Annotated in this window: 47 protein-coding genes and 1 tRNA gene (2 of these 48 cut by a window edge); 26 read left to right on the plus strand and 22 right to left on the minus strand. The window is 40.0% G+C overall.

The annotated features are described in order from the left end of the window. Positions 1–1163, minus strand: partial view of a glutamate--tRNA ligase gene (gene gltX / locus IR083_RS17465; protein ID WP_194225260.1) — the 5' portion only. It extends 349 nt beyond the left edge of the window; 1163 of the gene's 1512 nt are visible here — the first part of the coding sequence; it begins with the start codon at positions 1161–1163; the stop codon falls past the left edge of the window. A 378-nt stretch (positions 1164–1541) separates the two neighbouring features. Here gltX and IR083_RS17470 point away from each other — a divergent pair, with 378 nt between their 5' ends. The 4 genes from IR083_RS17470 to IR083_RS17485 all read left to right on the plus strand — a co-directional run bounded on the left by IR083_RS17470 (position 1542) and on the right by IR083_RS17485 (position 3769). Next, positions 1542–2201, plus strand: a complete 660-nt coding sequence (locus IR083_RS17470) for a CPBP family intramembrane glutamic endopeptidase (RefSeq protein WP_006800283.1) — start codon at positions 1542–1544, stop codon at positions 2199–2201. Positions 2202–2446: 245 nt separating this feature from the next. Next, the gene (locus IR083_RS17475; protein ID WP_006800284.1) at positions 2447–2830 is read left to right on the plus strand and encodes a DUF6249 domain-containing protein; all 384 of its coding nucleotides are present in this window, start codon (positions 2447–2449) and stop codon (positions 2828–2830) included. Further along, positions 2831–3388: an RNA polymerase sigma factor gene (locus IR083_RS17480; protein ID WP_006800285.1), complete on the plus strand. Its 558-nt coding sequence runs from the start codon at positions 2831–2833 to the stop codon at positions 3386–3388. Between the two features lie 39 nt (positions 3389–3427). Further along, positions 3428–3769 (plus strand): hypothetical protein, encoded by a 342-nt coding sequence (locus IR083_RS17485; RefSeq protein WP_194225261.1) that lies wholly within the window; start codon positions 3428–3430, stop codon positions 3767–3769. Between the two features lie 90 nt (positions 3770–3859). Here IR083_RS17485 and IR083_RS17490 read toward each other — a convergent pair whose 3' ends face one another. Both IR083_RS17490 and IR083_RS17495 read right to left on the minus strand, forming a co-directional pair. Beyond that, positions 3860–4135 carry a hypothetical protein gene (locus IR083_RS17490; RefSeq protein WP_194225262.1) on the minus strand — a complete coding sequence of 92 codons (276 nt, stop codon included), beginning with the start codon at positions 4133–4135 and terminating at the stop codon, positions 3860–3862. 291 nt (positions 4136–4426) lie between these two features. After that, positions 4427–5887 carry a tryptophanase gene (locus tag IR083_RS17495; protein ID WP_006800288.1) on the minus strand — a complete coding sequence of 487 codons (1461 nt, stop codon included), beginning with the start codon at positions 5885–5887 and terminating at the stop codon, positions 4427–4429. Between the two features lie 348 nt (positions 5888–6235). On the opposite strand from IR083_RS17495, the gene IR083_RS17500 reads away from it, so the two are divergent. Then, positions 6236–7057: an aldo/keto reductase gene (locus IR083_RS17500; RefSeq protein WP_006800289.1), complete on the plus strand. Its 822-nt coding sequence runs from the start codon at positions 6236–6238 to the stop codon at positions 7055–7057. A gap of 77 nt (positions 7058–7134) precedes the next feature. Here the strand turns inward: IR083_RS17500 and IR083_RS17505 are convergent, their stop codons facing one another. Next, the gene (locus tag IR083_RS17505) at positions 7135–9840 is read right to left on the minus strand and encodes an outer membrane beta-barrel protein (RefSeq protein WP_194225263.1); all 2706 of its coding nucleotides are present in this window, start codon (positions 9838–9840) and stop codon (positions 7135–7137) included. A 147-nt stretch (positions 9841–9987) separates the two neighbouring features. After that, complete coding sequence (locus tag IR083_RS17510; protein WP_194225264.1) at positions 9988–10749, minus strand: DUF3667 domain-containing protein; 762 nt, start codon at positions 10747–10749, stop codon at positions 9988–9990. A 257-nt stretch (positions 10750–11006) separates the two neighbouring features. Here IR083_RS17510 and IR083_RS17515 point away from each other — a divergent pair, with 257 nt between their 5' ends. After that, complete coding sequence (locus IR083_RS17515; protein ID WP_194225265.1) at positions 11007–12542, plus strand: glycine--tRNA ligase; 1536 nt, start codon at positions 11007–11009, stop codon at positions 12540–12542. A gap of 91 nt (positions 12543–12633) precedes the next feature. Further along, entirely contained in the window at positions 12634–13227 is a 594-nt protein-coding gene (locus IR083_RS17520) for an FKBP-type peptidyl-prolyl cis-trans isomerase (RefSeq protein WP_194225266.1), read from the plus strand. A 79-nt stretch (positions 13228–13306) separates the two neighbouring features. Here the strand turns inward: IR083_RS17520 and cdaA are convergent, their stop codons facing one another. The 3 genes from cdaA to IR083_RS17535 form a co-directional block, all read right to left on the minus strand. Continuing rightward, positions 13307–14101: a diadenylate cyclase CdaA gene (cdaA, locus tag IR083_RS17525; protein ID WP_194225267.1), complete on the minus strand. Its 795-nt coding sequence runs from the start codon at positions 14099–14101 to the stop codon at positions 13307–13309. 93 nt (positions 14102–14194) lie between these two features. Beyond that, positions 14195–14968, minus strand: a complete 774-nt coding sequence (locus IR083_RS17530; RefSeq protein WP_194225268.1) for a GNAT family N-acetyltransferase — start codon at positions 14966–14968, stop codon at positions 14195–14197. A 176-nt stretch (positions 14969–15144) separates the two neighbouring features. Further along, complete coding sequence (locus IR083_RS17535; RefSeq protein ID WP_194225269.1) at positions 15145–16044, minus strand: DUF2156 domain-containing protein; 900 nt, start codon at positions 16042–16044, stop codon at positions 15145–15147. Between the two features lie 288 nt (positions 16045–16332). On the opposite strand from IR083_RS17535, the gene IR083_RS17540 reads away from it, so the two are divergent. Both IR083_RS17540 and IR083_RS17545 read left to right on the plus strand, forming a co-directional pair. Then, positions 16333–16941, plus strand: coding sequence for a helix-turn-helix transcriptional regulator (locus IR083_RS17540; RefSeq protein WP_194225270.1), 609 nt, complete (start codon positions 16333–16335; stop codon positions 16939–16941). A gap of 12 nt (positions 16942–16953) precedes the next feature. Then, positions 16954–17652, plus strand: a complete 699-nt coding sequence (locus IR083_RS17545) for a hemerythrin domain-containing protein (protein WP_194225271.1) — start codon at positions 16954–16956, stop codon at positions 17650–17652. A gap of 6 nt (positions 17653–17658) precedes the next feature. Here the strand turns inward: IR083_RS17545 and IR083_RS17550 are convergent, their stop codons facing one another. Then, positions 17659–19137 (minus strand): O-antigen translocase, encoded by a 1479-nt coding sequence (locus tag IR083_RS17550; protein WP_194225272.1) that lies wholly within the window; start codon positions 19135–19137, stop codon positions 17659–17661. A gap of 551 nt (positions 19138–19688) precedes the next feature. On the opposite strand from IR083_RS17550, the gene thrC reads away from it, so the two are divergent. Then, positions 19689–20987 (plus strand): threonine synthase, encoded by a 1299-nt coding sequence (gene thrC, locus IR083_RS17555; protein ID WP_194225273.1) that lies wholly within the window; start codon positions 19689–19691, stop codon positions 20985–20987. 50 nt (positions 20988–21037) lie between these two features. On the opposite strand, the gene IR083_RS17560 is transcribed toward thrC, so the two are convergent. The 8 genes from IR083_RS17560 to IR083_RS17590 all read right to left on the minus strand — a co-directional run bounded on the left by IR083_RS17560 (position 21038) and on the right by IR083_RS17590 (position 30127). Further along, positions 21038–21739: a porin family protein gene (locus IR083_RS17560; RefSeq protein WP_194225274.1), complete on the minus strand. Its 702-nt coding sequence runs from the start codon at positions 21737–21739 to the stop codon at positions 21038–21040. Positions 21740–21903: 164 nt separating this feature from the next. Next, positions 21904–22530, minus strand: a complete 627-nt coding sequence (locus tag IR083_RS17565) for an outer membrane beta-barrel protein (RefSeq protein ID WP_006800303.1) — start codon at positions 22528–22530, stop codon at positions 21904–21906. A gap of 317 nt (positions 22531–22847) precedes the next feature. Next, complete coding sequence (locus IR083_RS17570) at positions 22848–24743, minus strand: amidophosphoribosyltransferase (protein ID WP_194225275.1); 1896 nt, start codon at positions 24741–24743, stop codon at positions 22848–22850. 802 nt (positions 24744–25545) lie between these two features. Continuing rightward, on the minus strand, positions 25546–25776 hold the full coding sequence (locus IR083_RS24680) for a hypothetical protein (RefSeq protein WP_242052469.1): 231 nt from the start codon (positions 25774–25776) through the stop codon (positions 25546–25548). After that, positions 25763–26209 carry a hypothetical protein gene (locus tag IR083_RS17575; RefSeq protein WP_242052470.1) on the minus strand — a complete coding sequence of 149 codons (447 nt, stop codon included), beginning with the start codon at positions 26207–26209 and terminating at the stop codon, positions 25763–25765. The genes IR083_RS24680 and IR083_RS17575 overlap by 14 nt, the downstream gene beginning before the upstream one ends. A gap of 145 nt (positions 26210–26354) precedes the next feature. Next, complete coding sequence (locus IR083_RS17580) at positions 26355–26855, minus strand: DNA-deoxyinosine glycosylase (RefSeq protein ID WP_006800306.1); 501 nt, start codon at positions 26853–26855, stop codon at positions 26355–26357. A gap of 61 nt (positions 26856–26916) precedes the next feature. Continuing rightward, complete coding sequence (locus tag IR083_RS17585; protein ID WP_194225276.1) at positions 26917–28683, minus strand: peptide MFS transporter; 1767 nt, start codon at positions 28681–28683, stop codon at positions 26917–26919. Between the two features lie 73 nt (positions 28684–28756). Continuing rightward, entirely contained in the window at positions 28757–30127 is a 1371-nt protein-coding gene (locus IR083_RS17590; RefSeq protein WP_006800308.1) for an MFS transporter, read from the minus strand. A 281-nt stretch (positions 30128–30408) separates the two neighbouring features. Between IR083_RS17590 and coaBC the strand changes: the two genes are divergently transcribed. Then, on the plus strand, positions 30409–31602 hold the full coding sequence (coaBC, locus tag IR083_RS17595; RefSeq protein ID WP_006800309.1) for a bifunctional phosphopantothenoylcysteine decarboxylase/phosphopantothenate--cysteine ligase CoaBC: 1194 nt from the start codon (positions 30409–30411) through the stop codon (positions 31600–31602). 85 nt (positions 31603–31687) lie between these two features. Further along, positions 31688–35605 carry a hypothetical protein gene (locus tag IR083_RS17600; RefSeq protein ID WP_194225277.1) on the plus strand — a complete coding sequence of 1306 codons (3918 nt, stop codon included), beginning with the start codon at positions 31688–31690 and terminating at the stop codon, positions 35603–35605. A gap of 2 nt (positions 35606–35607) precedes the next feature. Here the strand turns inward: IR083_RS17600 and IR083_RS17605 are convergent, their stop codons facing one another. Further along, positions 35608–36531 carry a TIGR01212 family radical SAM protein gene (locus IR083_RS17605; RefSeq protein ID WP_006800311.1) on the minus strand — a complete coding sequence of 308 codons (924 nt, stop codon included), beginning with the start codon at positions 36529–36531 and terminating at the stop codon, positions 35608–35610. Between the two features lie 239 nt (positions 36532–36770). On the opposite strand from IR083_RS17605, the gene polA reads away from it, so the two are divergent. From polA to IR083_RS17655, 10 genes are all read left to right on the plus strand, one after another. Continuing rightward, positions 36771–39566: a DNA polymerase I gene (gene polA, locus IR083_RS17610; protein WP_006800312.1), complete on the plus strand. Its 2796-nt coding sequence runs from the start codon at positions 36771–36773 to the stop codon at positions 39564–39566. A 20-nt stretch (positions 39567–39586) separates the two neighbouring features. Then, positions 39587–41317 carry a 6-pyruvoyl-tetrahydropterin synthase-related protein gene (locus IR083_RS17615; protein ID WP_194225278.1) on the plus strand — a complete coding sequence of 577 codons (1731 nt, stop codon included), beginning with the start codon at positions 39587–39589 and terminating at the stop codon, positions 41315–41317. Beyond that, positions 41289–42986, plus strand: coding sequence for a 6-pyruvoyl-tetrahydropterin synthase-related protein (locus IR083_RS17620; protein ID WP_194225279.1), 1698 nt, complete (start codon positions 41289–41291; stop codon positions 42984–42986). Before IR083_RS17615 ends, IR083_RS17620 begins: the two co-directional genes overlap by 29 nt. Further along, entirely contained in the window at positions 42983–44656 is a 1674-nt protein-coding gene (locus tag IR083_RS17625) for a hypothetical protein (RefSeq protein ID WP_194225280.1), read from the plus strand. Before IR083_RS17620 ends, IR083_RS17625 begins: the two co-directional genes overlap by 4 nt. A 74-nt stretch (positions 44657–44730) precedes the next feature. After that, entirely contained in the window at positions 44731–46419 is a 1689-nt protein-coding gene (locus IR083_RS17630) for a hypothetical protein (protein WP_194225281.1), read from the plus strand. Next, positions 46416–48107: a YfhO family protein gene (locus tag IR083_RS17635; RefSeq protein ID WP_194225282.1), complete on the plus strand. Its 1692-nt coding sequence runs from the start codon at positions 46416–46418 to the stop codon at positions 48105–48107. The genes IR083_RS17630 and IR083_RS17635 overlap by 4 nt, the downstream gene beginning before the upstream one ends. A gap of 4 nt (positions 48108–48111) precedes the next feature. After that, on the plus strand, positions 48112–48321 hold the full coding sequence (locus IR083_RS17640; RefSeq protein WP_006800319.1) for a hypothetical protein: 210 nt from the start codon (positions 48112–48114) through the stop codon (positions 48319–48321). Continuing rightward, a complete protein-coding gene (locus tag IR083_RS17645) occupies positions 48314–48757 on the plus strand; it encodes a YqaA family protein (protein WP_194225283.1) in 444 nt (147 codons plus the stop codon). The genes IR083_RS17640 and IR083_RS17645 overlap by 8 nt, the downstream gene beginning before the upstream one ends. A gap of 331 nt (positions 48758–49088) precedes the next feature. Continuing rightward, a complete protein-coding gene (locus tag IR083_RS17650) occupies positions 49089–49868 on the plus strand; it encodes a radical SAM protein (protein WP_194225284.1) in 780 nt (259 codons plus the stop codon). A 45-nt stretch (positions 49869–49913) separates the two neighbouring features. Next, complete coding sequence (locus IR083_RS17655; RefSeq protein ID WP_194225285.1) at positions 49914–50465, plus strand: NAD(P)H-dependent oxidoreductase; 552 nt, start codon at positions 49914–49916, stop codon at positions 50463–50465. 75 nt (positions 50466–50540) lie between these two features. On the opposite strand, the gene tsaE is transcribed toward IR083_RS17655, so the two are convergent. Beyond that, the gene (tsaE, locus tag IR083_RS17660; RefSeq protein WP_006800324.1) at positions 50541–50957 is read right to left on the minus strand and encodes a tRNA (adenosine(37)-N6)-threonylcarbamoyltransferase complex ATPase subunit type 1 TsaE; all 417 of its coding nucleotides are present in this window, start codon (positions 50955–50957) and stop codon (positions 50541–50543) included. A gap of 423 nt (positions 50958–51380) precedes the next feature. Between tsaE and IR083_RS17665 the strand changes: the two genes are divergently transcribed. Beyond that, a complete protein-coding gene (locus IR083_RS17665) occupies positions 51381–52211 on the plus strand; it encodes an AbiH family protein (RefSeq protein WP_006800325.1) in 831 nt (276 codons plus the stop codon). Between the two features lie 209 nt (positions 52212–52420). Here IR083_RS17665 and IR083_RS17670 read toward each other — a convergent pair. Then, positions 52421–52502 (minus strand) — tRNA-Leu (locus IR083_RS17670). Between the two features lie 225 nt (positions 52503–52727). On the opposite strand from IR083_RS17670, the gene IR083_RS17675 reads away from it, so the two are divergent. Continuing rightward, positions 52728–54476: a DNA polymerase III subunit gamma/tau gene (locus IR083_RS17675; RefSeq protein WP_006800326.1), complete on the plus strand. Its 1749-nt coding sequence runs from the start codon at positions 52728–52730 to the stop codon at positions 54474–54476. A 5-nt stretch (positions 54477–54481) separates the two neighbouring features. Here IR083_RS17675 and IR083_RS17680 read toward each other — a convergent pair whose 3' ends face one another. Both IR083_RS17680 and IR083_RS17685 read right to left on the minus strand, forming a co-directional pair. After that, a complete protein-coding gene (locus IR083_RS17680; RefSeq protein ID WP_194225286.1) occupies positions 54482–55612 on the minus strand; it encodes a hypothetical protein in 1131 nt (376 codons plus the stop codon). Positions 55613–55633: 21 nt separating this feature from the next. Beyond that, complete coding sequence (locus tag IR083_RS17685; RefSeq protein ID WP_194225287.1) at positions 55634–56797, minus strand: exo-beta-N-acetylmuramidase NamZ domain-containing protein; 1164 nt, start codon at positions 56795–56797, stop codon at positions 55634–55636. 76 nt (positions 56798–56873) lie between these two features. Here IR083_RS17685 and IR083_RS17690 point away from each other — a divergent pair, with 76 nt between their 5' ends. Further along, positions 56874–57410 (plus strand): HDIG domain-containing metalloprotein, encoded by a 537-nt coding sequence (locus IR083_RS17690; RefSeq protein WP_006800329.1) that lies wholly within the window; start codon positions 56874–56876, stop codon positions 57408–57410. An 87-nt stretch (positions 57411–57497) separates the two neighbouring features. Continuing rightward, a protein-coding gene (locus tag IR083_RS17695; RefSeq protein WP_194225288.1) for an outer membrane beta-barrel protein crosses the window boundary here: on the plus strand, positions 57498–57671 show its beginning. Its footprint extends 324 nt past the window's final position; the window shows 174 of its 498 coding nt (coding positions 1–174); its start codon is at positions 57498–57500; the stop codon falls past the right edge of the window.

Genomic DNA, 57671 nt, shown 5'->3' on the forward strand with positions numbered 1-57671 from the left:
TCTTTAACCAGTCCCACGACTGTTTCTACATAGCCGAGAGTAACATCAACTCCTTTTTCCTCCAGAATGGGATAATATATATTAGCTATTTCGGCATTCGGGCGCAATTGTATATACTGATGGTTGAACCACTTGCCTTTTTCATAATCGAATTTAGCTCCGCTCTTGCTACATTTTTCAAGAGAGAAAAGCTGTACAAGTTCATCCATAGACATAATCTCCTGATCGTTGCCCGGATTCCAGCCTAAGAGTGCAAGAAAGTTGATAACGGCTTCGGGCAAATAACCGCTTTCGCGGTAGCCAGATGAAATCTCTCCTGTTTTCGGGTCTTTCCACTCCAACGGGAATACGGGGAATCCCAGACGGTCTCCGTCACGCTTGCTCAATTTACCGTTTCCTTCGGGTTTAAGCAATAATGGCAGATGGGCAAATTGCGGCATAGTAGCCTCCCATCCGAAAGCTTTATATAAAAGCACATGCAAAGGGGCCGACGGCAACCATTCTTCACCACGGATAACGTGGGTGATTTCCATCAGATGGTCATCGACAATATTTGCCAGATGATATGTAGGCAGGTTATCGGCCGACTTAAATAATACTTTGTCGTCGAGCACCGAAGAATTGTATTTTACTTCGCCACGGATAATGTCATTTACAAGCACTTCCTGATTAGCTTCTATTTTGAAGCGAACAACATACTGATTACCTCCATCGATCAGAGCCTGTACTTCTTCGCTGCTTAGTGTCAAGGAATTCCGCATTTCGCCACGTGTAGATGCATCGTATTGAAAATTGGCTACGGCAGCGCGCTTTGACTCAAGTTCTTCCGGTGTATCGAAAGCAATATACGCTGCACCTTTGTCCAATAATACATCGACATATTTACGGTATACCTCTTTCCTGTCCGACTGGCGGTATGGAGCATAAGCCCCGCCAACATGCGTCCCTTCATCAAACTTTAGCCCGAGCCATGTAAGAGCCTCTATTATATACTCTTCGGCTCCGGGAACAAAACGTTGCGAATCGGTATCTTCGATACGGAGAACAAAGTCTCCACCGTGCTTTTTAGCAAACAGGTAATTGTATAATGCCGTGCGTACACCTCCAATATGCAATGGGCCTGTAGGGCTGGGTGCAAAGCGTACCCGTACTTTCTGAGACATATCTTATAGTTTAAATCAAGGCTACAAAAGTATATAAAATAAGTGAAAAACGAATTAGCTGTATCTGATTTATGATTTTGAAACCAATTTATCTATGCTAAAAAGCTATTAGTGATTAGCCTTCAGTTTTTATAAACTGTATATAAACAAATAATACCCCCTTTGCCACCGCCCCTATAGAGAAGACGCGAGGATGACTAGCTTTTAACAAAACAGACGGAACACATAATCCTGAAATAGTGGCGGCGGATAAGGAACTGGAAGAAGAACAAATCAAAAGATTCACACGGCTGAGAGAGGTAGAAAAAAAATAATTTAAACAGGTTCTAAATATAAATCGAATTTTCATAACTTCGTGCGATACAATTGTGATACGATATGGAAAACAGCAATATAAGCCTTTATAAGAAAGACAGGAATATTATCATCTTATCCCCTTTCATTATTATTCTTATAAATATAATCGTTGCTCTTTCTTTCGGAAAACTGATCGGAAAATGGGCTTTTATTCCTGTTATCCTTATAGAATGGTGTATATTTTCTTTCCTTATATTCAGATATGGAGGAATAAATTCGGTGAAAAACTGGCTAAAAAAACCACAGGGAGGTATTGGCTGGACTATACTTGCACTTTCAACAGGACTTATATGCCTGCCTATATTTATATTCAATAAACATTTACTGACAGTATGGACAATATGGCTTCCCTGGATAGCACTGGCAGTAATAAACCCATGGCTGGAAGAATTTTATTGGAGAGGCCTTTTGTCAGATTACACAAACAATTGGAATAAATGGCTATCTATATTCTATACCAGTGTTGTTTTCTCTGCTAACCATGCTGTATTCGGGTTAAACTCCAACATGCTCAGAGGACCGGAACTCGTTACATCCACACTTATAATGGGTATAATATGGGCAATAGTTTACAAAAAGACAGGGAGCCTGAGATGGGCTATTTTTGCTCATTTCATGGTTGATTTTCTCAGTTTATCAGCGCCTGCATTCTTAGATTTACTGAATATGGGAAGAAGGTAGAACTCTATACTGACAATGGCACAATATTATGGAAAAGTAAAAACGAAAAAACGTCAGGCTTGTTAGATTTTAACCGGCAATAAATATTATCCTTAAATAAGAATAAATAAAACACTACAAATCAATTGATTACAAAACAATATAAGTTTTACTGAAAAATATCTTCAAAAATTTGTAACCGAATGCAACAGCACGTAGTCATATATTCGGAAACAGATTAATTAACCATATAAAAATTAGAAATTATGGACTTTATGCACAACATTATACCAATTGTAGCTATCCTTTCTTCAGTAGCACTCCCTATTGGTTTCGGTATGTTCCTTGGACTAAAATCAATTGCATCGAAACACAAAGAACGCATGGAATTGATAAAACAAGGTATTATCCCACCGGATCAGACAAAGCCGACTCCAAACAAATACAGATCATTACGGAACGGCATCCTTTGCGTAGGCATTGCACTGGGACTTATTATAGCCCTTATCATATCGCGGGTTATGGAACTTGGAGAAGACGAGGCTTTCTGGGTAGTTGCCTCCGGAATACTATTGTTCCTCGGATTAGCCTATGTAACATTTTACATACTGGTGAAAGATAAAAAAGAATTTGACGACGACGCTGAATAAATGAATGAAAAGCAACAGATACACAAAGTGCTGAAGGGGGATACTGCCGCCTTCGGCTACTTTGTAGATACCTATCAGGACATGGCTATCACCATAGCTTTCCGTGTCTGCGGAAACAAGCAGGACGCGGAAGATATAGTGCAGAATGCCTTTGTCAAAGCTTTTCACAATTTGCATACATTCAGGGCCGACAGTAAATTCTCTACATGGTTTTACCGTATTGTTTACAACACCGCCGTCACGGAGACGAGAGGCAATATATACAACACCGAATTTGTGGATTATAAACAAATCGACATGAACGACTCTTATTCCGATATGGACACCATGGCTCAGGTAGAAGAAAATGAGCGGAAAGAGCTTATCAATAAAGCGATGGACCGCATACCTAAAGATGAAGCTGTGATACTAACCCTATACTATCTTGAAGACAACTCGGTAAAGGACATTGTACAGATAACGGGGCTGACTGATGCAAATATTAAAGTAAAGCTGCACCGGGCAAGAAAACGATTTGCCGACACCATAAACCTACTAATGAGGCATGAATGTGCCTAAGAAAATTTTTTATATATTTGAATAAATAAAAACAACGATATGCAAGATGACAAGATAAAGGAACTTCTGTCGGGCACAAAGATGAAAGCCGGAGAGAGCCTGAAATACAGAATCATGCAACAGATAGAAACGGAAAAGGCTCTGATCCCTAAAAAGAATATCAGTGCGCGTCCCGTCATAAAAAATATGCTCACCACTTTCGGTGTTATGTATGCACTCATCGCCATTGTAGGGATGGCTGTGTATTCGACATCGGGACAGAGCGGGTTAAGCTCGGCTACTTTCCTTGTTCCGGTAGTACTTATATCCTCTGTTTGCAGCATGTTTTGGATGATCTCGGTTTACGACGACCGCAGACGCAGCAAACATAAGGCTAAATAATAGCGAAAAATAAAAACGGCCTCAATCAATCGAGGCCGTTTCCTTACGTATACTAGTGAGGTATTTTATAATATGTAAGTATTCTTTCGTTTATTTTTTTACTTCACTTTTTACTTTTTTTGCTTCAGATTTTACTTCAGATTTAACAGCCTTTGCATCTGATTTCACATCAGCTTTTGCAGCCTTTGCATCGCTTTTTAGAACTTTAGTTTCTTTCTTTGCAGTTTTTTCTGCAGCCTTTACATCAGCCTTAGCTTCTTTTTTCACTTTAGATGCTTCTGATTTTGGAGTAACATTTTGAGCCATAACACTAGTAGACGCAATTAATGCAATTGCCATAACACTTGAAAGAATAATCTTTTTCATAATTTTTTGTCAATTAAAAAAGTTAAACATGTTGTTTAAATACGGAGCAAATGTATATCTGATTTCAGATTAGCCGCTGTTAATCCGCGTTAAAAAAAATGGCTCTATGTGTAAGGATTATTAAGGATTATTTACTTCGTTTAAATAGTGTCTCAGCGCTTGTTTTAGAACAAAAAATATATCCGGATTTTACACTTTTATTTACACTTTCACTAATTTAAGGTTTATTAGCATCAAATTGTCAGCAATAAAAAAGGACCCGAAAATTATCGAATCCTTTCCTATATATATTTATAAACTATCTCCAAAATCCTCCTTAAATTTCTCCAGTAGTTTTTGTGGCCAATCGCTCACCGGTTCAAGCCCACCCATAAAGAAACGGAGGACAGGCGGTTCGTAGACAAATCTGAGACCTCCTATCAGATGGCGGTTCTCATAGAGCCAGGTCATACGGTCTTCCACATATTTGATCTGAGAAAGGGTGAATACACGGCGGGGAACGGCCAGACGCAGCAACTCCATATCGGCATATGTCTCATTGCCATATTCATCGCGCTGATTAGAAACTGAACCCCGTTCCATACCACGAATTCCCGAAATAAGGAAGAATGCGGCGGCAAGCGATCCTGCCGGATACTCCGTCTGAGGAATGTGAGAGCAGATTTCCATCGCGTTCACGTGGCAGCCCAGTACTCCCGCAGGAGTCACCACAGGGATACCCTTGGCATCGAGCGCATTCACTAAATAGGCGATAAATTGAGGGCTTTGGCAAATCATACTTTCATCCAGTGTCTCGTACAAACCCACCGCTATCGCTTCTATTTCCCGGACTGACATACCTCCATAAGTAAGGAATCCTTCGAACAGAGGGACCAGAGGCTCCAGTTCTTTGAATATCGCATGATTGTTGGTACAGATACCACCTCCACGGGATGAGCTTAATTTACGGGCCGAGAAGTAAACAAGATCAGCAAGGCCTGTCATACAAAGTATAATTTCAGCCATCGAACTATTCTTAAATTCTTCCTCCCGCTGTTTTACCAACCAGGCGTTTTCGCCAAGTAAGCTGGCATCCAATACAAGTTTGATTCCGTATTTATCGGCGATAGCACGAACTCCCCGCAGATTCTCTATAGAAAAAGGTTGACCACCAATCAGGTTTGTGGAGGCCTCCATACGGATGTACGGTATATTTGCCGCCCCATGCTTTGTAATGCATTTCTCCAGCTTTTCCAGATTCATATTCCCTTTGAAAGGGTGTTTACTGTTTATCACATAGGCTTCGTCATACAACAGCTCTTCTATCTTACCGCCATATTGGGTTATGTGCGCCATCGCCGTTGTGAAGTGGTAATTCATAGGCACAATACTGCCCTTACGGATAAAAGCATTGGAGATAATATTTTCGGCAGCACGTCCCTGATGTACCGGTAAAAGGTACTTCTTGCCGAGAACATCTTCAACGGCTTTTTGATAACGTACAAAACTCTGCGAACCCGCATAGGCATCGTCGGCAATCATCATGGCCCCCATTTGGCGGTCGCTCATAGCGTTTGTTCCGCTATCGGTAAGCATATCAAGGAATACATCCTTCGTATCTAGTCTGAATGTATTGAACCCGGCTTCGCATAACGCTTCCAAGCGGCGTTCGATGGGAACTAAATGTAATTTTTGCACTACACGTACCTTGTGCAGCTCCAGTGGAATATCTTCTCCACCATAGAATTTAATTTTAGTTGAATTGTCTGACATGATATTAGTTTATATAGTATGTTAAAATAGATAACGCAAGATATAAATAATTATTCAATAAGCAACAGAATTGCACATTAGATAATGAAAATTCACAAAACAAGAAACTTTAGCTGTCCTTTTGTTAATATTTAACTCATAATAAATCATCTTGTGAAGGCTATAGAATCAGAAAGATAGTATCTCTACTGTTAAAAACCGGCAGCATGCCTACCTGTGTGCTTATTGTTTATTCCAAGACATCAAAGGACTAAAGATCAATCTGCATATATAAAAATTATCTAAACTTAATAACAGCTTTAATTGTTAAATTAGCAGCATAATCAATAATCTCAAAATATATAAACAATGGAAAAAGTAAAACTGAATAATGGAGTGGAAATGCCATGTATTGGTTTAGGTGTTTTTCGTATCGAAGATAACACCGAGGCACAAAGAGTAGTAGAAACCGCGCTAAAGGTCGGATACAGGCATATTGACACGGCTATGTATTATCACAACGAAGAAGCAGTAGGCAAAGCAATCAAAAATTCAGGTATTCCACGAGAAGAAATTTTCGTCACCACCAAAATGTGGAATGCCGACCAACGGAATGGAAAAGTAAAGGAAGCATTCGAAGCCAGCCTGAAAAGGCTCAATCTGGACTATCTGGATTTGTACCTGATACACTGGCCGGTAGAGGGTAAATTTGTTGAAACATGGAAGAAATTCGAAGAAATTTACCAGAGCGGAAAAGTAAAAGCTATCGGGGTAAGTAATTTCAAGCAACATCATCTCGAAACATTGCTAAAGGAGGCAACAATAGTACCTGCAGTAAATCAGATAGAACTACATCCCTACCTGACACAGCAAAACGATCTGGATTTCTGCAAAAAAGCAGGCATTCAGACAGAGGCATGGAGTCAGTTTGCCGCAAATCAGACAGGTTTATTCGAAGAAAAAATACTGACGGATTTAGCTGTAAAATATTCAAAATCTCCAGCCCAGATCATCCTTCGCTGGGACTATCAAAGAGGGGTGGTAACCATACCAAAATCTGCCAACGAAAAGAGAATGGCTCAGAATCTCCATATATTCGACTTTAAACTGACAGAAGAGGAGATTGGAAAAATCAATTCATTAAATAAGAATAAACGTGTCGGTCCAGATCCGGATCATGTTGATTTTTGAAAAATCTATTATAAGAAGCCTCCTCGAATTTAAAGGAATTCGAGGAGGCTTTTGTCTACACATTCTTTTTATTAGTCCTAATAATATCCACCCTCATATACTTCGTCTGCTTCATCTACCCCCTTCTTCCCCTTAATTATATTGAATTTATAAGAGAAAGTCAGCAGGAAATACTGGTTTATTGTATTCGAGCGTGAATCGGACATATAGTTGCCACTTACATAACGGGTAATATTATTCCTGTCGTTCAGTATATCGAAAACCTGTGCTTTTATCGTACCCCTTTTCTTTTTCAGGAATTGTTTTGCAATGGATGCATTCCATAACATCTCACTGTTTTTGAAGTCATCTTCGTATCCCGAATAATAAGAATAATTAATACTACTGGTAAGAATAAAGTCATACGGAAGCCTCCACATGGCAAAATGATTGAGCGTATAATTCGTCGTATTCCTATCTTGCAAATCGGTCAGATTATTCCTTGTCATATTATACGATACACCCGCCCGCAGATTGGTTTCAAACTTATCGTTCTTAAATCTGACAGATACTTGTTCTGCAAGTACTACATTATGGGTTATAGCTTTTTCACCATTGGTGTACCCTATATTCTTATAATAATTCCCCGTCGAATTATTGGTAACAGTGAATTTCTTGTTTTTCAGGGGTGTATTATACATAAAGTTTATGTTTGCTCCCATATTTCCACTTACATTCCTGTATGTATTAATGCTATTCCCCTGTTCATCTATCAATGTATAATCTACAATATTGTTGAATGTATAATTAAATCCGCCCATAAGCATCAGGAAACGGCTTGTCTCATAGTCCGATTTCTGATAAAAGACATTTAAATTATTACTGTAACTGGGTTTCAGGTTCGGATTCCCGTAATATTTCGACAAGGCGTTTACAATTACCGTATCGGCCGAAAGCTGACTGATTCCCGGCTGACCTGTAGAACCCGAATAATTGAAATCTATATTTGTCCTTTCATTCGGAGTATAGGAAAAATTGAGGCTGGGAGAAAAGTTTACTACACTCTGCCTCAAATTTTCGATAATAGAATCGCCAAGGCTGATTTTACTGCGGGAACGTGAAGGATCTACACTAAAACCAATAGTATACCTGTATTTTTCTTTTGTAGCCTGAAAATTGAGGCTGATGTTCTGATTGATATATGTATTCTCCGTATTTCGTGCATAAGCCGAATCTATAAGAGTATAGTTACCTTCAGCATCTCTTTTTCGCACATCCCGCATCCGCTCCGAGTCATTCAATCCGTAAGAGTATGATAATTGTAAACGGTAATCCTTTCCAAGCGGCTCTACATAAGACATAGATATATTATAGCTATTGGAGTTATTGTCGGTATTGGTGCGTTGGTCTATTATCTTATCTTCCACATCTCCCGTATAAGTTGTATAGGAATAATTGGTCCCTTTACTATTCTCTTTTCGTAGTGAGTTGTTAAAGGACAAACTGACAGTCCTCCCTTTATTGTTCAGCTTACGGCCAACGGTAAAGTAATTATTTATACTGTATCCGTCTCCTTTCGACCGATTGATGGATTGTCCGGAGGTTGTATCCTTTTCTGCCACATAAGAGAAGTTTGTCGACGTTTGATCACTCTCTGTATTATTGAAGTTGATGTACGAACGGGCAAAAATAGTAGTAAGAGTATCAGGTTTCCATTGTATATTCATTCCCACATTCATATTATCCCGCTTATTGGTCGATGACATATCCTGCTTTGCCAAACGGTCGCCAGTAGAGAGGAACGTCTGGGTATTCGTTTTGGTTTCCATCAGGTTCTCGTTGTCAGAGTACCTTACATTTCCCCCTATTTTAAATTTCTCCGACATTTGCACATAAGCATTCACTCCCACATTCTTATTCTTATCTATGCCATTGTCCATCCCCGACATATACTCATCATCACTCACATTATTCATATCACCCACAAAGGAAAGCTGATTATCGCCCCGCATGTGGTTTACCAGCACCTTATTGGCGTATTTATCGTCACTACCGTATCCGCCTTTGACATCGCCGAAAGTACTTTGCTTCAGTTCTTCTTTTACAACCAGATTAAGTACCTGTTCGGGGTCTTTATCCCTGAATCCTGTCACTTTCGCCGTTTCGGATTGTTCCTTGTATAGCTGTAGTTTTTTTATCATATTGGCAGGCAGATTGGCGAGAGCCATTGGTATATCATTCCCGAAAAACTCTTTGCCATCGACCAAAATTTTGCTTATAGCCTTCCCGTTAGCTGTAATATTCCCATTAGCATCCACCTCTACTCCGGGGATATTCTTTAACATATCCTGCAACATATCACTTTCCTGCGATGAGTATGAACCTGCATTGTATTCGATAGTGTCGCCTCTCACCAGGATACCGGGAACTTGGGCTTCCACTACAGCAGCGCCTAATTCGATCGTATTCTCTTCCAAATAAATATCTCCTGTCGAATAATCCGGATTTTTAACAGTAGTATTAAAATTTTGCAAAAAAGTCTTATATCCTATAAATGAGACTTCAAGTATATATTTACGTGGAGGAGCCGAAAGTCTGAACTCGCCTTTATCATTCGACGCAACACCCTGTATATAAGAGCTATCACTCTTATTTAACAAACGAATGGTTGCGGATGCGATCGGCTCTTTCGTTTTCTCGTCAAATATGGCACCTTGTATATAGCCCCTGACCTCCGTCTTTCCTGTCTGAGCAAGGGAAGAGAGACTTATCATAAATAAAATAAACAGATACAGATGCCTCATTAAATATCCTATTTTATATAAAAAACGAAGGTAACGCTTTTTTTAGTATTTCTTTATAGAGTGATAAAGAGAGCAAATTCGTTAAAGGGATATGAAGAAAATTCTATAAAAAGAGATGAAGGGAATAACCATTGTGCCGGATTTCAGTTACAGCTGTATATTATAAAACTTAAAGACTTCGAAAACAACGGTTATTATGATAACGAGCAGGATATAAGTCAAAACAAAGCTCAACAATACTTTTCCCACAACTTTAAGCCATGAAGACGATTTGAAAAACTGACTCAGCCCCCATATAACATATATAGAGGCTAGTATATGCACAATATGATAAATCTCAGCTGATTTTGTAAAAAATATTAAAGGATAGAATAATAGCAAAATAACAGTTTTTGCTCCATTAATATATGAGAATATCACCAGATGCTCCGTGTAATTATACCCGCTCTTATAAAAAAGAAAATAGGTAGACAGAGCAAAAAAAGGCAATATCACCAACACGGCCAGTGAATAATGGGCCGAATACAAATCATAAAGCGGTATATATCCAAGAACCTCATTACCGGGGTTATTCATCTCTTTCATGGGAAAGAAACGGAAGAAATGGAAAACAATACTATAAATCAACCCCCATACAATAAGGAAGAGGAATGGCTTCATATATTTAACTCTCTTCCCTGCCAGATAATTCTTCATTGTGTTTCCCGGTCTGACAAGAAGTTCTTTCACCGTATAAAGCAATCCCTTATTTATATGTAGCAATCCATATTGCAGTTCTTCGACAAGATGAAGAGGTGTAATTCGTGATGTATGCACCGATTGTCCGCAGATACCGCAATAATTATCTGTTACCTCATTCCCGCAATTGAGGCATTTTTTCTTTTCTCCTCGCATATTTCTATATTTCATGGTGATTAAACATCGTAAGAAACAGATTAGTTTAAAAATACGGATTCTTTATTTATATTATCGCCTCTGCATATTTAGGCCTTCTCCTCTCACAAAAATTAGAGTATGGAGAAGTATGCTTAATAAAAAATCATAATATTCAATCTTTAATTATTCTATAAGTGATATGCCACGCCCTTCTATATCAAAAAAAAGTGTTTACTTTGTGCAACTTATTCAATTACATATAAAACAAACATAAAACGAGTTGAAGGGATATGTCAGAAGATGTTTTTAAGAAGATAGTTTCACACTGCAAAGAGTATGGTTTTGTATTTCAGTCCAGCGAAATATATGATGGTTTAAGCGCCGTGTACGATTACGGGCAAATGGGTGTGGAGCTGAAAAACAATATTAAGAAATACTGGTGGGACAGCATGGTCTTGCTACACGAAAATGTAGTAGGTATCGACTCCGCCATCTTTATGCACCCTACCATCTGGAAAGCTTCGGGACATGTGGATGCTTTCAACGATCCTTTGATCGACAACAAAGACAGTAAAAAACGTTATCGTGCCGATGTATTGATAGAAGAGTACATGGCAAAGATCGACGATAAGATAAACAAAGAAGTAGAGAAAGCGGCAAAAAGATTCGGCGACAGCTTCGATGAAGCCATGTTTCGCCAGACAAATCCTCGCATACTCGAAAATCAGGCGAAACGCGACGAGGTACATACCCGCTTTGCAAAAGCATTGAACGACAGCAATCTGGAAGAACTTCGCCAGATTATCATCGATTGCGAAATCGTAGACCCGATCAGCGGAACACGTAACTGGACCGATGTGCGCCAGTTCAACCTGATGTTTGCCACCGAAATGGGTTCTACTGCCGATGGTGCAATGAAAGTATACCTGCGCCCCGAAACGGCACAGGGTATTTTCGTAAACTTCCTGAATGTACAGAAGACAGGACGGATGAAGATACCGTTTGGTATAGCTCAGATAGGTAAGGCATTCCGCAATGAGATCGTTGCGCGGCAGTTTATTTTCCGCATGCGCGAATTTGAACAGATGGAAATGCAGTTCTTTGTTCGTCCGGGAGAAGAACTGGAATGGTTTGCCAAATGGAAAGAAACACGTATGAAGTGGCACAAGGCGCTTGGATACGGGGATAACAAATACCGTTTCCACGACCATGACAAGCTCGCTCACTATGCGAATGCAGCTACTGACATCGAATTTGAGATGCCGTTCGGGTTCAAGGAAGTAGAGGGTATTCATTCCCGTACCGACTTCGACCTGAGTAGTCACGAACAATATTCAGGTAAAAAATTACAATATTTCGACCCTGAACTCAATAAATCGTATACACCTTACGTTATTGAAACGTCAATCGGTGTCGACCGTATGTTCTTATCCACTATGTCAGCCGCATATTGTGAAGAAGAGCTGGAAGGCGGCGAATCGCGCGTAGTACTGAAACTGCCGGCAGCATTAGCTCCGGTCAAACTGGCTGTACTGCCCTTGATAAAGAAAGACGGCTTACCGGAAAAGGCTCAGGAAATCATTGACGATTTGAAATTTGATTTCAAATGCCAGTATGATGAAAAAGACAGCATCGGCAAGCGTTACCGCCGCCAGGATGCTATTGGAACTCCTTATTGCGTAACGGTAGACCACCAGTCGCTGGAAGACAACACGGTAACCATCCGCTACCGCGACACAATGGAGCAGGAGCGCGTAGGCATAGACAGACTGGCTGATATAATAGCCGACAAAGTAAGTATGAAGAACTTATTGAAAACAATATAAAATAATTATGGGTTATAAATTATAAGTGATGAATGAATTCCGCCTCTTGTAATTTGCAACTCGTAACTCGTAACTCGTAACTATAAAAATTATGAACAAAAAACTATTTGCTTTAATCGCCATACTTTGCCCGCTGGCATTCTTTTTCTCTTGCAGTACTGATGATAATAATATTGTAATTGATGAGGAATGGAAAGCATATAATGAAAAACAGGTGGCGGATATAGATAAATCAGTGTATCAGTCACGTGAATCTGAGAGCAAAAACGGTACTATCTATTTCAAGTATATAGATGATTATGACTCAGAGATCACAAAGACTGCTTCAACTAAAATCACAGATACCCAAACTCCATATTTTACCGATAGTGTGGCTTATCGTTGCGAAGGGTATTTCCTGCAAAAAGATGGAACAAAGTATATTTTTCAAAACGACAACAATGGTTATATCCTGCGTGGACGCGTCAGCGATTATATTGATGGAATGAGGACTATGCTACAAAACATGCAGAAAGGGAAACAGGTTGAAGTAATTATTCCTTATCAGCTTGGGTATGGAACAACTGATTATTACAGCACTAACGCCAACGGCACAAGATATATAGCCGTGCCTGCTTATACAACATTGAGATTTAAAATATACTTAATTGATATAATCCCTGATAATCCGGGAGAGTTTGATTAGAAATAATAAATCCGGATAAAAAATATAAGGCGTAAAAGTGGGTACTTTTACGCCTTATATTTTAGTCCTGTCATCAAACTTAACTTCCTGTCATTTTCGCCTTTTTCTTCTTACGCATACTTCCTATAAGAAGTTCCTGCAATTTCTCAGGAGTTATATTCGCTTCAATCTTGCCCTGGCTCACAAATGAGATCTTGCCGCGTTCTTCCGATACCACAATTACTTTAGCGTCAGTTTCCTGCGATATACCGATGGCAGCCCTGTGCCTTAACCCGAAAGACTTTGGAATATCATGGTTCTGGGCCACCGGAAGGATACATCCTGCCGCCTTGATCCTGTTACCTCCTATAATCATAGCCCCATCGTGCAAAGGCGTATTCTTGAAGAAAATATTCTCTATAAGACGTGTGCTTATATCGGCGTCCAGTGCTTCTCCGGTATCGGCATAATTACCGAGTTTTATCTCCTGCTCTATCACAATCAGGGCTCCGGTATAAGTCTTGGCCATATTCATACAAGCCAGCACCAGGGAGGTTATTACAGAATCGTTTAACTCCCCTACATCTTTCGATCTGAATATCTTCGTTATAAAGCGAAAAGTACGGTTCGAACCAAGGGATATAAGGAAACGCTTTATTTCATCCTGAAAAATGATGATAAGTACAAACAGCCCGAAGTCGGTAAACTTATCGAGGATAGCACCCATCAGGCGCATCTGCAACACCTGCGAGACAAGCACCCAAAGGATTATAAATGCTAAAACACCTTTAAAAATAGCGCCCGTACCAGACCTCGATACAATCCTATACAATTGATACATTACTGTTGCAACCAACAGTATATCAACAATATCTCTTATTCCGAAGTTTTCCATTAGCAGGACACAGCATTAAAATCAAGTACCAAAGATAGTGGATTTCTTTCAGAATCGGCCTAAAAAATCATTCCGGTCTTCTTAAAAAATCTTTTATTCGAGCATCTGGTTCATTACAGGATGACGCAACGGGAATAAGCTTCTGAAAGGCTCATCCAGTTCATCCGTCTTATAACCGAACAACAGGCGGCATAGGAAACGTATATCTTTTATCTCTATATCGGCATGGGGCTGTTTTTCGAAGTACAGACCGTACAGGAAATCTGCGTCCATTATCCGTGCCATTCCCGCAATGTCATACTTCTCGGGAAATCCGTCTATGATTTGTTCTTCTACTATAGCTTTGAAATCCGTAAATGTTTTTTGCACACAAAGATCTTTACCGCGGAACAATGCGTCATATATTTTATACGCCCCGGTTATATCAGGATTATCTTCCAGTATCTTCTTTAACGGATATAACGGAACAGTTCCCTTTTCAAACACTTTCTGATAGCCATATTTTTCATAAAAACCATATAGCCAGTCCTCTGCCGGCACAAGGATGGATAAGGGTATCCCTCTCTCTCCGATCACACCGTGCGCCTTGTGTATCAATCGATCCATATACCCCCTTCTGCGGTATTCGGGCAGAGTGCATAACCCTGCTAAATAGGCAAAGGGAATTTCTTCTCCGTAAAACGTAATTGTATAGGGCAGCATCTGCAAAGAGGCGACAGCTTTGTCCCCGTCAAAGTATATCAGCGTATTTTCATTCCTGTACTTATACTTAAAAAGGATATCCAGAAAATCGTCAGCATCGCCAAAGCATGTTTTCCACATCCGGCGAACCAACGGCATTGTATGTTCATTTGCAAATTGTATCATCCAGGCCCCTTAGCCCCCGGAGGGGATATTTTAACTACATCATATAAACTACTCATTATCTATCACTTAAAACTTATTATTTATCAAAAGTTGACAAAATTGACAACTTTTCTCAAATTCATAATTTCTTACTTACCCTCTCTGCAAGTCCCCCTCCGGGGGATTAGGGGGCTAATCTATACCTTCGGTATCAACATCGCTTCCTCGAGAAGAATATCCGGATAGTAAGACATCTTGGCTTTACGCAGATTATCCAGCCCCATATCCTCCTCTCTGTTGACATACATAAAATCCGAGGCTTCGTGTTCTACAAACTGCTGGTTGATGATAGTATAAGCCCCGTTCATATCAACGAACGCTTTTTCCACATGCACTACAAAAGAGTCTTCAGTCAACGGTTCCCCTATTGTAAAAGCCACTATTTTTCCATTCACCCGGACAGCTCCCCCACGCAGTTGCAGGTATTCGAAATGCTCGAGCATCAGTCTTGTCGCAATATAATCGTAGCGCTGCGTTATATTGATAGCTGATGTAGACTTCTCTTCCCACTCATCAAGCATCCTCACACATTCGTCCAGCTCTTTCTTAGTGGTCAGGGGAAAGTATTCCCAATCAGGATTGTCCGCTTTAAAGCGGTTGATGTGATTCCGCTTGCTTTGCAGTTTTTTACCGGAAAGCTTTATTAGTTTTTCCGACAGGTAAATATATTCATCATTATTCCTGTCGGGAAGGTAGCGGAATTTATCCGGCATCTCCTTCTGTATATTTTCCCACATCCGAAGTGTGATACCTTTCATCTGGAACGGGATTTTGTTGTCCTCCGCATCTTTCATTATTAGCTCAAACGCGTCTCTCAGCGGCATTTTACCGATAGGCATCATGTAATAAAGCTGCCCGTCGGAATCCTGAAAACGGAGAAAAATAGTGCGGTGCTCTATGGCATACATTGTTTTAAACCTGGCATTCCAGGCAAACAGGTTGGCAAAGCAAAAGTCACAGGCTCTATAAATATTTCCGGAAAAACAGGCATCTATTTCCTTTTTATCAGTCAGTGTAATTTGTTTAAAGTTGATCATAAATAACGGGTTACATGTTTTAGATACAAGCAGACGGGAAAACAAGAAACGAGTTCCTGGCCCTCAATCCAGATACCGGCATGTTATTTCATTTGCAAATCTATTCCTGTTCTACTTGTATTTCATTCGCTAAACAAAACTAATACAAATATTGTTCTCGAATATACAGATAAAGATATTATCTTTTATTGACATTCTTTATGTCCAATAACATTTGTTAATAACATAATTTATAACGTAATTTGCACATTATAAAGAATGATTCTATATAAGAAACTATCGTAAAAGATGTCGAATACAAAGAAAGTATTAGCAGTAGCCGAAACATCATATATTATACGCAAAGGACTGGTCTATGTTCTTTCCCAGTTATCCAGTGTGGGGAAGGTCGTGGAACTGAAGGAAATGGAGGATATCAATTACCAGCTCGACATACTTCATCCCGACGCAGTACTTATCAATCCTATGCTTCTGGGGCATACCTCGAAGCAGGATATACGCCAGCAACTGAACCTGAATAAAAACATTGCGATCATTGCGCTGGTATATAATATCATTGATGAGCAGTTTTACAAATCGTATGATGCGGTTATCAAAATAAACGATTCGGAGTCAAGGATTGAAGAAACATTACTGAATTGCCTGAATAAAGAACAAGCCGGGCAAAGTGACCAGGAAGAACTCAGCGACAGGGAAAAAGAGATCCTTATCAGCGTAGTAAAAGGGATGAGCAATAAAGAGATTGCCGAACATCACAATATATCCATACACACGGCTATAACACATCGTCGGAACATTACCCGTAAACTTAAAGTACACAGCATCTCGGGACTGACCATATATGCAATAATAAACAAACTTGTAGATATATCCGAAATAAAGTATCAGGACGAATAAAACTTCAATATCATGCAAAATATCACTATCATATTTAAAAAGTCAATGAAGATGTCGGAACTGATAGATGCCGACTACCGGCTTCTTCTGTTGCTCAACCGCCTGAATATATCTCTGGGATTTGGCGAAAAGAGTGTAGACGCTGTCTGCAAGGAAAACGGATTCGATACCGATTGCTTCCTGTTCCTTGCCAGCTATCAATCCAATAAATCCATTATCAATATAGAAGAGGCTTTCGGAGCCCTTCCCCTGGAACCATTTCTCCGTTACCTGAAAAGCTCACATAGCTATTTTCTGGAAAAAAGACTGCCGAATATACGCCGTAAACTGGAGCTTGTTTTCGACACTTCCGAAAAAGGGTTGAAAGATGTTGTGCTTAACTTCTTCGACAACTATACCAAGGAAGTGGAAGAACATATGCTATATGAAGATGAAGTTGTTTTCCCGTATGTATATTCCCTTATTAACGATTCGGGAGAAAAGAAATATTCCATTAATATATTCGAACAAAGGCACAACGACATAGAGGGTAAGATGAACGATCTGAAACAGATACTGATGAAATATCTGCCCGGTACTATAGACCAGATGCTTATGGTAAACATTCTCACCGAACTGTATATGTCAGAGGAAGAACTTGAAGCCCATACTTTCATCGAAGACAGCCTGGTAATACCAAGGGTAAAAGAAATAGAAAAAGGTAAAATCTAATTCCGCTTATTTCTTTCCGAACCAATCACGCAATTCCGCTATACTGAATACCTTTTTCAGTTTAATATACGCATATACAAGCGATATGGCTAAGATTCCTGTACCCAGTAGCAAACCATATCCTCCGGCATAATATTGCGCTATATAAAAAGCTATTCCTATAAACAACATGTTTATAACTGTCATCTTTATAATATTGCTATCCCATGTAAAGCCCGAAATAGTCTTACCCACTATGAAAACTACCGGAAGATAAACAATATAAGCTATCAGATAGCCCATACCCGTAGCCTCAAGCCCGTATTTCGGGAATAGTAAATAACCGGACAGCAGGTAAACCAGATAAAATATAATCTCTGTGGCTAAAAAAGCGGTCCCTTTGTTCTTTGCCAGCATAATAAAAGCTACAGGCCAGCACAGCACCTTAAAAAAGGTTCCCAGCACCTGCCATCTCAACACGGCATCTGCATGCCCGAATTCCGAGCTGTAGAGCACAGACAGGGCAAAGCCGGCAAACAGCAACATTCCCACAATGATGGGTGAAGCTACTACCAGAATAATATAACTCTGCTCATTCACCAATTTTTTCACTTTTCCCCCTTCTCCCGCAATAGCCGATAGTCGTGGGAAGAAATCCGATCCCATAGACCGCAGAATAAGGCTCAGATAAACATTTGTAATCACCCATGCCGACTGAAACAGCCCGGCTGCATCGATATCTATACTCCGCGAAACAAAGGTTCTTACGAGGAACATACTTGCTGTACCTATAAATCCGGCGACAACGATGAAAAGGCCTAATTTCAGAGTTTTCAATCCCGATTCGAAAGCCTCTTTATTTGATATATCACTTTTCTTGAGATACAGTTTACGATAATAGAATTCTACGCATAGAAATGAAAATAGTGATGAAAATACAAAAGCCGGAAGAATCCCATCAAGGCCGAAAAGCAAATAGACAGGTATAGATATAAGCAACCCGAAGAAGCTTCCCAGAAAAGCAGATTTTGCCATTTCGGGAATTCTACGCATCCCCTGCAATATGGAAGACCTGCCCATAGTCAGTATCGCAAGGAATACACAAACCGATAAGCAAGCGATGTAAAAGGTAAAACGACCGTCTTCAAAGGCCCAGACACTAATCGGATAAGAGAAAATGAGACAGGCCAATGCTCCGCAAAGTGCCATTACTCTGAACCATTTATTGAACCGGGTAACAGTTTTGAAAAGTACCTCCTTATCTCCGGAACTATCCGCTTCCGCAATCTCCTTCACACCTGTGGTATCCATACCCAGTCCTCCGGCAGAGCGTATCATCTCTATAACAGAATTATATATACCGATAATACCCACGCCGACCGGCCCCAGCAGAACAGCTATCATCTTATTGCGGATAACGCCGATCAGGATAATGAGTATCTGCGATCCTCCAAAAATAGATGTAGACTTTAGAATCTGATTATATGACGAGTTTTTCTTTTCCAATGCAAAGGCTTATACTGTTGTTATACATGCAAATGTAACAAATAACGTGAATCAGTAGTTGAAATTTAACGTTCTATTTTTTTCTAACGCGTCAGCCGGCTTGTTTTTCTTAACTTTTTCTTGATAGAAAGTTACAAAAATCAAGGCTTTAGCCTCATGTGCGTCAGCCCTTGCGCATTAGTGACGCAGGCGGGGTACCCAATCCGTTGAAGGCGGCATAGAATCAAACGGGGCGATAGCCCGTGTGTTTGATTCAGCCGTCAAAACGGTTTTGGGTCGCCGAGGAATTGAAAATCGAGGAGCGTAGGCGACTCAACAGGAGTGCTAGCCTTTTGGTTCGTTTTGCATCAAGGCAAAATGAACATTCTGGCGGAACGAAGTGCAGCAGAAAATCGAACGTTTCTATCCTACAATAATCACTTCAACTACTGATTGGCATGAATAAAAGTCCGAAATATTTGTCAATCAAAAGAGTGAGATCCGAATATAATGTTTATTCGTTTGTCTCTTCTCTTTCATTTTATTATTTTTGTCTCTCAAATTAATGTAAAATGAAGTATTACAGTACAAATAAGAATGCACCGGAAGTCAGTCTGCAAGAAGCGGTAGTCAAAGGGCTGGCTCCTGATAACGGGCTATATATGCCCGAAACGATTAAAGAATTGCCTCAATCTTTTTTTGAAAATATAGGCAATATGAGCTTTCAGGAGATAGCATATACGGTTGCCGATGCTTTCTTTGGAGAAGATATAGAGCCGGATACGCTCAAGAGTATCGTATATGATACCCTCAGCTTCGATACACCTGTAGTACATGTAAAAGATAATATATACAGCCTTGAACTTTTTCATGGTCCTACTCTTGCTTTTAAAGATGTGGGAGGGCGTTTCATGGCCCGTCTGCTAGGCTATTTCATTAAGAAGCAAGGGCAGAAAGACGTGAAAGTCCTGGTGGCCACATCGGGAGATACAGGCAGTGCTGTTGCAAACGGATTCCTGGGAGTGGAAGGTATCCATGTATATGTTCTCTATCCGAAAGGGAAGGTAAGCCAGATACAGGAATGCCAGTTTACCACATTAGGCCGGAATATAACAGCCATAGAAATAGACGGGACATTTGATGACTGTCAGGCGTTGGTTAAAACCGCCTTTCTGGATGAAGAACTAAACCGGAAGCTGAATCTGACTTCTGCTAATTCCATAAATGTAGCCAGATTTCTCCCTCAGGCATTTTATTACTTCCATGCTTATGCTCAACTTGCTAAGCAGGGAAAGGCCGGAAATGTAGTATTTTCGGTACCTAGCGGCAACTTCGGGAATATTACTGCCGGATTGATAGCTAAACGCATGGGACTGCCTGTAACGCGTTTTATTGCGGCAAATAACAGCAATGATATTTTCTATAAGTATTTGCAAACCGGAGAGTATAATCCCCGTCCGTCTGTACAGACGATTGCGAATGCCATGGATGTGGGGAATCCCAGCAATTTTGTCCGCGTGCTCGACCTTTACGGTAAGTCATTGAACGAGATAAAGAGAGACATATCGGGAGAATGGTACAATGATGATTGTATAAAGAAGATCGTAAAAGCGACTTATGATGAGACCGGATATTTGCTCGATCCCCATGGTGCATGCGGCTATCAGGCATTAAAAGATGAATTGCAGCCGGGTGAGACAGGTGTTTTCCTTGAAACAGCACACCCTGCCAAATTTCTTGAAACAGTAGAAAGCATCATAGGCAGGCAGGTGGCTATTCCTGAAAAGTTGCAGGCTTTTATGAAAGGGAAAAAACAAAGCGTAGATATGAGTAAAGAATTTGCTGATTTCAAGCAGTACTTACTGAGATAAAAATAATAAAGCCCGGAAATTCCGGGCTTTATTATTATATCAAAGAATGATCAGAATTTATATCCTAAAGTGACATAAGCATTCCTGTTTTTCACTTTTCCATCTCCTCGTGATATATCATATAATCCAAAGTCATACTTAAAAGATATATTCACATGTTCATACTCTACTCCCAGGCCAATACCAATACCCCAGTCAAATTCACGGAAATGCGTATCGCTGAAGGTATCTTCTCCCCTTCTCCAACCGTCAATCATTTTTATATAATCATTTAAGCCCATCGAGATAGTTCCTTCCGGTGTTTTTAAAACAACTTCGTCTCCGAGTTCTGTTTGTCCGCCAATTCCATAGGCTATATAAGGACCTCCTTGTACCATCAGTCTTGTTTTTTGGGATAAGTCAAACTTATACCCTACATGCACCGGTACCTGAAGATAATTAGCCGCCACAGTCGATTTTTTAATACTTAAACTCGTGCCTGCGTTTTCATCTTTATTCAGGAGATCGTATTTAGTTCCCTTGTTTACAAATTCGATAGCAGAAGAAAGGTACAGGTCGCGATTCAGAAAATAGTCAAATGTTAGCCCACCCGTAAATGAATGTTTTATTTTAGTATCGTAAGAATACTCACTAAGATCGGAAAAAGCGAATCCGGCTTTGACTCCGAATAAGAATTTTTTCTCTTGGGCGTTAGCAGACAAGCCAACAATCAAAAATATTGAAGCTAAGGTAATTTTGATAATTTGTCTCATAAAAATGTTTTGGTTAAGATGATGTAGTTTATATTAAGCTGCTTAGAGAAGACAAAGATATATAAATTATTTGTACCCATATACATATAAAACAATTTTTATAATTTCAGAAAATAAAAAAGCCCGGAAATTCCGGGCCTCTTTATATAGTTTCAGAGTGTTTCTTAGAATAAGAATTTGACACCGATAGTCAAATCACCTATTTCGGTTCCATGTGTATCGCCATTGAATCTGAAAGAATTGCTGCTATCACCGCCTTTAGGCTTAGAGCTATTGTAACGGGCGCTCAATACAGTGAAAGATGTTTCTACCGAGATCCAATCGTTGATTATATAATCGAAACCAGGAGCTAATGCTACAGCTATGTTAGTGTCGTTTACTTTCAGTTTGGTATCTCCGCTTCCATATTCAGTACTTCCGAAAGAAACAGGAAGGGCTGCTTGTCCGAAGAAATAGAGTCCGCCACTGATGTTCCAGTATTTTCTGGCAAAAGGCATGATGGCGATATCTGTAGTTTTCTCAGTTTGTACGCCGGCTATTTTTACTTTTCCCGATTCGAATCCTAAAGCTGCACCTACAGCTACGGAAGGAGAAATAAAAGTTCCGACAAGAGGAGCTACAGCGAAGTCATTAACTTTTCTTTCAACAATTTGATCGGAAGAAGTTGTATACGACTTATCGCTTCCGAAGCCTACCTGGCCTCCGACAAACCAAGTTCCTTTAAGACCATCTTGTGCATTTGCAAACAGGCATGACAATGCCAAAGCGCTGACTAGTAATATTTTTTTCATTATTTTCTAATTAATGTGATCGTTTTTAAGTCTGTTTGACGGTGCAAATATATATGTATATTTTTTAATTTTAAAACTTATTATGAAAAATCCTGCAGTATATCACACATCTGCTTTGTTTACAATAAGATAGATCAGGAGGAAAATAATTGCATGAAAGAGGAAAAAATAATCATAAAGAAAGTTTAATGGCCTGTATTCTGATAGTTTAGTATCATCCATTATTATTCGTCAAATGATAAATTTATATAAAAGACCGGGGCTAAAGGTTATAAACTCTTCAATCCCGGTCTTTGTAAAATATCGTCTTATAAAAGTCAATACGACCTTTTGTCTATTCCTTCTATATAGTTCAGGAATGCTGTATTCACCATCCTGTTGCCACCCGGAGTGGGGTAATTTCCCGAAAAATACCAATCCCCCTTGTGATTCGGGCTAGCCTTGTGAAGATCTTCAATGGTCTGGAACACAATTTCTATCTTAGCCTGTGTTCCCTTTGGCGTAAGCATTTCGGCCATTTTGGTCGATATTTCCTCATTAGAGAATGGCGCGTAAATTTCTTTTACATAATTCACTATCTCTTCTTTCGGCTTGTTCTTTTGCGCAAGAGATTTACGGTATACATCGTCTATAACCGATTGCATTCCTCTCTCTTTCAGTAATTCGATAGCAGCTCTGAATGCTGCGAATTCACTCATACGCGACATATCTATACCATAGCAGTCCGGATACCGGATCTGTGGAGATGAGGATACGATAACTATCTTTTTAGGGTGCAGGCGGTCGAGTATTTTTATGATACTTTGTTTGAGGGTTGTTCCCCGCACTATACTATCATCTATCACTACCAGGTTATCTTCATATGGGCGGACCGAATCGTATGTTATATCATAGACGTGTGCCGCCAGATCATCGCGGCTGCTGTCCTGTGCGATAAAAGTCCGTAACTTGATGTCTTTGATAACGACCTTTTCGGTACGCACCCGCATAGATAATATCCTTTGCAGTTCTTCTTCGGAAATGGATGAACCTTTCTCTGTAATTTTCTTTAGCTTTACATCATTCATATGCTTGTTAAGAGCCTCTGTCATTCCGAAAAATGCAACTTCAGCCGTATTGGGTATGAATGAGAACACCGTATGTTGTATATCGTTATCTATCGCTTTCAGGATAGGTGGCAGAAGTAGCTTTCCCAGATCTTTGCGTTCGTTGTATATATCGGCATCCGAACCCCGGGAAAAATAAATCCGTTCGAACGAACAAGGAGATACATTTCGTGGTTCCTGTATTTGTGAAAACAATACCTGCCCACTCTTTTTAACTATGATCGCCTGTCCCGGGTCAAGTTCTTTTACCTCGGCCACATCGAGATTAAGCGCCGTCTGAATTACGGGACGCTCCGATGCTACCACTACAATCTCATCATCATGGTAGTAGAAAGCCGGACGTATACCGGAAGGGTCTCTGTATACAAATCCGTCGCCACAACCGATAATTCCGCCGATGGTATACCCTCCGTCCCAGTTTTCACTGGCTTTGTTGAGCATGAAATGTATATCGAGGTTCTTTTCTATCAGGTCGTTCAGGTCTTCTCCTTTTACTTTGCGGTCTTTACCGAATTTGTCATATTGGAACTGCACTTCCCTGTCGAGATGATGCCCCAGAGATTCGAGAAGAACGAAGGTGTCGGCGTAATCACGCGGGTGTTGCCCTTCAGCTACCAGCGCTTCGAACAGCTCATCAACATTGGTCATATTGAAGTTTCCCGCTAGCGCAAGGTTCCTCGACCGCCAGTTGCTGCGACGCAGAAATGGATGTACATATGAGATGCCACTCTTGCCGGTTGTACTGTAACGCAGATGTCCTAAAAATAATTCACCTGCAAATGGCAGATATTGGCTGGCATATGCAGGATCACTTAATTTTTCCCTGGATGTTTTTTCATAATTCTTGTATACATTAGAGAAGATTTCCGATATGGCGCCCGAACCTGTGGCTCTTTCCCTGAATATAAACTCGCTACCCGGAGGTGAGTCTAATTTTACTACAGCAAGCCCCGCACCTTCTTGTCCACGGTTGTGCTGTTTTTCCATCAGCAGGTATAATTTATTCAATCCATACTGCCATGTACCGTACTTCTTTTGATAGTAGTCAAGCGGCTTTAGCAAGCGTATCATTACGATACCGCATTCATGCTTCAAAGGCTCCGTCATATAAAGATCTCCTTCTATTGAGAATTTGTTGAGAATAGTTATTTTTGAGGCTACAAAGATAATATGATTTTTTCTGTAATCCTAAAAATATTATAGCTGCAATACGGGTATTTTTTCCATAAAGGTTTATCTGTGTATAGATAGCTTTTAGTTCTTTGAAGTAATGAACACCCCCTCAATCCCCAAGGAACTTACAGAGAGAATAAAAAGCTAATATTTTTTGCTGCACTTCGTTCCGCTTAAATGTTCATTTTGGCATTGCCCAAAACGAACCAAAAGGCTAGCGCTCCGCTCCTCGGCGACCCAAAACCGTTTTGACGGCTGAATCAAACACACGGGCTATCGCCCCGTTTGATTCTACGCCGCCTGCAACGGATTGGGTACCCCGCCTGCGTCACTAATGCGCGAGGGCTGACGCACGCGGGGCTAAAGCATGAAGAGCCTCTGTCCTGTCGCCGCATCGCGGTCACGGCCTCGTCCCGCAGGCGGGGCACCCAATCCGTAAAGCGGAGGTGTAGGGCAAAATATGGTAGCTGCTATACACGGCTGATAATCCGGCTAGAGATGATTCCGTATTATTTTGCCCCACCGCAGCTGCGGTTTTGGGTCGCCAAAGGGATGCAGCCTTGATTTTTGTAACTTTTTATCAAGAAAAAGTTAAGAAAAACAAGCCGGCTGGCGCGTTAGAAAAAATAGAACAATTTTATACTACAATATACTGTCTCTACTAATTGGCATTAACAAATAAAAGAAAGTATTATCCATTACTTAAAAGTCGTGACAACTAATCCATAAGAGAATGTTAAAATCTGACAAATCTGACACTTTTCTTAATCTTTTCGGTTGTCATATTTTTCTTCTTTTTGTGTTCGGCTTTTCTTTTTTGCGAAGAAGTCAGCTTTTTCATACTCCTTTCTATATACTCCTTTTTCGGAGGGAAATCTGTAATAGATTCAACACAGGTTTCTAATATTTCTTCTGCCGATTCTTCTTTTTCCTCTAAAGTTTCGGGTTCATCTTTAATCGGGTTCATCTTTAATTATGTATCCTCCGGCGAATTTCTCCTCCCCTTGGGGAGACCGGGAGGGGCTATCCTTCTTATCCTGCCTTTCCAGCAACATCTTTATTGTTTTCAGGTCGGGAGGGCATTCTTTCTTCGTTATCGTTTTTTGTTTAAAGACAACTTCCCCTGTATATTCATCAGGAACATAAATATCCTTTTCTACTGTTGTATAATAGCCTTCGAGTTTCTTTTTCAGTGAAGCCTGTACCATTGTTATCATTTCAGCTTCGCGGTGTGCCATCGCCTCTTCTATCTCCCGGCGAAATTCCTCTTTTGTATCCATCCAGTAGTAAAAAGTCTGACGGCTGATGCCTGTTGCCTTACATACCTGCGATACTGTGAAAAACTCGTCTTCTATCAGGCTTACAATTTTTTCTGTTAATTCTGCTCCATACTTTGCCATAATGTTTTTTATGGTATAGATAAACGGGATTTCTATTCATGCAAAATTTTAACAGTTGTTGAATATCGAATATCCCGAACGGGAGATACCCCTGCTCGCACAAAGTTGTGAATATAAAGAGTACAAACAGAAAATGATATTTTTGTCATGTACGATGAGCCTTTACGGCATCAATAAAAACCTGCCACTTTTCAATCTTTTCGGCAAGTGTCATCCGTGCATTGGCGGGGCTGGGAGAAGGCAGTGTAATAAATATCCTGTTTTCATCGAAGCCGACATATCTTCTATAAAATTCTTCAGCCTTCTTGCTTGTAAAAAAGATGTGTTTAATCTGAGGATATTTTCTGAAAAACTTTTTGAAATCGTTCGGCTTTTCATTCTTAATACTGCTATCGAGGCTTCCTGTTCCTTCGCATGATTCAAGAACATCCCAGATAGCGATATTATTCTCTTCAAGCAAAGCATTTTTTTCTGCATAGCTGTCCGGCAACGGCTTGTCAAATAAAGTGAAAATAATCTTCCAAAACTGGTTGCTTTTATGTCCGTAACGTTCCTGTTTACGCAAAGACTCTTCGCTGGGCATCGTCCCCAGAATCAATATTCGCGATTTTTCGTTGGCTATTGGTTCAAAAGCTATTTTTCTCATCCTTTTAGCTGCAAGTTAACTGAATAAAATGTAATTTTTCAATCTCTTGTTAACCGAATCGTCATTTTATCCCATGCATCATTTTCATCAAACGCTTTGACAAAAAGAACAGAATCACAGACGCTGCCCCGGCCATAAATACGAAGAGCATAAAGAAATCATAGAGATTGGAGATTCTGTATCCCATAAATACTTTCGGATTCTCCAACTGTTGTTTTTCCAGTGAATTTTGTATTTCAGCTTTCAAAGTTTTATCCTCTACTTTATAGAACATTATCCGGTCGAAAGGAATGACTTTTGCCCCGTCTTTTTCGGTAATATCCTTCTCAAACTCTTCGGGTAACAAAGTTAAGGTATTTTCTTTTTCCACCGATTGCACTGCTGCCAGTTCGATAAGCGGCTCTGGATAATAGCTGCTCAATGTGCCCGAAAATTTATTGGCAGCCGATGTACTCATATACCAGATTGCCATCAGCAGAGAGGCAAATCGTATTGGAGCCAGTTTATTCACCATCGACAATCCTATCGGGGATAAACAGAGTTCACCGAATGTATGTATGGTGTAAAGGCTTATCAGCCAGATCATGCTTACTTTTATACCCGGCGCAAGGCCTTTCACGCCAAAAGCGATGATCAGGTAACCGATTGCCAGCAGGAATAAACCTATCGACTGTTTATAAGGGGAGGCAGGCTCTTTTCCTTTTTTGCTCAGCTTTGTCCAGATGGCGACAAAGACAGGTGCGAAGATGATAATGGCAACAGCATTTACCGACTGGAAATAAGATGTCGGTATAGTCCAGTCAAACAACCATACATACCTGTCGGTTTGCTCTTCCGCAAAATAGGTCAACGATGCCCCGGCCTGTTCGAATGCCGACCAGAAGAATATCACGAAAAAAGCGATAATATAAATTACCCAGATACGCGACCTCTCTATTTTAGTCAGTGACGGGTCCGATATTACATATCCGGGCGCCGCAATAGCGAGAGAAAATATAATAGACCCTATGATATCGGTCTTCAACACCGTATAAAGCAAAACAAATAAACCAATCCAGACTGTACCCCATATAACGGACAGTTTGATTGTCGACTTATTCTTTGCTACAGCCGGAGTGTCTCCTTCGGGTTTCTTCTCTGCTTCCATCCGCCGTGTGTCCCGGCTATTAGGAATGACACCTATCGCCTCTCCCTCCGGAGTTCGGAGGTATTTATCTTTTAAGAGGATAAAAACAACAACACCGAGCAACATACCGATGCAGGCGGCAAGAAACCCCCACTTAAAGTCGGCCGGATGCCCCGTATCTCCTAAGACTCCACAAACAATGGGGGCAAAGAACGATCCGGTATTCACTCCCATATAGAAGATCGTATAGGCCGAGTCCTTCCGTTTATCATCCGGCTTGTACAATTGTCCCACCATGGTAGAAATATTAGGCTTGAAGAAGCCATTGCCGAATATAAGGAATCCCAACCCCGAAAACATCAGTGTGGTAGCCAGCTCCACGTTCTCGAAATAACAGCCGGAAAGAAACATAAGGAATTGTCCCATTGCCATGAGCAAAGCACCTGCTATGATAGAGCGGCGGTTTCCCCAATAGCGATCGGCAATGTATCCGCCAATCAGCGGAGTGAGGTATACAAGGCCTGTATAGCTGCCGTATATCTGCGCGCCATACGCCTTATCGAAGAGCAGCGCCTTTGTCATATACAATACAAAGAGAGCCCTCATTCCATAATAGCTGAACCGTTCCCACATCTCGGTGGCGAAGATCAGGTATAGTCCTTTGGGATGTCCTTTTGGAGTTGTTTCTATTTCGGGAGTCATTTATATAAAGTATATCTATTTAAAACCGGTAAAATAAAAAATCCGGTTGTTTTGAGGAACCGGATTTTCAGTTTTATTTTTTTATGTTTGGTAATTCCAGCCCATAACCTTTTTTCTTGTCCTCGCGTTTCAGCAGGAAAGCGACTATGAGGGCGAGTACGCCAAAACAGGTGAAGATAATCATGGGGAGAGTGTAGTCATACAGATTTACTGTTTTTCCATCAACTATACGCTGACCTGTAATGCAATATTTTTCCAACACAATGCCTATCACATACGGAACACCCATCAACCCCCAGTTCTGAACCCAGAAAATAAGAGCATACGCTGTTCCTAATTTATTTTCAGGGATAATTTTCGGTACAGAAGGCCACATCGCCGAAGGAACCAAAGAAAAACCAATTCCCAGAAGCACCATCAGGGCCGTAGCAAACCACCATACATTAAGGATGGGAGCAGCAAATAAAGAATGCACCACAATCAATAATAATGCCCCGATAATCATAATAGTAGCACCCTTACCTTTTTTATCATATATCCCACCAAAAAGCGGAGTAAGAAGTATTGCTCCGAAAGGAAGTATTGCTGGAATATTACCAGCAAATTCAGGTTCTACATTATATTTATTAATCATTAAATCCACTGCATATTTCAAAAATGGAAATACAGCTGAATAGAACAATACACATAAAAAGGCAATCAACCAGAAACCTTTATTTTTGACGATGAAGAGAATATCCGATACTTTAAATGGTTCTGACGGCTCTTCATTTGTCTCAGTGAGAGATTTATCAAGTTTCTTATCCATAACACAGAACACAAGATAAGAAATCAGCCCTACGCAAAGCAAAACCAATCCGAATAATATAGGAGCAGAGATATTACCAAAGTATTTTGCCATTGGAAATGCAGCCGACAAAGCCAGTGTTGTACCAATACGGGCAACCGAGACTTGCAACCCCATAGCCAGAGCCATTTCATGTCCTTTAAACCATCTTACAATAACTTTCGTTACTGTAATGCCGGCAATTTCAACACCCATACCAAAAATAGCGAATCCGATACTGGCGAGCATAACCTGTGAGTTTACACCTAAAAGAGTTCCCTCGAAAGTAGAGCCGTAAGCAACGGAGTAATATTTCAACGAGCATCCTGCAACCATCAGAATACATGCACCTAAGCCTGTAAAACGAACACCCATTTTATCGAGAATAATCCCTCCAAAAATAAGCATAAGAAGAAATACATTGAACCAGCCATAAGCACTGGTAAAAAATCCGTAATCGGAACTTTGCCATCCAAATTCACTTTCCAGTAAAGGTTTCAACGGAGCCATAACATCTGTTATGAAGTAGCCGCAAAACATGGTTAGCGCTACAACACCCAGAACGGCAAATCGGGCTGCCTTCGAGTCGCTTAGTTTTTGTCTTAGTATTTCGGTCATTTTTTGCTTGATTAAGTGATTGTTTTAAATTTTTGCTAGGCAAAAGTATGTAAAAGAATTAGAAAAGTATAGTTTGACACCCTAAAACATAGACATTTGATACGTTAAATACATTAAAGAAATATTTCATGCGATATTATTTAATCGTAATCAGCTATTTTTATTGAAGCGACAAAAGTAATAAGTAGGCCGGTGACCCTAAGATTTAAATAAATTTTATATCCATTTGAACACTCATATTTCTATTAACCGTATCTTTGCTCTCAAAATGTATCGGAAATATGACACTGAAAGATAAACATATCGTATTAGGTATTACAGGCAGCATCGCGGCATACAAAGCAGCATCACTGGCCCGTCTTTTGATTAAGGCCGGCGCGGAAGTGCAGATCGTAATTACCCCGTCCGGGAAAGAGTTTATTACTCCCGTCACATTGTCGGCACTTACAGGAAAACCTGTCGTCAGCGAATTTTTTACCGCTAACGACGGTACCTGGCACAGCCATGTCGATCTCGGCCAATGGGCAGACCTCATGCTTATTGCTCCTGCAACAGCCTCCACCTTGGGTAAAATGGCGAATGGAGTAGCCGACAATATGCTCATTACTACATATATGTCGATGAAAGCGCCTGTGATGATTGCGCCCGCCATGGACTTGGATATGTTTGCCCATCCCGCAACATCCCGCAACCTCGAAATACTGCGCTCGTACGGAAACATTATTATCGAACCTGCTTCCGGAGAACTCGCAAGCCATCTGATAGGCAAGGGAAGAATGGAAGAACCGGAAAAAATTCTTGCGGCTGTCGAGGATTTCTTTACGAAGCAGGAAACCCTTTCAAAAAAAAAAATACTGATAACAGCCGGACCCACTTATGAACGGATAGACCCGGTTCGCTTTATCGGCAACTATTCATCGGGAAAGATGGGTTTTGCCCTTGCCGAAGAATGCGCAGGCCGGGGAGCTGAAGTTACCTTAATTGCAGGCCCTGTATCACTAAAGGTAAATCACCCTAACATTACACGTATAGATGTAGAATCTGCGGAAGAAATGTATAATGCTTCCGTAAAGGCTTTTCCTGCAATGGACGCGGCTATATTATGCGCGGCGGTTGCTGATTTCCGCCCCGAAGAGCAGTATGCGGAAAAAGTAAAGAGGAGCGGTGATATACTTAATATATCACTTGTACCAAACAAAGATATTGCGGCATCACTGGGTAAAATGAAAAAGGCAAACCAGCTTCTTGTCGGGTTTGCTTTGGAGACGAATGATGAGGAGAACAATGCACTGAAAAAGATTGTGAAGAAAAACCTCGATTTCATCGTACTTAACTCTTTAAATGATGCAGGAGCAGGATTCAAATACGATACAAACAAAATAGCAATACTCAACCGTAACGGAGAACGAAAAGACTTTGGCTTGAAATCGAAAAAAGACGTCGCTTCCGATATTATAGACGAAACCTTCCTCTAAACTCTTTTATCCGGCTGATAACCGGAAAACAAATCCTCCCTGTATTTGTTGATAATAAGATAACTAAACAAAACGACATTGTTTAATGACTAAAAAAGGGAAGAAGAGACTAAGGATCATACTTATCACACTTGCATTACTCATTGCAGGCGGATTTGGCCTTAACTGGTATCTGACCTATCAGTTGGAAGACAGCCTGAGGCAAAAATTCAGGGAAGAAGTTTCGAAAGCGACAAATGGCTTCTACAGTTTTTCATACGATCACCTTTCTGTCGGATTCTTTAGCGGGGAACTGATAATCAATGGGGTTGAACTCATTCCCGACTCGGTCGTTTTCGAAAAATGGAAAAACGGAGACAGTCTACCCGACCTCTACTACAAAGTAAAAATAGATAAGATTCACTTCAAAGGAATAAACCTTACATGGCGCAGGAATTATAAGAATCTGGATTTTAGCCTGTTCGAACTTAAATCTCCTGATATAAAAGTCTTTCAACCACAATTACATTCTTCTCTGAAATCATCATTAGATGGGCAACAAAATAAAGAGCGGGAAACATTATACCAGATGATCTCGACATATATAGATGTCCTGACCGTGAAGCAAATAAATTTGGGGAGCGCTAATATCTATTATATCGTCGAAGACTCTATTTCTCCGGTTCAATACGCACTTAGCGATGCAAATTTTAATGCTTACGGATTCAGGCTGGATAAGGATTCGTATTCATCGGGGAAATTACTCTATTGTGATAACTTTGAATTTACGGCAGACAAACCTCAGCAATTATTATACAGCAACCAGCTTATCCTGAATACAAGAAACATTAAGTTGAGTACAATTGACGAACTGGTACAGATAGAAGGCGTGCACCTGCATCCGACCGATGACTTCTGGGCGGGCAGGACGGAGAAAGCCGGCGCGTATCTGGATGCGACTATAAAATCGGTATTTATTAAAGGAGTTAAATTTAAACGGGAAAAGGCTTTGAATTATCTGAATGCCGACTCTTTCGATATTTCTTCCACAGATATTCAATATTATAGTGTGAAAGATAAATCTAACGCTCAGGATGGAGATTCTTTGAAGCAAAATAATGTGAACAATGATCAGACATGGTCCCTGTACAGTATTACATCACCGATTCTCCAAAGTGTATCCATTGGAAAAATCGGTATTGAAAAAACCAAGTTCCACTATACGTTTACTCAAGACGGCAGGTCTGACAAATATTCTTTAGAGCAATTTGATTTCCACGCAAAGAATTTCGTTATCGATTCCTTATCTGAAAAGCAAAAAAGATTCTGGTATGTCGATAATTTTGCCATGGAGGCAACCAATATAAAGGGACTCATTGCCAGCAATAATTCAAATGTAAATATAGCTGCCCTAACGCTCAACACAGAAAGTAAACACTTCAATATCTCTGATATAAGAGTTAATCCCATATCAACCGTAAATGCGCGAAAAGATTATTTTTCGGGTACTATAAAATCAATCCGGATCGATGGCCTGAATTACGACACAGGCGTCTCGGCAGAGCAACTCAAGATAGAATCGCCCAATATCAGGTATTTTAAAGTAAAAAAGAAGAATAAGCCGGATTCATCGAAAAAAGACGAAATAGAAATATCCGATGACGCTTTGGATATATTCAATCCTTATGCAAACTATTTATCTGTGAAAAACATAAATCTGACAAATGCGAATATTATTATACATGACTTAGGCTCTAAAGATAATTTCCGCTTGCAGAAACTGAATTTCTATGCGGTAAAATTCCTGATTGATGAAGGGACCCGAAAGACAGAAAAATACTTATTCACCTGCGACGATATCGGACTTTCATTTAAAGATTTCGACAACATTCTGCCGGGAAAGCATTACAGATTACAGATAAAAGATACCAATATTTCGACCTTAACGGGACTGTTACTATTGCGGGATGTAAAACTGATCCCTCAGGAAAATACATGGGATAAAGCTCCGGCAACTTATTACGATATCGATATCCCACTGATAAGGGTGAAAGGGTTCGACAACGACAGCTATCTGAATAAAGAAAAAGCGAAGATAAAATCCCTTGAAATTAATTCGCCGCGGATACAAATCATTAAAACCGCCAACTCAGCGATAAATAAGGATAATGAAACTTCTTCCTATAAAACAACTTCTGTTATAAAAAGTCTGGTTGCCGATAATATAGACCTAAAGAATGTGCAGGTATCTTATATCAACCGGGTATCCCGCGATAGCCTGCAAACAACATTACAGGCTTTACAGCTACATTCGTTACAATGGGATTTAAACAAGGATTTCAGAATAGATAAGTTTGTTCTAGAGTCTCCCAAAGTAGACTATATTGCGAAACAGATAGGTCCTCCCTCAGAGAACAATCTGCAAACGAAAGGTAATCGCGGGGATATAGACGAATTATTAAAAATCTTTGGAAAAAAAGTAACTATAGGAACGTTCACCCTCTCCAATGGAGCATTTAATATCCAAAAGCCGGAAATCAATTTCAAAGCCGAATTGGAGGATTTTAATTTATCCGGTATTGATTGGAATCACCTGACTGGAAAATCATTCCTGGACATGGCTTCTGTCAACATAACAAAACCGACTCTGGATATAAGAAAGAGTAATTCCGGCGATAGTATTCCGGTACAGAAAAAAGAATCTTCGGATACCGACCTGTATTCTTCATTGCGCCCGTATATAAATAAATTATCAATTAAGAAATTCAATCTGGCAGACGCACATATAAACTACGAGCATTCTCCGGATGGAAAGCAACAAAAACAACAAACAGTAAATACGACTAATCTTGTCCTGTCGGGATTCTTCATCGATGCCGATGCCCGGAAAGTAGACATGGAAGATATCCGCTTTAATACTAATAACCTGCACTTCCCAATTATGGATGGCTTCTATACAATTGATATAGGAGAGATAGATATAAACAAGAGAAATGCGAGTTTGGCTCTTTCGGGTATAAAAATGACATCTGCTTACCCCAAAATGGACTTTGCTTATAAGCATCCGACACACATGGATTGGTTCGATGTCACCACAGGGAATATCAGCCTTTCGGGCGTCGATTACCAACGCTATTTCTCAGATAATATACTGGAAGCTAAGCAACTTGTAGTAAAAGACGTTATGCTTCAGAATTTGAAAAATAAAAAGATATATACACCGCCTAAACTCCAACCTCTTATTTATACAAAATTATATGATCTTCCGTTCCGGATATCTATAGATACGACCGATGTTTCCAATTTCTCTGTTATATATGAAGAATTGCCTAAGAATGGAACTGTACCGGGGCAAATTTCATTCATGGGGATGAACGCCCGTATAGACGGACTGACCAACATAGCCTTACATCCTCAGCAATACATGCATCTCAATGCAAACGGCAACCTTATGGGGACAGGTTATTTTACTGCAAAATGGGATATGTCTGTCAGCCCCGATTATGACTGCTTTGTTTTGGATGCACATTTGCATCGCTTCGATTTGCGTGACCTGAACCGGATTATAACCCCATTGGCCAAAGCGGAAATAACGAGTGGGACACTCAAAGATTTGACTTTCAGGACAGAAGCGTCAAGCATGAATGCATCTGTAGGAATGAAATTCCTCTACAATGATTTAAGGATAAATATACTGAAAGGCGATGACCCGGAGTCTTCAAATAAATTTGTCACTAATATAGCAAATGCATTCCTGCGGTCAAACAATCCGAACAAAGAGAGTTCAAAACCACGTGAACCCTATCTCTATATAGAAAGAGACCCATATCATTCAACATTTAATTATTTCTGGCAGATATTGCAACCTGCCGTTGTGGAATCCGTCGGTGTATCCCAGAAAAAACAGAATTTTGCGAAAAAAGTTACCGGTTTCTTCTCTAAAGTAAAAAACTTCTTCACAGGTAAAAAAGATAACAAGCCTTCTATATCGCAGGAAGATATAAGACCGGAAGTACTTAAATAAGATCATTTATAAAAAAGCCGTCCCTGCCATGTCTCCCTTTCTGCAAATCTCTTCAGAACTTTAGCGGTGAATTCGAAATTTTTCAAGCCCCAATCGGGAGCGATAAGTAGCTGTTTAGGTGACTGCGAAATAAAACGCTCGATAATAAAATCAGGATTTAGCCTTTCCGAAAAATCAATGATTAAGTCGATATAATCATCTACATCAAACAGGTTGAACCATTCGGGATACTCACGATATTGCTTTGCCATAACCGTTCCCTTTATCAGCTGTAACTGATGTAATTTTAGCGTAGTCAGGGGAAGTTTAGATACTTCATCGGCGTGTGCCAATATCTGATCTCGACTCTCGTTGGGCAGTCCCAATATGAGATGGGCACCTGTATAAATACCTTTCGCGGCTGTTTTATGGATAGCGTCCACACTTTCGGCATGCGTATGCCCGCGGTTGATAAATTCGAGAGTAGAATCGAGTGTCGACTCCAATCCATATTCTATTACAAGGAATGTTCGCTTATTCAGTTCTGCGAAATAATCGAGTAATTCGTCAGGCATACAATCGGGGCGGGTACCTATTATCAGCCCCACGACGCCGGAATATGAAAGGGCTTCCTCATATAACGAAATCAGCTTATCGATACTGTCATATGTATTTGTGTAGGACTGAAAATAAGCAAGGTATTTCATTTCGGGATACTTGTAGGAGAAGAAAGCGATGCCATCCCTCAACTGGTCGCTTACGCTACGCTGTTTTCCTCCATATCCGGGACTAAAACTCTGATTGTTGCAGTATGTGCACCCGCCTACAGCTTTCGAGCCATCACGGTTTGGGCATGTAAACCCCGCATTAATCGAGATTTTCTGAACTTTAAAAGGGAAATGTTTGGACAGAAGAGTTCCAAATTCTTTATAATATCTATTATCCATTAGTCGTATTCGAATCTGTGTGCAAAGGTAACAATAAGGTCCGACGTTTTGTTTCTTAGCATGTTATTTATATTTAAGGAAGGAGTAAGAGAGTACATATTTCTTTTACAGAATACTTAGTCAGACAATGTCAAAAATCTCTTCTAATAATTTCATCCGTTATACCCTCCGAACAAAAATTTCCCTTTTGTAATTCGCTGCTTTTTCCGTAACTTGTCACCAATTTTTAATTTATCCCGATGAAATTATTTCTATTAGACGCTTACGCATTAATATACCGTTCATATTATGCTTTTATCAAAAGTCCCAGAGTAAACTCGAAAGGGCAGAATACATCCGCGGTATTCGGATTTGTGAATACACTGGAAGAATTGCTTCGTAAGGAAAACCCGACGCATATAGCCGTTGCATTCGACCCGCCCGGCGGTACCTTCCGGCACGATGCCTACGAACTCTACAAAGCTCAACGACAGGAAACACCCGAAGATATACGAGCAGCAGTACCTCTTATTAAGGAAATTATAGCCGCTTATAATATCAAGGAACTGGAAGTCGCCCGCTATGAGGCGGATGATGTAATCGGTACAATCGCAAAGAAAGCCGAGAAGGAAAACTTCGATGTGTATATGATGACCCCCGACAAAGATTACGGGCAGCTAACCAGCGACCATATATTCATGTATAAGCCGAAGTTTGCAGGAACAGGATTTGACACGCTCGATGCCAAGGCAATCATGGAAAAGTATGAACTGTCATCTCCCGGACAGATGATAGATCTACTCGGGCTAATGGGCGATGCCTCCGATAACATACCCGGATGTCCGGGTGTGGGGCCAAAAACCGCGCAGAAATTACTGGAGGAATATGGTACCATTGAAAATCTGCTCGAGCATACAGCCGATCTGAAAGGCACACTGAAGTTAAGATTGGAAGAAAACAAAGAACAAATTATTTTCTCTAAATTCCTGGCAACCATCAAAACGGATGTTCCTATCGAATTCAATAAGAATGAGTTTAAACGTCAGGAAATCAACGCTGAGAAGCTCTCTAACTTGTTTGAAGAACTGGAGTTCAGAACACTTATAAACCGTGTATTGAAAAAAGACGGCACTCCAGCAAATCCTGTACGGATAACAACCACGCACGAAGCTATACAAGGCGATCTATTCGCGGAATTACTGCCACCAAAAGCCGAGTCGGCGGATACAGTCAACTATTCAGGATTGCAGGAACTGAAGGATATCCCACATACTTATCATTTAGTAGAAAAAGACGATGAAATCGCCAATTTAGCAAAAACAATAGCCTCACAACAATCTTGTTGCTTCGATACGGAAACCACAGGACTTGATCCGAATGTGAGCGAACTGGTGGGTATGTCATTCGCTTTCAGGGAAGGAGAAGCCTACTATGTGCCTGTACCTGCGGATTTTGAAAAGGCCAAAGCCATTGTAGAGCAATTCAGGCCGTTTTTCGAGAATGGGGAAACAGAGAAAATAGGACAGAATATAAAATACGACATCATTGTATTGAAGAAGTATGGCATCCATGTGCGGGGCAGGCTCTTCGATACCATGATTGCACACTACCTCATCAATCCGGAGTTGCGTCATAATATGGATTATATGGCAGAGACTTATCTGAAATATAAAACCATCCATATCGACGAACTTATAGGATCGAGGGGTAAAAACCAGCTCAATATGCGGAGCCTGCGTCCCGACCAGATAAAGGACTATGCCTGCGAGGATGCCGATATTACACTGAAGCTTAAAGCAATACTTGAAAAGGCTATAGAAAAACAGGATTTAGGTAAATTGCTATATGATATAGAATTACCATTGATCTATGTGCTTGCCGATATGGAATATACCGGTGTACGCCTCGATAAAACGGCGTTAGCCGAATATTCAAAAACGCTGACACTAGAGTTGCAAGGGATAGAATCGGAAATATATAAAGCTGCTGAACAGGAGTTCAATATCAATTCTGCTAAGCAGGTAGGTGAAGTTCTTTTCGATAAACTCAAGATTGTAGAGAAACCGAAAAAAACCAAAACAGGCCAGTATGTGACCAGTGAAGAAACACTGGAAAGCATGAAAGATGCTCATTCCATTGTAGGTAAGATCCTCGAATACCGTGGACTGAAAAAATTGTTGAGCACCTATATCGATGCATTGCCTCTGCTTGTAAGTCCGCTCGATGATAAACTGCATACATCTTATAACCAAACGGTAACTGCAACAGGGCGGTTAAGTTCGAGCAATCCGAATCTGCAAAATATACCGATCCGCGACGCGCAGGGGAAAGAAATACGCAAGGCATTCATTGCAGATGAGGCGTGTATCTTCTTCTCGGCCGACTATTCACAGATTGAACTCCGCATAATGGCACACCTGAGCCAGGACCCTACAATGATCGATGCGTTCAACAGCGGAGAGGATATTCACGCCGCTACTGCTGCCAAAATATATAAGATCCCGATCAGCGAAGTAACAGGCGATATGCGCCGTAAAGCTAAGACTGCCAACTTCGGTATCATTTATGGCATATCGGTTTTCGGATTAGCGGAACGCTTATCTATCCCTCGCGGAGAGGCCAAAGAATTGATAGACGGCTATTTTGCCACTTATCCGAAGGTAAAGGAGTACATGGACAAGAGTATATCCGTAGCCCGTACAAATAATTATGTGGAAACTGTTTTCGGCCGTAAACGCTATCTGCCGGACATTAATTCACGGAATACGACTGTACGCGGATATGCCGAACGAAACGCGATAAACGCGCCTATACAAGGAAGTGCCGCCGATATTATCAAAGTGGCGATGAATCGTATATTCGACCGTTTTGAACGGGAAAATATCAAATCGAAAATGATCCTGCAAGTACATGACGAATTGAACTTCAATGTGGAAAGCAATGAACTGGATAAAGTGCAGAAGATAGTGATAGAGGAAATGGAAAATGCCTATAAGCTGGTCGTTCCATTGAAAGCTGATTGTGGAAAAGGGAAAAACTGGCTGGAGGCGCATTAATTACAAACAGTGTCTGATGCATGAATATCGATAACCTATTGAGGGAAATACAATCGAATAAGAAAAGCCAATATTGCATATTCTTTGCGGTTTTGGTTTTTCTCACATTGTTCATGATGTTTTGCTTCGGTTCGTCGTCTTCCTATTCCGGTTTCGATTTCAGTTTTCATTACAGACGGTTGTACACATTGATTGACGCATTAGAACATGGAGTTTACCCTTCGTTTTATGTCGATTTCGGCAATGTGGACGGATATGGTTATTTCACCAAAGGATTCTATTCCGATATCATCATGGTTCCCTTTGCCCTTATAGGCACTTTTACAAGTGTGTATTTCGCTTACGATCTGATGGTGTTTACTATGACCATCCTGTGCGGCGTATTTATGTATCACACAGTCAATGTCGTTTACAAAAGCTCATATACCGCATCCATAGCAGCTATACTCTATACCTTTGCCGTTTACCGCCTGTACGATTTTTATCAACGGGGGGCGCTGGCCGAAGCCTTGTCTTTTACATTCCTGCCCATCGTATTCCTCGGAGTTTACTATATCATAAAAGGTGATTACAGGAAGTGGTATGTAGTTGCTATCGGCTACAGCCTGCTTATATATACGCACGCCATTGCATCGGTGCTGATGTTTGTCTCACTGTTTATCCTGTTGATAATCTATTCCAAATCATTAATAAAAGAGCCTAAACGCCTTCTCTATCTTATTTTAGCGGGTGTAGCAACTATCGCTATCACATCTTACTATACTTTCCCGATGCTGGAACAATTGTCGTCCGATTCCTTCTATCTGAATACGCATAGTCCGGGAGGGGGAGCCGGATATGGAAAGGTAGGGTTTGACTATATATTATGGGGATTTATTAGTGGATTAGCCTATCCGGAAAAAGAACTGTGGACGGGGGTTGGCATTGTGCTTACACTGCTTCTGTTTTTTCGCTTTTTCATTAAAAGAAAAAAAGATGATAAGCTGAAAAGTGTGGATATTGGCGTAATAATCGGAATATGCTTTATCATAGCCATTTCTCGTATTTTTCCCTGGGGACGGTTTCCGTTCAGCTTACTTTCTTTCATACAATATCCGTGGCGGCTATATGAATTTGTATCTTATTTCTTTGCCATAGCGGGAGCCTATTATTTATCTTTGGTAATTATAAAGAATAAGCAGCGGTTGATAGCTTCTGTAATAATTATTCTTGTAACAATGGCAACAATATATGTGCAAAGCGAGAACTATAAATCTCACGATTCATCGAAGGATTTACCGGCCGATGTAAGAACTTTAGCATTAGAACCGACATACGAGAACGGATATAGGCTCATCGGACGCGAATATTTACCGTCTGCATTGGAAGACATTCATTATTCCCACACCAGAGGAGAGAAAGTAGAAGGAAAGGACGAAAGTACTATAATCAGCAATCTGAGGCGCGAATATAATACAGTCGTATTTAATGTATCGTTAAATAAACCGGATACCCTGACACTGCCTCTACTTTATTACCTCGGGTACACAGCTACCCTCAACGGGGAAGAATTGCATGTAATGCAAGGTCACATGGCCTTTGTAAATATACCTGTAAATGAATCGGGAGAAGTAAGAACCTGGTATGGAGGAACAACGATTCAAAGAATAAGTATATACATATCTCTGATAAGTATATTATCTTTGTGTGTTTATATAACTTTACTAAACAGAAAAAAGAAAAATGGACTGGTTCAGCCGCATCCCCGATAAGATAGCAACAAATAAGAAAAGCCACTTCTGGTTGTTCTTTGCTTTACTATTGTTTCTTTCGGCGGTGATGATGTATCTATACCAGCCGCTTTGCCCGGGGCAGGATTTTTTCTTTCATTACAGACGGTTACAGGCTTTGATGGATGGGGTGAAAACGAGCCCTATGCTTATCTATCTCGACTATAACGCCATCGATGGATACGGTTATTTCACAAAAGCATTCTATCCCGACTTCGTGCTGATTCCTTTCGCACTCATCGGCAATCTGACAAATCTTGAGTTTGCTTATCAGTTTATGGTATTTACAATGACGGTCTTATGCGGGGTATTTACATATATCACTGTAAATCGTATTTATAAAAAGCCGTTTGCCGCCGCAATAGCTGCTTTGCTATATACCTTCTGCATATACCGCTTACTGGATTTGTATCACCGGGCGGCACTGGGCGAAACGCTTACATTCACATTTATCCCGATTGTCTTCCTTGGGCTTTATCATATTATCAAAGGAGATTATAAAAAATGGTATATTCTGGCAATAGGCTTCAGCCTGATGATTTTCACTCACCTGATATCTTCCGTGCTGATGTTCTTCACCTTGCTTATATTCCTTATTATCTATTATAAATCGCTGATAAAAGAACCTAAACGATTTCTATACCTCGTAGTGGCGGGAATCACCACTCTTATAATCACAGCCTATTATCTTTTCCCGATGCTGGAACAGGCAATAACCACTACATTCTATTATGAAAGCCGCGAATTAATGGCAAAAACGCAGGACTCGGCACTCCCTTTCCATTGGATTATTTGGGGTATGTTTACAGGGATTGTTACACCAGCACAAGCCTTCATTCCGGGAGTAGGTTTTCTGCTTACAGGTGCTGCCGCGCTACGGTTGTTCGTTTATAAGAAATCACCTGAATTACGAAGTGCCGATATAGGGGTTATCATCGGATTGGTATATATTGTAGCCTCTTCCCCATTGTTCCCGTGGTCTGTTTTCCCGTTCAATAAGCTGAACTTTATACAGATGGCGTGGCGGCTCTTCGAATTCACAAGTTTCTTTTTTGCAGTTGCCGGAGGATATTATTTATCACTGATACTAAAATCGAGCAAACGAAAACTTGCAACAGCATTTACGGTTGTTATACTTTTAGTATTGATTATGACTAACGATGCCAAATCGTATGAAATGTATCGCTGTGGGCGTCCTATTACCCAAGTAGCTACATTCAATAATGACTACCATCTGGGCGGATTGGAATATATTCCGTCGAGCGTTCCGTCTATCGAGTACATGCACCAACGAGGGGATAGCATCGGGACGAAATATGAGGGAACCATTATTTCTAACAAGAATAAAGAAATGGGTATTACTTCATTCGATATAAGTATAAACAGCAATGAAGTGACCGAACTACCATTGATTTATTACAAAGGATATACTGCCACGCTAAATGATAAGGAAATACCGGTTACGGAAAGTGAAAACGGGTTAGTACAGCTGCCTATCGAACAATCAGGGCATATACAGGTATATTATGGAGGGACTGTTATTCAGAAAATAAGTTATTTTATAACACTTGCAGGTATCTTCGCAACCTGTATTTATATATTTTTGCAAAGGCGAAAACCGACAGAAGGAATTAACACGGACAATAAATGAATCTTCTAAGAGATATAGCCGATAAAATAGCTGCAAAAAAGAAAAGCCACTTTTGGATATTCTTTTTTGTACTGATACTCCTATCATTGGCTATGGTATATTTCTATCTTCCGTTCATCCCCGGGCACGATTCTTACTTTCATTTCAGGAGATTGCAGGCACTTATGGACGGCATAAAAGAAAGCCCGTTCCTCATCTATACGGATTATACAGCTATTGAAGGTTACGGCTATTTCACGAAAGGCTTTTATCCCGATTTTGTACTTATCCCATTTGCAATAATAGGAAATCTGACAAATCTGGATTTCGCTTACCATTTCACAGTATTTACAATGACGGTATTGTGCGGGGTGTTTACATATATAGCGGTCAATCGTATTTACAAAAGTTCGTATGCGGCAGCTATATCAGCCATTTTATATACATTCGCCCTGTATCGCCTGCTTGATGTATTTCACCGGGGAGCATTGGGAGAGGCTATCTCTTTCACATTCGTACCTCTGGCTATATTGGGTATCTATGAAATTATAAAAGGCGATTATAAAAAATGGTATATCCTTACCATTGCTTTCAGCCTGCTATTTTTCAATCATGCCCTGTCTACCCTGCTTATGTTCATAACTGTAGTAATATTAGTATTGATATATTACAAGTCTATTCTCAAAGAGCCGAAACGGATTAAATATCTGATCATAGCGGGTATTGTTACTATACCGGTAATCAGCTATGCATTATTTCCGATGATAGAACAGTTGAGTTCCAATTCTTTCTATTATGAAATGAACCCGCTGATGTCGATGGAGGACTCACTATTAGGAACTTCAGCCATTATTTCAGGCTTATTTATGGGCATTATATATCCTTTGCGGACGTTCACCCCGGCCATCGGCTTATTACTGACATGTGGTATTTTATTACGGTTATTTGTATCCGGAAAATCCGCACGGTTAAAGAGTGTAGATACAGGCGTGATTATCGGGCTTGTATATGTGTGCATGTCCTCCTATTGGTTTCCGTGGTCTATGTTCCCTTTTAATAAGCTGGCCATAATTCAGATACCATGGCGGCTATACGAATTTGCATCGTATTTCTTTGCTGTTGCGGGTGGCTATTATCTGGCGTTGCTTCTGAAATCGAATCCGCGTAGATTGATAGCCGGTGGATTAGTCGTTATCTGTACTTTGTTTGTCCTGATGAATGATGCGAAACTGTATCATGACACAAGGATTACCGAAGATATAAAAAGAGAAGCATTACCGGAGAACCGTTATCACCTTATCGGCTTGGAGTACCTGCCTGTAAAGGTTCCATCGATAGAATACCTTATTGAAAGGGGTGATTCTGTAAAGAGCGGTCACAGCAATATTTCTAATCTGAAAAGAGATAAAGCCGTAATAACTTTCCATACTGAAACAAACCGTACAGATAATCTGGAATTACCCCTGATATACTACAAAGGATACACGGCGAAACTGAACGGTGAAAACATCTCTGTAAGCGAAAGTGACAACGGGCTGGTACAAATACCTGTAAATAAATCAGGCGACATAAAAGTGTATTACGGGGGAACAACAATCCAGAAACTGAGCTGGATAATAACCTTACTCAGTATCCTCAGCTTGTGTGTCTATATTTTCTTTTCTAAAAGAAAAATAAGTAGGGGCGAATAAATATTCGCCCGAAACAATCGATGGGCAAATATTTATTTGCCCCTACAAGCTAAAAAGAAAAATAGAAATAGTGAATGAATAGTGTAAACGACATAAAAACAGACAGTAAATATTCATTTTGGATATTCCTGTCATTATTATTCGCCTTATCCCTGTTTATGGTATGCTGGTTCGGGCCGGTATCCGCATATGCAGGGCACGACTATTTCTTCAACATAGGGAGGTTCAATGTGCTGATTGATGCGTTGAAATCGGGTAATTACCCTATTTACTTAGACTACAACGCTCTTGAAGGCTACGGCTATTTCACCAAAGGATTTTATCCCGACCTAATAATATTGCCGTTTGCGGCATTGGGTATCCTCACAGGGACAATCGCAGCATATAATGTGATGATTTTTACCATGACATTCCTCTGCGGATTGCTCACATATATTGCAGTGAATACAGTATTCAGGAATACATTCGTAGCATCGGTAAGCGCAATTCTATATACATTTTCGGCTTATCATCTGTTCGACTGGTATAACCGTGCAGCTCTGGGCGAATCGCTTTCATTCACGTTCCTGCCTGTTATATTCCTCGGGCTTTACCACATCATAAAGGGTGATTACAGAAAATGGTATTTGCTGACAATCGGATATAGCCTGCTTATTTATACACATCTGCTATCATCGTTCCTTACCTTTATTACCCTTGCCCTTATTGTCATCATCTGCTATAAACCACTGATAAAAGAGCCCAAGCGGATAGGCTACTTAGCACTGGCTGCAATAATTACCCTACCTATCGTAAGCAGCTATATACTGACACTGCTGGAACAAATGACATCCAATACATTCTATTACAGCACAAAAGAAAACATAACCGGACAAACCAAACTCGGTTTGCAAGACCTCGGCTGGGGATTTCTCAGCGGAATATTATATCCCAAAACTGAAAATATGGCCGGCACAGGCCCGTTGCTTTTTTTACTTGTACTATTAAGGTTATTTGTAAAAGAGAAGAATTCATCTGTCAAGGTCGCTGATTTTTGCCTTTTAACCGGGATTATTCTGCTTGTCATTGCTTCCGCTGTTTTCCCTTGGGGACGGCTGCCACTCGGATTCATCCAGTTCCCGTGGCGGTTGTATGAATTTATTATATTTTTCTTTGCTATCGGCGGAGCATATTACTTATCTGTGATAGTAAGAAACAGAAAACAGCAGATTGTTGCGGGAAGTGTGATTGTCCTTTTTACTCTTATTACTTTCATTGTAAACAATAACAATTATAAATACTGGCAATCACTGGCCATAAGTGAAGCTCCGCATTGGTTCACAGGAGTTGCCTCGGTAGACAATGAATATTATCTGGGCGGACTGGAATATCTTCCTGTAAATGTGCCGTCACACCATTATATACATGAGCGGGGAGATATAGTGATATCGAAAAATGAAGAAACTGTCATCTCTAATTTTACAAGAAAAGAAGGTGTAACTTCATTTGATATAGATATAAAGAATCCGAGTAAATTGGAACTGCCATTGGTATATTACAAAGGATACGAAGCCTCATATTTAGATAAAAAGAATGGAATGCCCGTTACTGAAAGTGAAAACGGATTGGTACAGATTGAAGCCGGTAAATCGGGGCAAATAGAGGTCGTTTACAGATGGACAGCCACACAGCAATATAGCTGGTATATTTCCATATTGAGCACTATTGGGCTGATAATATATATCTTTGTCTCTAATCGCAAACGGAGTGATGTAAACAAATGATGAATAAAATAAATAGTCTTATAGCAACCATAGCTGCGAATAAGAAATCCCATTTCTGGGTTTTCTTTACCACATTGATACTTCTTTCATTTTATATGACAGAAGTCTTCGGCGCGGTGTACGAGCATCCGGGCTATGACTATTACTTTCACCTGAAACGTTTCGAGGCACTGATTACCGCGCTTCGGGAAGGAACTTTTCCTCATTATATAGACTATGCTGCGGCACTCAATTACGGCTATCTGAGCAAGGTATTCTACTCCGATATCATATTGATTCCTTTTGCTATATTGGGTGTCCTTATCGGTTCGTACAACGCCTTCGAAGTGATGCTGTTTACCATGACCATTCTTTGCGGAATATTCATGTATTCTGCGGTGAAAACAATATATAAGAGTTCGTTTGCAGCTTTTGTTGCAGGGATACTCTATACATTCTCCGTCTATCGCTTCTATGATATTTACAACCGTGGTGCCATGGGCGAAGTCTTTGCCTTTACATTTATTCCCCTGGTATTTCTGGGACTTTACCATATAATTAAAGGCGATTATAAGAAATGGTATATTATTGCCATTGGTTTCAGTCTGCTTATTTTTTCACATGTTATCTCTACGGTTCTCACATTTATTACAGTTGTGATAGTACTTATTTTCTACTGTAAACCATTGATAAAAGAACCCAAAAGATTCGCTTACCTCATTCTCGCGGGAATTGTCACCTTAGCCATTACAGCAGTCTATATATTTCCGCTATGGGAGCAGATGCAGGCAAACACATACCGCTATGAGACCAACAATTGGACGCTGCCTGCCAATGCCAAGATTCCCCTCGATTATGTTTTCTGGGGGTTGGTGAGCGGATTCTATTATCCTGACGATATATCGATAGTAGGCATCGGTATTTTGCTGACTTCGGTTATTCTGCTTCGTTTCTTTATCAGGGGTAAATCAGAACTGCTGAAAAGTGTGGATATCGGGCTGCTTATCGGGTTGTTTTATATTTTTGCATCTTCGCAGTTATTCCCGTGGGGACGGTTTCCGTTCACCCTGTTGTCTTTTATCCAGTATCCGGGACGGTTGTACCTACTGGTGACATTCTTCTTTGCCGTGGCAGGGGGGTATTATCTATCGAGGATATTTGTGAAAGAAAAAGTCCGTTTTATTGTGGTTTTAGCGGTTATCCTATGTACTTCCATCGTAATATATATGCACAACGATAATTACAGGATTATGCATACCCATATCGGGCAAACCAACGAAAAACCTGATGCAAGCAATTTTTTCTACCTGAATGGGGCCGAATATGTTCCCGATAAAGCAGAATCTGCTTATCACATTCTTCTCAGAGGCGACAGTATTGCTTCCATAAATGGAAATACGGTGGTTGAAAGCCACAGCCGGGACAAGCATATACTGCATATCAGGATAAATGCACAAAGCACGGATTCACTGGAACTTCCGCTCTTCTACTACAAAGGCTACACTGCACTCCTGAACGAGAAAGAGCTGCCAATCACCCAAAGCACACACGGTCTTATACAGATACCTGTGAATGAAACGGGTAATGTGAAAGTATATTACGAAGGTACAATTATTCAAAAAGTGAGCTTCGGTATTTCCATTCTCGCTATATTTGCATTATGTATTTATATTCTTATACAAAGAAGAAAGAAACCATTTAAAACGTAATGCAATGCAATATTCTAACTGGGATTACATATACGCCATATTCATGCTCATTTTCGGCATCTTTATGATTATCAGCCCGCGCTCGCTCATGCGCAAGGCCAAATATGACGAAGAAAGCCTGAAGACTGAATCGTGGGTAAAAAAAGCAGGCATAGGCCTGTGCATAATAGCACCCCTTTTCGCCCTCTTCATATACTACAAGATGCATGCTTGACGGCTTCGTCGAATATGGTTATATCGGCCTTTTTCTGGCATCTTTCCTGGCGGCAACTATTCTGCCGTTCGGGTCGGAATTTGTCTTTGCCGGGCTTTTGGCTATGGGGATGAATGCCTGGGGATGTGTCATTGTAGCCTCAGTAGGTAACTGGCTGGGAGGTATGACCAACTATTACCTGGGCCGTCTGGGAAAAATAGAATGGATAGAAAAATACCTGAAAGTAGACCGGGGCAAGATAGAAAAGATGCAGCAATGGCTAGAAGGAAAAGGAGCGATAATGGCCTTTTTCAGTTTCATGCCTGTTGTGGGCGATATCATCGCGCTGGCTTTGGGCTATATGCGGGCAAATGTATATATTGTCAATGTGGCGATGTTCTCGGGTAAATTGTTGCGGTATATATTGATTATGTATGGTGTGAGTTGGATTATATGATGATGTATATTTATTGGGGAAGTTTATCTATACTTAAATCGGTGAACAGTGAACAGTCGGAGAAAGGAAAGCTAGTAATGAAAAATAGTGTAAAAAATGTAACTTTTGTAACTTTTTCTAGAGATAGGCCACTGATGCGTCAGCTACTGTTAACTGATTCAAAAATGTCAGATATGTCAGATTTTAACAAAAATAGTACACTCCAATAACTAACTCTTTTAACGCAAAGGGCGTAAAAGTTGACAATTGGAAAATAGTGTAAAAAGTGTCAACTTTGTCAGGTTTTTTGAACATTGATAATGCTAAATTATTTTTTTAATAGAACAAACTAATGTCAACTATATTATTCCACGAAATAGTTTTTGGACCTATACACAGCCGGCGTCTCGGCAGTTCGCTGGGGATGAACCTCCTCCCCTACGACGGGAAGTTATGCTCATTCGACTGTATCTACTGTGAATGCGGGTATAACAAAGACTTCAGGACGAGAACAAAACTTCCCGACCGCGAAAATGTAAAGGCTGCGCTTGAAGATAAACTTATCCGGCTCCGCGAAGAAAATGCCGATATTGACGTTATCACCTTCGCAGGAAACGGCGAGCCGACTATGCATCCTCAATTTGCCGGAATCATAGACGATACGATAGAATTACGGGACAAATATTTCCCCAAAGCAAAGATCAGTGTGCTGTCCAACGCCATGCATGCAGGAAAGAAGACGGTTTTTGACGCGCTGGAAAAGGTAGACAATAATATACTTAAGCTCGACTCAGGTATACTGGAAACTATACGCCTGATAGATCGCCCCAACTCACCGGAATACAGCGTCGAAAAACAAAAGGAGCTATTTAAGCGTTTCAAAGGCAATTTTATTATGCAAACAATGTTTGTAACAGGGAGTCACAATGGAAAAATTGTGGACAATACTACAGAAGAGGAAATTTCGGCATGGCTGCAAATAGTAAAAGAAACAAATCCACGCGAAGTGATGATATATACGATCGACAGGGAAACGCCCGAAAAGAATCTTGAGAAAGTTTCTGTGGAGAAGTTAAAGGAAATCGCAAAACGTATCGAAGAATTAGGAATAAAAGTCAATGTTGCAGGTTAAGTAATATTGATAATCAACAACTCTATAAATAAATTAAACATAATAATGGTAACAATCGTATTCAGCCACCCATGGCATGGTAGCTTTAACAAAGCTATTTTAGACACAATTTCAGCAAAATTCGAACAACAAAACAAGGCTTATCAGGTTATCGACCTCCCTAAAGATAAATTCAACCCCTCATTTTCAGAAGCGGAACTTGCAGTATATAATCAGGGAAAGGCTATCGACCCGCTCGTTCTGAAATATCAGGAGATGCTGAATAAATCTGATGAGGCTATATTCATATATCCAATCTGGTGGGGAACAATGCCTGCTATACTGAAAGGCTTTTTTGATAAAGTACTTCTTCAAGGTTTTGCTTTCAGCTATGAAAATGGATGGACTCCATTGCTCAAAATCGGACGGGCTACAGTAATCACAACATCGGAGAGTGCCGGCGAAATATTCAAGCCTTTCGTTCAGGATTATTTTATTCCTAACATGCTCTATTCGGTAGGTATCAACAATGCCACATGGCTCAATTGCGAACACACCTCCACAGGTACCGACGAGATGCGCAAAGACTTCCTCAAGAAAGTGGAAGCTACGGTGTGATATAGAAAACTTAAAATACAAAGGGACAGACTATACAGCCTGTCCTTTCTTATCTTCTTTTAAAGAACCTGAACACTAGGCACCAACTACTACACTTCTACTGCCATCTTCCAAGACTTTGATACTGACATTCACTGTATCGGCCGGCAGGAGGTTCTCAATCAGTTCGGGCCACTCGATAAAACAGAGGCTACCGCTGTAGAAATAATCTTCGTAGCCGAAATCGAAAGCCTCTTCCACTTTGTTGATCCGGTAGAAGTCGAAATGGTAAATCAACTCTCCACTATCGGAACGGTATTCGTTGACGATGGCGAATGTAGGGCTGTTTATAGTATCTGACACACCCAATTTCTCGCAGATGGCTTTGATAAAGGTAGTCTTACCCGCACCCATTTCGCCACGGAATGCAAAGACGGTATTATCTCCCATCGATTTTACGAATTCGATAGCGGCCTGATCCATGTCCTCTAGTGATTTTATTGTAATATTCATATCTAATCATCATTAATTTGATTACAAAGATATATTTTGTCTTGCATTCTTTATGCTTTTTTACGCCTACCTCCTTATTTTATTTGATGAAGTTTAAATAAAATTATCTATATGGAAAGAAGGGGTTATTAAGAATGAAAAAAGCGACAAAAAGAAAAAATCTTCAATTTGTCGCTCTCTGTGCGATAAGGTATCAGATTATCGAACACTTATAGAGGATTTTGTGAAAGTTATTGAGTTTATGAAGTATATTAATTTTATGGATATGGTGAGATGATGCATAAAAGAATTATCCTACCCTTAGGCGTTCTATTCTCGATGATTTAGATTTAATTTATGAGTTGAAAGAGTGGATTCCAAAGCCATAATTAACTTATTGTTATTATAGCTATATTTGAAAAGGAATCTAAAACACACAAATGTATGACTAATAATGATTATGACACAATTTTGATAACAGGGAATGGATTTGATTTAAATTTAGGTTTAAAAACAGGTTATCAGGATTTTATAGTAAGTGATGCTTTCAGTAACTTACTAAAGGCAAACAATCAGCTTTGTATATATCTAAAAAATCAACATGAACTAAATAATTGGATAGATATTGAAAATGAACTGAAAGAATACTCGAAGTCAATATATAAAGATTCTAATAGAAATATATTTAGACAAGAATATCAATCTTTGTGTAAATCTTTATGCGATTATTTGAATAACATAGATATGTCATATGTAGATAATATAGATGAAACATCCCAAGCTTATGAAATTCTCACAGAGAAATTTGAAAGACTATTAATTTTCAATTTTAATTATACATTAAGTATTGAATATCTTTTATATAAGAAAAATTTAAATCATAAAGTTATCAAGGTGCATGGTACTGCTAAAGAGAACAGAATTGTTTTTGGTGTAGAAGATAATGCAAGAATTAATGCAAGTGATGTTTTTTTGAAAAAATCGACTTGCATATGGAACAAAATATATGATATTGATAAAATTTTATCTAATGCAAAAGATATTATATTCTTAGGATATTCTTTAGGAGAAACTGACCATCATTATTTCGAACAGTTTTTTAAGGCTGCTGCTATAAATAATTTCATGGATAGAAGTCGAAAGAATATTTTTATATCATATTATAAAGAAGATAGCATGTATGATATCCTCAAACAGATAGATTACATGACAAGCAATCGAATCCAAGGTCTTAGGACTCATCAAAATTTTGAAATGTTTGATTTAGCAAAATAGTATTGCTTTAATTATTAAAAGAATATATAATCGAAGGTTGCAGTCCAGTAACGTTTTTTCTTTTTTATAAAAATAATTTCAATAACTATTTACAATTTACTTTTTCAAATTTATATATCTGTATGAGATATATAAAATAGAATGTTTTTTCCACTTATATAAAAGAAAAAAGAGACAAAATGGAAAAATTACCAAATTGTCTCTTTGAGTGCGGATGAAGGGACTCGAACCCCCACGCCTCACGGCACCAGATCCTAAGTCTGGCGCGGCTACCAATTACGCCACATCCGCGTAGCTAATTGCGTTAGCGGGTACAAAGGTATAATTATTTTTCTAATAACAATGCTTTATATGCAAAAAATGGAATTTTTGACAAAAATAAGATCATATAAGTCTGAAAAAGACCCGGAAACCCGGAACAGACATACAATTTTTAAGTTAATGCTTTCGGGTAAATTTTAGCTTTTTTCTTTCCGTTTTTTTTCATAGCTTTGTCCTGCTAAAGAAGAAATTGAGATGGATAACTATATAGTTTCAGCACGCAAATACCGCCCTATGACCTTCAACTCGGTTGTCGGGCAGCGCGCATTGACCACTACTCTCAAAAATGCGATTGCTTCAGGGAAACTGGCACATGCCTACCTGTTCTGCGGTCCGCGTGGAGTAGGAAAAACAACCTGTGCCCGTATCTTCGCTAAAACTATTAATTGCCTTTCACCAGCAGCAGACGGCGAAGCATGCAATCAATGCGAATCCTGTGTGGCGTTCAACGAACAGCGTTCTTTTAACATCCACGAACTCGATGCCGCATCCAACAACTCGGTAGACGATATCCGTTCATTGATAGAGCAGGTGCGCATACCTCCGCAAATCGGAAAATATAAGGTATATATCATCGACGAGGTACACATGCTTTCGCAAGCAGCATTCAATGCTTTCCTTAAAACATTGGAAGAGCCTCCGCATCATGCTATCTTTATCCTTGCAACAACGGAGAAGCATAAAATACTGCCTACTATTTTGTCCCGTTGCCAAATATATGACTTCAGCCGCATTACAATTAAAGATACTGTAGAGCATCTCCAATATGTAGCGTCTCAGGAAAATGTACAGACAGAGCCGGAAGCCTTGAATGTACTGGCCCAAAAAGCCGATGGGGGAATGCGTGATGCATTATCCATTTTTGATCAGGTAGTTAGTTTCACAGGAGGAAATGTAACATACAAGGCAGTCATAGAAAACCTGAATGTACTGGATTATGAATACTATTTCAGGCTTACTGACTGTATCCTTGCCAACAATGTTGTGGACGGGCTGCTCATATTAAATGAAATATTGAGTAAAGGCTTTGACGGCAATAATGTCATAACTGGTATTGCCTCTCATTTCAGAGACCTGCTTCTATGCAAAGACCCGAAAACGGCTGAGTTGTTTGAAGTCGGTGCTTCTATCCGGGACAGATACATTGAGACTGCCAGAAAATGCAACAACGAATTTCTCTACAAGGCAATAGATATAGTCAATGAAAGTGACCTCAATTACAGGCTAAGCCGAAACAAGCGGTTACTATCCGATCTGACCGTCATACGACTATGTCAACTATCTTCCCCTCAGACAGGTTTGGAAGATCAAAAAAAAAAGCAGGTAATTGATCCTATATTTTCGAAACAGGAGGCCAAACAGACTCCTCCAACAAATCAGACAGTTCCGCAGTCCCAAAACAGCCGGCCTGCACCAGCACCTGTTACAAGAAATATTCCAAGTACGCCTCAGCCTGCAAGCAGTACCCCAACCACAAGTACCCCAAAGCCGATGTCAGCCGGGGGATTAGGTATCTCCATATCAGCTTTTGGACAGAAAAAGGAAGAAGAAGCTAAAGTTGAAGTGAAGGTCGAATCTTTAAATGAAAGATTCACCCCTCTCCAGCTTATCAATGAATGGAAAGCATTTGCCGAAGCCCTTACTGAGGAACATCATCTAAAGAACACAATGCTCAACTGCCTGCCAAATCTTATAGAAAATACATTATTTGAGGTTGTGGTAAATAATCCCGTACAGGAGCAACGATTGTTAGAACACAGAATGGATATTCTGATAAAATTAAGAACCCAACTTCGCAATACTCACATAAAAATGCAAGTTCGTATAAGTGAGGATAATGAGAAGAAACTCGCCTTTACACCAGCAGAGAAATTCAATCTGATGATGGAAGAGAATGAAAGTCTCCGCCGGTTGAAAGACGAATTCGGTTTGGAGCTTTCATAAAACGATCATTTCTCTTTCAGATATACCGACCGGATTTGCTTCTCTCCATTCAGCTCTATATTGAAGGCATGCTCTGAGATTTCTTTCTTCTTTTTCCTGTCGGTAAATGTAGTTTCAATCTTTATAGGTAGCGTGGCAAAATAAATACCTTTATTATCCTTTATAACTTCAGGATAATCAGATGGCAATTTATACGAAACACTTTTTATTTTCTTGAGTTTAAGATCTGCCTTTATAGAATCTGCAATAACAATATTAGGTTGGTTTTGCATATCAAAGAACTTAAGCAACACCGATGCGGAACTCTTTTGTATATCTTTATTATTCACGGACGAAAGAGCTTTAAAGAAGTCGGACAATACTTTCTCTACATTTTTTAGTTCGTCCCCTTCAATGACCTTGAGCTGGCTGAGATATTCATACTTCTGTTTTGCTACATCCTCATATTCTCCTGCATAACGACCTATTTTTACATTATCGAGATAAGCCTGATAAGCATCAGGCGTATTCTGCTCCATTGCCTGAAGCCAACTAAGAGAATCCACTACATGTTTTATTTGCCTTTCATATGGCGTTTGCGGATGGTCTGCCAAAAAAGAAAAAAGAGCATCTACATTCCCCAATTTGCGAAGAGACTCCCATTCATTTCGTTCCTGCTCCCGTAGTTGCATGATTTTATTCTGAGCTTCGTTACTGTATCTCCCTTCGGGATAATGAACCAGATATTTGGAATAACTTAAAGGTGTGTTTTCCTCAATGCATTTATTCCAGTATCGAGATTCCGTTGCCTCCTCGTCTTTATTCTTCACAAAAAGCCCCCCTATACCTAACAAGAGCATAAACACTAATCCTATAGCAACAAAAACAAATAATTTCTTATTGCTTTTCGAAAGGGAAACCCGCTTCAAATTTTCCTCTACACTGTTCTCTATTGGCTTTTCGTTATAAGACGTATCCTCTTCCTCCTCCGGTGCAGCCTTCTCCTCTTCTATAAACATAGATTCAGAATCGTCTTTATTATATAGTAATTCCTCCGAATATGCATTTTGAGCAATTTCCTGACAGTCGCCACAGAAGGTTTCTCCTTCGTTTGTGCTTTTTCCGCAAAGCGGACATCTATTATCGTTATCTGCCATATCCCTTATTTTGTGATGTAGTTAATAATCTGCATACAACAAATATTTCTCCCGCATTGTTCTATATTTAATCAGGTCTTTTTCCCATGTTCTATAAATATCTTCTGCCGACACACCTTTAATAATCTGCAATCTTAGGGCATTCGTACCGGCCAATAGATCCATAAATCTAGGATTTGTAAAAAATGCAGCACCCAGTTCAGATTTTTTATAAAAGTCTATCAGGAATCTCAAATCAAGTCCGGGCTGATATTTATACTTCCTTAAATCAAGTCCGTAACAAGTCTTATTGACATTCAACGGGCTTTTATTTCCCTCATTGGGGCGTGGAGTAAAGGAAAACTTTCCATATTTCGGATTAGGGGCTCCCACTACCTGAAAAGGGAAATCGGTACCACGTCCGATACTCACATTTGTAGCTTCAAAAAAACAGAGGGAGGGGTATAAACCTACTGCCCAGTCATTTGGTAAATTAGGTGATGGTTTTACAGGAAGAAAGTAATAAGCCCCATGATTCCATCCGGTCATTGGGATCACTTTCAGATCAGATTTTATTCCACCTTTCAGCCAGCCTTCACCGTTTATCATCCGGGCTAATTCACCCACAGTAAGTCCGTGCAGAACGGGAATCGGATGCATACCCACGAATGACTTATATTTTAAGTCCAAAACAGGCCCGTCAATACGATCATTTGGATTGGGACGATCCATGACAATACATTCTTTCCCGTTCTCGGCACATGCCTCCATTACATAATGCATTGTACTAATGTATGTATAAAAACGTGCTCCGACATCCTGTATGTCGAAAATAAGTATATCCGTATCTTTCAACTGGTCTGCCGTCGGTTTATAATTTTTCCCATACAGGGAAATGACAGGAGTTCCGGTCTTGGTATCTTTACCATCCACTATCTTCTCTCCCGCATCTGCATTTCCCCGGAAACCATGTTCGGGAGCAAAGATTTTGGTTATATGAATCCTGTGAGATAAAAGTGTATCTAACAGGTGTGTCCCATTAGATAATACGGAAGTTTGATTAACTATTAAAGCAATTTTTTTATCTTTGATTGCAGGTAATAAAACATCAAGCCTGTCTGCACCTAACGACAAGGATTGAGCAAAAACCGTTATATTTGAGATGAGATATATAAGTGTAAGGGAAAATATATAAAACTTTTTCATTTGTCTGACTGTTTTGAAAGTGAAAAGCCGTTTTACAAACTTACTTATTTTTATACGAAAAAAGACCGAATGCTATATGAATACGCTAGCTATAATCGAAAAATATTATAAAAAAGACTCGGATCTGTACAATATCTTGGTACAGCACAGCACCGATGTTACCAACAAGGCTTTATCCATAGCTGCAAATCATCCGGAACTGAATATCGACAGCAAGTTTGTAAGCGAAGCCGGCATGCTCCACGACATCGGCATCTTTATGACAAATGCACCTTCTATAAAATGCTTCGGCATAGAGCCTTATGTAGCACATGGCTATCTCGGACGTGTAATTGTAGAGAATGCCGGATACCCCATGCACGCACTTGTGTGCGAAAGACATACCGGTACAGGAATATCACTTGAGGAAATTATTGAGAATAATATGCCCGTGCCTCACAGAGATATGCGTCCTGTGAGCATCGAAGAGAAGCTAATATGCTTTGCAGATTGTTTCTTCTCCAAAACCCGGCTGGGAGAGGAACGGCCGATAGACAAAGTGCGGCAAAGCCTGTCCAAATTCGGAGAAACTTCCGTCCGGCAATTCGACAGATGGTGCGCTATATTCCTATGACAAGAAACAAAACCTAGCCTCCCTTCTTTTAAAAATTCATATCTTTGCTTACGAAACCAATTAATAATACACACAAATAGAATGCCTATGAAGAAAATCCTAATTATCTTAACTATTTGTTTATCTGCAATAACTACGGCTTCAGCTCAAGATCAGACCAGAAAGCTTTCATTTGCCGGAAGCCTCAATTACGGCTCGAAAGTAGAATCATTAGGAATAGGCCTCCGGGCACAATATGGTTTTACCAGCCACCTGAGAGGA

This window comes from Dysgonomonas sp. GY75, from assembly GCF_015234155.1.
Taxonomy (GTDB): Bacteria; Bacteroidota; Bacteroidia; order Bacteroidales; family Dysgonomonadaceae; genus Dysgonomonas; species Dysgonomonas gadei.

Bases quoted from the DNA above. Each gene is read 5' to 3' on its own strand.
- IR083_RS17540 (WP_194225270.1), top strand. From the start codon at position 16,333: ATGTCGAATACAAAGAAAGTATTAGCAGTAGCCGAAACATCATATATT.
- IR083_RS17560 (WP_194225274.1), bottom strand. From the start codon at position 21,739: ATGAGACAAATTATCAAAATTACCTTAGCTTCAATATTTTTGATTGTT.
- IR083_RS17630 (WP_194225281.1), top strand. From the start codon at position 44,731: ATGAATAGTGTAAACGACATAAAAACAGACAGTAAATATTCATTTTGG.
- IR083_RS17645 (WP_194225283.1), top strand. From the start codon at position 48,314: ATGCTTGACGGCTTCGTCGAATATGGTTATATCGGCCTTTTTCTGGCA.
- coaBC (WP_006800309.1), top strand. From the start codon at position 30,409: ATGACACTGAAAGATAAACATATCGTATTAGGTATTACAGGCAGCATC.
- IR083_RS17505 (WP_194225263.1), bottom strand. From the start codon at position 9,840: ATGAGGCATCTGTATCTGTTTATTTTATTTATGATAAGTCTCTCTTCC.
- IR083_RS17470 (WP_006800283.1), top strand. From the start codon at position 1,542: ATGGAAAACAGCAATATAAGCCTTTATAAGAAAGACAGGAATATTATC.
- IR083_RS17625 (WP_194225280.1), top strand. From the start codon at position 42,983: ATGAATCTTCTAAGAGATATAGCCGATAAAATAGCTGCAAAAAAGAAA.
- IR083_RS17655 (WP_194225285.1), top strand. From the start codon at position 49,914: ATGGTAACAATCGTATTCAGCCACCCATGGCATGGTAGCTTTAACAAA.
- IR083_RS17490 (WP_194225262.1), bottom strand. From the start codon at position 4,135: ATGAAAAAGATTATTCTTTCAAGTGTTATGGCAATTGCATTAATTGCG.
- IR083_RS17665 (WP_006800325.1), top strand. From the start codon at position 51,381: ATGACTAATAATGATTATGACACAATTTTGATAACAGGGAATGGATTT.
- tsaE (WP_006800324.1), bottom strand. From the start codon at position 50,957: ATGAATATTACAATAAAATCACTAGAGGACATGGATCAGGCCGCTATC.
- IR083_RS17615 (WP_194225278.1), top strand. From the start codon at position 39,587: ATGAATATCGATAACCTATTGAGGGAAATACAATCGAATAAGAAAAGC.
- IR083_RS17530 (WP_194225268.1), bottom strand. From the start codon at position 14,968: ATGATACAATTTGCAAATGAACATACAATGCCGTTGGTTCGCCGGATG.
- IR083_RS17585 (WP_194225276.1), bottom strand. From the start codon at position 28,683: ATGACTCCCGAAATAGAAACAACTCCAAAAGGACATCCCAAAGGACTA.
- IR083_RS17475 (WP_006800284.1), top strand. From the start codon at position 2,447: ATGGACTTTATGCACAACATTATACCAATTGTAGCTATCCTTTCTTCA.
- thrC (WP_194225273.1), top strand. From the start codon at position 19,689: ATGAAGTATTACAGTACAAATAAGAATGCACCGGAAGTCAGTCTGCAA.
- IR083_RS17590 (WP_006800308.1), bottom strand. From the start codon at position 30,127: ATGACCGAAATACTAAGACAAAAACTAAGCGACTCGAAGGCAGCCCGA.
- IR083_RS17500 (WP_006800289.1), top strand. From the start codon at position 6,236: ATGGAAAAAGTAAAACTGAATAATGGAGTGGAAATGCCATGTATTGGT.
- cdaA (WP_194225267.1), bottom strand. From the start codon at position 14,101: ATGGAAAACTTCGGAATAAGAGATATTGTTGATATACTGTTGGTTGCA.
- IR083_RS17580 (WP_006800306.1), bottom strand. From the start codon at position 26,855: ATGAGAAAAATAGCTTTTGAACCAATAGCCAACGAAAAATCGCGAATA.
- IR083_RS17600 (WP_194225277.1), top strand. From the start codon at position 31,688: ATGACTAAAAAAGGGAAGAAGAGACTAAGGATCATACTTATCACACTT.
- IR083_RS17480 (WP_006800285.1), top strand. From the start codon at position 2,831: ATGAATGAAAAGCAACAGATACACAAAGTGCTGAAGGGGGATACTGCC.
- IR083_RS17680 (WP_194225286.1), bottom strand. From the start codon at position 55,612: ATGGCAGATAACGATAATAGATGTCCGCTTTGCGGAAAAAGCACAAAC.
- IR083_RS17535 (WP_194225269.1), bottom strand. From the start codon at position 16,044: ATGATCAACTTTAAACAAATTACACTGACTGATAAAAAGGAAATAGAT.
- IR083_RS17495 (WP_006800288.1), bottom strand. From the start codon at position 5,887: ATGTCAGACAATTCAACTAAAATTAAATTCTATGGTGGAGAAGATATT.
- IR083_RS17620 (WP_194225279.1), top strand. From the start codon at position 41,289: ATGGACTGGTTCAGCCGCATCCCCGATAAGATAGCAACAAATAAGAAA.
- IR083_RS24680 (WP_242052469.1), bottom strand. From the start codon at position 25,776: ATGAACCCGATTAAAGATGAACCCGAAACTTTAGAGGAAAAAGAAGAA.
- IR083_RS17570 (WP_194225275.1), bottom strand. From the start codon at position 24,743: ATGACGGAGCCTTTGAAGCATGAATGCGGTATCGTAATGATACGCTTG.
- IR083_RS17635 (WP_194225282.1), top strand. From the start codon at position 46,416: ATGATGAATAAAATAAATAGTCTTATAGCAACCATAGCTGCGAATAAG.
- IR083_RS17545 (WP_194225271.1), top strand. From the start codon at position 16,954: ATGCAAAATATCACTATCATATTTAAAAAGTCAATGAAGATGTCGGAA.
- IR083_RS17685 (WP_194225287.1), bottom strand. From the start codon at position 56,797: ATGAAAAAGTTTTATATATTTTCCCTTACACTTATATATCTCATCTCA.
- IR083_RS17520 (WP_194225266.1), top strand. From the start codon at position 12,634: ATGAACAAAAAACTATTTGCTTTAATCGCCATACTTTGCCCGCTGGCA.
- IR083_RS17640 (WP_006800319.1), top strand. From the start codon at position 48,112: ATGCAATATTCTAACTGGGATTACATATACGCCATATTCATGCTCATT.
- IR083_RS17650 (WP_194225284.1), top strand. From the start codon at position 49,089: ATGTCAACTATATTATTCCACGAAATAGTTTTTGGACCTATACACAGC.
- IR083_RS17485 (WP_194225261.1), top strand. From the start codon at position 3,428: ATGCAAGATGACAAGATAAAGGAACTTCTGTCGGGCACAAAGATGAAA.
- IR083_RS17515 (WP_194225265.1), top strand. From the start codon at position 11,007: ATGTCAGAAGATGTTTTTAAGAAGATAGTTTCACACTGCAAAGAGTAT.
- IR083_RS17690 (WP_006800329.1), top strand. From the start codon at position 56,874: ATGAATACGCTAGCTATAATCGAAAAATATTATAAAAAAGACTCGGAT.
- IR083_RS17510 (WP_194225264.1), bottom strand. From the start codon at position 10,749: ATGAAATATAGAAATATGCGAGGAGAAAAGAAAAAATGCCTCAATTGC.
- polA (WP_006800312.1), top strand. From the start codon at position 36,771: ATGAAATTATTTCTATTAGACGCTTACGCATTAATATACCGTTCATAT.
- IR083_RS17675 (WP_006800326.1), top strand. From the start codon at position 52,728: ATGGATAACTATATAGTTTCAGCACGCAAATACCGCCCTATGACCTTC.
- IR083_RS17575 (WP_242052470.1), bottom strand. From the start codon at position 26,209: ATGGCAAAGTATGGAGCAGAATTAACAGAAAAAATTGTAAGCCTGATA.
- IR083_RS17605 (WP_006800311.1), bottom strand. From the start codon at position 36,531: ATGGATAATAGATATTATAAAGAATTTGGAACTCTTCTGTCCAAACAT.
- IR083_RS17565 (WP_006800303.1), bottom strand. From the start codon at position 22,530: ATGAAAAAAATATTACTAGTCAGCGCTTTGGCATTGTCATGCCTGTTT.